The sequence below is a fragment of the Pseudomonas sp. JR33AA genome, assembly GCF_021378985.1.
Lineage (GTDB): Bacteria > Pseudomonadota > Gammaproteobacteria > Pseudomonadales > Pseudomonadaceae > Aquipseudomonas > Aquipseudomonas alloputida.
The window spans coordinates 1-57,671 of the sequence record NZ_JAJSAW010000022.1 but is presented as its reverse complement, the minus strand read 5'-3'; the positions used below and the strand labels follow the sequence as shown (position 1 = coordinate 57,671).

Here is a 57,671-nt window from a genome sequence, read left to right as displayed (position 1 = left end):
TTCGATGCGCAACGTGATGTCGCGGGACACGCTGACCACCTCCACCACCGCGCCCGTGTAGGTCTCGCGAATTGCCCGACTGGCAATTTCGAACCAGCGGTAGTCACCCGTCGCCTGGCGTACCCGGCAGGTCATCGTGTGGTAGCCGTCCTGGTCCAGCGCGGCAGCGGCCTGGCGCAGTACCTGACGCCGCTCGCGCGGATGCAGCAGGGTATGTACAGGCATGCCACGCAGTTGCTCGGGCCACAGGCCGAGCAGCCGGTAGGCTGCCGGTGAGGCGTCGAGAAAGCGGCCATCGGGGCTGTGCCGGGAAATCAGGTCGGTGGTGTTTTCGATGATCAGCCGATACAGGCGCCGGGCGCGGCTGGCTTCGCGTGCGCCATGGCGCTCTTCGCTGGCATCGCGGCAGCGGCCCAGCACCTGCTGGCCCTGGTTGTCCGGCATGAACGTCCACAGCACGATGCGCTCGCCGACCTGCACTTCGACATCGCTGATCGCCCGATGCTGGCGCAGACAGGCACGCACCAGCGCAGCGCAATTGGCCGGCAGCCAGCAAGCCAGCTCAGGCCCTTCGGCGACCCAGGCCTGCAGTGCCGGGTTCAGTGCCAGTGGGCTTGCATCACTGGCCAGCAACAGACTGGGTTGTGGGTCTTTGGTGAGCAAGGGGTAAGCAGTGTCATCCACGGTAGGCAGCCTGTTTTTATAGTAGTTTTACTATATTGCTATAGTCGATATTCCTAATACCATAGCGACTCGCGTAAAACTGCGACAAAGGGGGCGGCCCAACCGTCCCCCCCCCTGCACCCTGAACAGAGCTAACAATCAGCCATCGGGGGCCAGGTGCACAGGCTGCGCCTGCCTCCCTTACAGGATTACCGCATGTCGATCTATGCCCAGGGCCTGATGCCCGCTGCCGTCAACCATGTCGCCCTCACCCCGCTGAGCTTCATCGAACGCACCGCTGCCGTTTACGGCGACTACCCGGCCGTCATCCACGGCGCCATCCGCCGCAACTGGCAAGAAACCTACCAACGCTGTCGGCGCCTGGCCAGCGCCCTGGTCGGCCGTGGCATTGGCCGTGGCGACACCGTGGCAGTGATGCTGCCCAACACCCCGACCATGCTCGAGGCACACTTCGGCGTACCCATGACCGGTGCTGTGCTCAATACCCTGAACGTGCGCCTGGATGCCGAGGCCATCGCCTTCATGCTGCAGCATGGCGAGGCCAAGGTGCTGATCACCGACCGCGAGTTCCATGCGGTCATCGAAGGCGCTCTGGCACTGCTTGAACACCCGCCGCTGGTGGTTGATGTGGATGACCCGGAGTACGGCGAAGGCCGCGCGGTCAGCCAGCTGGACTATGAGGCCCTGCTCAACGAAGGCGACCCGGAATTTGCCTGGGAGTGGCCCGATGACGAGTGGCAGGCCATATCGCTGAACTACACCTCCGGCACCACCGGCAACCCCAAGGGCGTGGTCTACCACCACCGTGGCGCCTACCTGAACGCACTGGGCAACCAGATGACCTGGGCCATGGGCCACCGCCCGGTGTATCTGTGGACGTTGCCGATGTTTCACTGCAACGGCTGGTGCTACCCCTGGACCATCACCGCCCTGGCCGGCACCCATGTGTTCCTGCGCCGGGTCGACCCGCAGAAGATCCTGACCCTGATCCGCGAGCACAAAGTCAGCCACCTGTGCGGTGCGCCGATCGTGCTCAACGCGCTGGTCAATATGCCCGAGGCGGCCAAGGCAGCCATCGAGCACCCGGTGCAGGCCATGGTCGCCGGCGCCGCACCACCGGCCAAGGTCATCGGCGCCGTGGAAGAAATGGGCATCAAGGTCACCCACACCTACGGCCTGACCGAGGTTTATGGCCCGGTGACGGTGTGTGCCTGGCATGACGAATGGGACGCGCTTTCGCTGGAAGAGCGTGCACGCATCAAGTCTCGCCAGGGCGTGCGCTACCCGACCCTCGACGGCCTGATGGTCGCCGACCCGCAAACCCTTCAGCCAGTGCCCCGCGACGGCAATACCCTGGGCGAAATCTTCATGCGCGGCAACACGGTGATGAAGGGCTACCTGAAAAACCCTGAAGCCACCGCCGAAGCCTTCCGTGGCGGCTGGTTCCACACCGGCGACCTGGCCGTGTGGCATGCCGACGGCTATATCGAGATCAAGGACCGGCTCAAGGACATCATCATTTCCGGTGGCGAAAACATCTCCACCATCGAGGTCGAAGACGCTCTGTACAAGCACCCGGCAGTGCTGGAAGCCGCCGTGGTGGCACGCCCGGACGAAAAATGGGGGGAAACCCCGTGCGCCTTCGTTGCTCTGAAGCCGGGCCGGGAGGACACCCGTGAAGCCGACATCACCAGTTGGTGCCGCGAGCACCTGGCCGGGTTCAAGGTGCCGAAGACCGTGGTGTTCGGCGAGCTGCCCAAGACCTCGACCGGCAAGATCCAGAAGTACGTGCTGCGCGACCGGGCCAAGGCCCTCTGATGCCGTAGCCGCTCCCCTTCAGGCGTAGCACAAGGCTGCGCCTGAAGGTTCTGCGTACGCCCAACCACACTCACTATTGCAAGAGCTGCCGATGACCACCTATTCCGCACCCCTGCGCGACATGCGCTTCGTCCTGCATGACGTGTTCAACGCTCCGGGCCTGTGGGCCCGACTGCCCGCCCTGGCCGAACGCATCGATGCCGACACTGCCGACGCCATTCTCGAGGAAGCATCAAAAGTCACCGGCCAGCTGATCGCCCCGCTAAGCCGCAACGGTGACGAGCAAGGTGTGAGATTCGACGCAGGCCAGGTCACCACCCCCGAGGGCTTTCGCGAGGCCTGGAACACCTACCGCGAAGGTGGCTGGGTCGGCTTGGGCGGCAACCCGGAACACGGCGGCATGGGCATGCCAAAGATGCTCGGCGTGCTGTTCGAAGAGATGCTCTACGCGGCCGACTGCAGCTTCAGCCTGTATTCGGCATTGAGTGCTGGCAGCTGCCTGGCGATCGATGCCCACGCCAGCGAAACGCTCAAGGCCACTTACCTGCCACCGCTGTACGAAGGCCGCTGGGCCGGCACCATGTGCCTGACCGAACCCCATGCCGGCACTGACCTGGGGCTGATCCGCACCCGGGCCGAGCCTCAGGCTGATGGCAGCATGCGCATCAGTGGCAGCAAGATCTTCATTACCGGCGGCGAGCAGGACCTGACCGAGAACATCGTCCACCTGGTGCTGGCCAAGCTGCCGGATGCGCCCGCCGGCGCCAAAGGCATATCGCTGTTTCTGGTACCCAAATTCCTGGTCGAGGCCGATGGCCGCCTGGGTGCGCGCAATGCTGTCCATTGTGGCTCGATCGAGCACAAGATGGGCATCAAGGCCTCGGCGACCTGTGTCATGAACTTTGACGGTGCCATCGGTTACCTGGTGGGTGAGCCGAACAAGGGCCTGGCTGCGATGTTCACCATGATGAACTACGAGCGCCTGTCCATCGGCATACAGGGCATCGGTTGTGCCGAAGCCTCCTACCAGAGCGCCGCCCGCTATGCCAACGAGCGCCTGCAGAGCCGCGCAGCGAAGGGCCCGACGGCACATGACAAGGTGGCCGACCCGATCATCCACCATGGTGATGTTCGGCGCATGCTGCTAACCATGCGCACCCTCACCGAAGCCGGTCGGGCGTTCGCCGTCTACGTTGGCCAGCAGCTGGACGTGGCACGCTATGCCGAGGATGCTGGCGAGCGCGAGCATGCACAGCGCCTGGTGGCACTGCTGACACCCGTGGCCAAGGCATTCTTCACCGATAACGGTCTGGAAAGCTGCGTGCTTGGCCAGCAGGTATATGGCGGTCATGGCTACATCCGTGAATGGGGCCAGGAGCAACGGGTGCGAGACGTGCGCATTGCGCAGATCTATGAAGGCACCAATGGCATCCAGGCCCTTGACCTGCTGGGGCGCAAGGTGCTGGCCGACGGTGGTCAGGCGTTGGCCAGCTTTGCCAGCGAAGTGCGAGCCTTCAGTGTGGATGCACCCTTGCACCGTGAGGCCCTGCAGGCGAGCCTGGCGCGGCTGGAGGCTACCAGCAGTTGGCTGCAGGCGCAGGCTGGCGAGGATGCCAACCTGGTCAGCGCAGTAGCGGTTGAGTACCTGCAGCTGTTCGGGCTGACGGCCTATGCGTATATGTGGGCGCGCATGGCGGCGGTGGCGTTGGCCAAACGTGATGAAGACGACGCGTTTCATGGCGCCAAGCTTGCGTGTGCGGCGTTCTATTTCCAACGGGTCTTGCCGCGGGGGTTGGGGCTGGAGGCGAGCATTCGGGCCGGTAGTGGCAGCCTTTATGGGCTGGAGGCCGCACAGTTCTGATCGGTGTGTCGATGACGCGCTTGTTGCAAGGGCAGCCGCGTGCTGCCCCAGAAGCGATTGCAAACATCGTCTTTTGCCCGCGAAGGGTTCTCAAACGCTGAAAACCCGTGGTCAATCCGACGAAAAACCGGCATAGCTGATAGTCATTCGCCATTACCTTGGTTCTCGGGAGCCCTCTCGCAAGGGTAGAATGCGCAAAACCCGGAGCCGCAATGAACCACGACCGCCTCACGCCCAGCCCAGACGATGCCATCACCGACGCCGCAGCGCATTGGTGCATGCGCCTGCACGCCGACGATTGCACGCAGGCCGAGCGTGAAGCATTCGCTGACTGGTTGGCGGCCGACCCGCGGCATGCCGAAGAATATGAGGCGATGCTGGAAATCTGGCAAACAGCCGACCTGCTGCCGCGCAGCGCCACCGTCATCGACTTCAACCCACCCGCCAAACACGCCGCCCGCCCTCGCAACTGGCGACCGCTGGCGTCCGCTGCGGTCATCGCCCTGGCAGTACTGCCGCTGGCCGGCTGGATGGGGTGGGAACAGGGCTGGTTGCCCAACCACTACCAGCACTTCGAAGCCGGTGACCACATGCAGACCGTGGAGCTCAGCGACGGCAGCACGGTACAGCTCAACCTCCACACCGCACTCACCTTCCTCAACTACAAGGACCAACGCCAGGTCACGCTCACGCGCGGCGAGGCGTTCTTCAAGGTGCGACACGACAGCAGCCACCCGTTCATCGTGCGTGCCGGCAGTGGCCAGACCCGGGTCACCGGCACCCAGTTCAACGTGTGGAAGTACCAAGACCAGGTGAAGGTCACCCTGGTGGAGGGTTCAGTGCTGGTGTCCAGTGATGGCAATGCCGGTGGCTACCGCCTTGGCCCTGGCATGCAGGCCAGCTACCACAAGGGCGACTTCGAGCCGCAGCTGGAGCAAAGCGATGACTATGGCAACAGCCTGGCATGGCGCAGCGGCAAGCTGGTGCTCGACAACCTGAGCCTGGAACAGGCGCTGCCAGTGATAAACCGCTACCTCGACGCACCGCTGCTACTGGCCGATGCCAGCACCGGCCGCATTCGCATCAGCGGCATCTACAACACCCGTGAAGTGGGGCGCCTGGTCAACAACCTGCCCAAAGTCCTGCCGGTCTACCTGACCCGCAGCAAGGACGGCAGCACCGTGCTCAACCGCATCTCGCCGCCGCCCGACAAGGGCTGACGCCCTCCCCACCTTACAAGCTCATCGCCGCCAACCAGCCGAACGCCAGCAACGGCAGGTTGTAATGGATGAAGGTCGGCACCACGGTGTCCCAGATGTGGTGGTGCTGGCCATCCACGTTCAGGCCCGAGGTCGGGCCCAGGGTCGAGTCCGAGGCCGGCGAACCAGCATCACCCAGTGCACCGGCAGTACCAATGATGCACACCGTGGCCAACGGGTCGAAGCCCAGTTGCACGCACAGTGGCACGAAAATCGCGGCCAGGATCGGCACGGTGGAGAACGACGAGCCGATCCCCATCGTCACCAAAAGGCCAACCAACAGCATCAGCAGGGCACCGACGCCCTTGCTGTGGTCGATCCACTGCGCCGAGGTTTCCACCAGGCTCTTCACCTCACCGGTGGCCTTCATCACCTCGGCAAAACCGGACGCGGTAATCATGATGAAGCCGATCATGGCCATCATCTTCATGCCTTCGGTGAACAGGTCGTCGGTCTCTTTCCATTTGACGATGCCCGACAGCGAGAAGATCAGGAAACCGACCATGGCACCGATGATCATCGAGTCCAGCAACAGCTGCACAATGAAGGCTGCCGCGATCGCCAGCCCGGCCACCAGCAAGGTCAGCGGGTTGTACTGCACGCTCACCTGCTCCACCTGCTGGATGCGCGCGAGGTCGTAGTCACGCTTCTTGCGGTAGCTGATGAACACCGCCACCAGCAGGCCGACGAGCATACCGGCTGCCGGGATGGCCATGGCGTGGGTGACGTTGACGCCGCCCACATCGACACCCGCACGGGCAACGTTGGCCAACAGGATCTCGTTGAGGAAGATGTTGCCGAAGCCCACCGGCAGAAACATGTACGGGGTGATCAGGCCAAAGGTGATCACACAGGCGATCAGCCGGCGGTCGATACGCAGGCGAGTCAGCACGTACAACAGAGGCGGCACCAGCAACGGGATGAAGGCAATGTGGATGGGCAGGATGTTCTGGGACGACACGGCCACCACCAGCATCAGGCCGATCATCAGCCATTTGACCTTGCCGCCCTTGGCGTCACCCTGCCGGTCGATCATGGTCAGGGCACGGTCGGCCAGCGCATGGGCCAGGCCAGACTTGGCGATTGCCACGGCAAAGGCACCCAGCAGTGCATAGGACAAAGCCACCGTGGCACCACCGCCAAGGCCACCGTTGAAGGCCTTGAGCGTGCCTTCGATGCCCAGGCCGCCCACCAGCCCACCGACAAGGGCGCCGATGATCAGGGCGATGACCACGTGCACGCGGGACAGGCTGAGTATCAGCATGATGCCGACCGCGGCGATCACTGCATTCATGGTTGGCTTACCTCATTACGACAGAAAAAAGCGCGAACTCTGAAGCAGTAGGCGGCAGATGTCAAAAACGCCTTGCTGCGGCGCGTTACCGGCTGGTCAGTTTTAAATTGAATGTTTGAATAAAGAAAAAACGGCAGGGGCCGATACTGTGGGAGGCAGCGAGGTGCCTGGCCGGAGCGCTTTGGCACCTCCCGGCCCCACCGCAGATAAAGCCATAACCCTTACTGCCAAAAAAGGGATCCGCCCCCATGCCTTTGCGACAACTTTCCATCCAGTGGAAAATCACCCTGCTCGCCGGTCTCTGTCTGGCCGCTATCGTCACCTTGCTCGTCGGCCTGTCGCTGTACCGCATGGATCACAGTTCGGACCTGGTCAAGGCCAGCAGCATGCAGATGCTGACCGAGGCGGCGCAGTCGCGTATCGAGTCACAAGGTGAAGTGCAAGCGCTGAACATTCGCCGCCAGTTCATGGATGCCTATCAGTACGGTGCCGGCTTCGCCCGTCAGGTGCTGTTCCTGCGCGAGCAGGCCGAAAAGCGCTATCTCGATGCCTTCGACCTGCGCGAGGACATGACCCGCCAGGTGCGCGCCGCACTGCAAGCCAACCCCGACCTGCTCGGCCTGTCACTGGTGTTCGAGCCCAATGCCCTGGACAACAAGGACAGCCTGTTTGCCGGCAAGGCAGAATTGGGCAGCAACGAAACCGGGCGCTTTGCCCTGTACTGGTCGCAGCCACGCGCTGGCCAGTTGACCTCGATGGCCCTGCCCGAACATGACATGGCCAACACCGAGATCGGCCCCAGCGGCCAGCCGGCCAATACCTGGTGGGTATGCCCACGCACATCCGGCAAGGTGTGCGTGGTGGAGCCGTACTTCTACGACATCGATGGCCAGCAGGTACTGATGACCAGCATCGTGTTCCCGCTGGCGGTCAACGGCAAGATCATTGCCACCCTGTCCATCGACATCAACCTCAATAGCCTGCAGGCGCTGAGCCAGGAGGCCAGCCGCAGCCTCTACGAAGGCCGCACCACGGTCGGCATTCTGACCCCGGTCGGTCTGTTGGCCGGCTACAGCGCTGATGCCAGCAAGCTGGCACAGCGCTTCGACCAGGTAGACCCGGCCAAAGGCGCCGAATTGGTGCGCAAACTGGCCGATGGCAAGCTGACCATCCACCACGACCGGCAGCGCTTGAAGGTGCTGGCGGCATTTCGGCCAATCCCGGACGCCCAGCCCTGGGGCGTGTTGCTGGATGTGCCGGAGAACGCACTGACCGGGCCGGCCGAAACCCTGAAGCAGGAACTTGACGCACTCAATACCAGCGGCACCTTGCTGGAACTGAGCCTGGGCCTGGCCGCAGCCATTGCCGGCCTGCTGCTGGTATGGCTGATGGCCCGCGGCGTTACACGGCCGATCCTCGGCGTGGCCGCCATGCTCAAGGACATTGCCAGCGGCGAAGGCGACCTGACCCGTCGCCTGACCTACCAGAAGCAGGACGAACTGGGCGAACTGGCCGGCTGGTTCAACCGTTTCCTCGACAAGTTGCAGCCCACCATCGCCGAGGTCAAACGCTCGGTGCAGGCCGCCCGAGGCACGGCCGACCAGTCCTCGGCGATTGCCACTGAAACCAGCGCCGGCATGGAGCAGCAGTACCGCCAGGTCGACCAGGTGGCCACCGCCTCGCATGAAATGAGCGCCACCGCCCAGGACGTGGCCCGCAGCGCAGCCCAGGCGGCGCAGGCGGCGCGCGATGCCGACCAGGCCACCCGCGAGGGCTTGGCGGTAATCGACCGCACCACCAGCAGCATCGGTGCCCTGGCCGCCAACATGAGCGACACCATGGCCGAAATAGAAGGCCTGGCACAGAACAGCGAGAAGATCGGCTCGGTACTGGAAGTGATCCGCTCGATCGCCGAACAGACCAACCTGTTGGCACTTAACGCTGCCATCGAAGCGGCCCGCGCCGGAGAGGCCGGCCGTGGCTTTGCCGTGGTCGCCGATGAGGTGCGCAACCTGGCCCAGCGCACTCAGGAGTCGGTGGAAGAAACCCGTCAGGTCATCGAAGCCCTGCAGAACGGTACCCGCGAAGTGGTCGGCGCCATGGACCACAGCCACCGCCAGGCCCAGGGCGGCGTGGAGCAGGTCGGGCAAGCCGTCACGGCATTGCAGCGCATTGGCCAGGCGGTGACGGTGATCACCGACATGAACCTGCAGATCGCCTCTGCCGCCGAGGAGCAAAGTGCGGTAGCCGAGGAAATCAACAGCAACGTGGCGACCATTCGTGATGTCACTGAATCCCTGTCAGGCCAGGCCAACGAGTCGGCGCGGGTCAGCCAGTCGCTGAACAGCCTGGCCAACCAGCAGCAAGCGCTGATGGACCAGTTCCGCGTCTGACGCGAACGGGGCCACGCCGGTGGCCCTGAAACTGAAAAACCTCGTCGTCTACACTTGCCCCACCGCCAAGGCGTGGCGAACGACGAGGTTGACATGAAGAGCATTTCAACGCTGCTGGCCGGGCTGCTGCTGACGATGGGTTTGGTCAGTGCCGACAGGGCCGTATCGGCAGAACAACCTGCGCCTATCCATTTTGGTGCAATCAGCTGGGAAAGCGGCGCCCTCACCACCGAGATACTGCGCCTGATCGTGGAGCGCGGCTACGGCTACCGCACCGACACCCTGCCTGGCAGCACGGTCAGCATGGAGGTGGCCCTGGCGCGCAATGACCTGCAAGTGATCGCCGAGGAATGGGCCGGGCGCAGCCCTGCCTGGGTCAAGGCCGAACAGGCCGGCCAGGTGTTCGCACTGGGCGATACGGTCAAAAATGCAGAGGAAGGTTGGTGGGTACCGGCCTATGTGATCGAGGGCGATGCCGCACGCAATCTGAAGCCCGTAGCGCCTGAGCTGCGCACTGTCGAGGACCTCAAGCGTTACCCGCAGGTATTTTCCGACCCCGAATCGCCCGGTAAAGGGCGTTTTCTCAACAGCCCAAGCGGCTGGACGTCTGAAACCGTCAACAGCCAGAAGCTCAAGGCCTATGGCCTGGATGGCCTCTACAGCAACTTCCGCAGTGGCTCCGGCGCCGCGATGGACGCCGAGATCGGTTCGGCAATACGGCGTGGCAAACCCGTGCTGTTCTACTACTGGAACCCGACCCCGCTGATGGGGCGCTACAAGCTCATCCGGCTGGAAGAACCACCTTTCGATGCCCAGGCATGGGCCACCCTCACCGACCCCGCCAACCCCAACCCGAAAGGCAGCCGCTCGCTGCCGGCAAAGTTGTCGATTGGCGTGTCCAAGGCCTTTCGCGAAAACTACCCAGACTTGGTCAGCGTGTTCGAACGGGTCAACCTGCCCATCGATCGCCTGAACAAGGCCCTGGCCGTCATGAGCGAAAAACGTACGCCCCCGCGCGAAGCCGCCCTCACCTTCCTGCGCGATAGCCGCGAGGTGTGGAAAGCCTGGCTGCCGGCCGACGTCGCCGCCAAGGTCGAGGCCAGCCTGTGAGCAGCGGTTTCCCGCAGCCCCTGCAGTTTTCCTTTGCCGACAGCGTCAACCGCCTGGTCGACTGGTTGGTGTTGAACTACGGCGACCACCTGCGCAGTTTGTCTGACCAGTTGCTGCAACTGTTGGTCGGCCTGGAGAACCTGTTGCGCCTGTTGCCTTGGTGGCTGTTGTTGTTGCTGGTGGGTGTGCTGGCCTGGCACGCCAGCCGCAGCCTGCTGCGCAGCGCCGCGCTGGTCGCGCTGCTGGCGTTGATCGGTATGCTTGGGCTCTGGGACAAGCTGCTGCAGACCCTGGCCCTGGTGCTGGTCAGTACCGGCCTGTGCGTACTGGTGGGTGTACCGCTGGGCATCCTGCTGGCCGCCCGGCCATTGGCCAGGCGGCTGCTGTTGCCGGTACTCGATGTGATGCAAACACTACCTGCGTTCGTGTACCTGATCCCGGTACTGATGCTGTTTGGCCTGGGCAAGGTGCCTGCCGTGTTCGCCACGCTGATTTACGCCCTGCCGCCGCTGGTGCGGTTGACCGAGCTGGGCTTGAGCCAGATCGACCCCTCATTGTTGCAGGCCGCACACGGCCTTGGCGCCAGCCGCTGGCAGCGGTTGCGGCGCATCGCCCTGCCCCTGGCGCTGCCGAGTATCATGGCCGGGCTCAACCAGTCGGTCATGATGGCCTTGTCGATGGTGGTCGTGGCGTCGATGATCGGCGCCCGTGGGTTGGGTGAGGACGTGCTGGCGGGGATCCAGACCTTGAATGTTGGCCAAGGGATGGAAGCCGGGCTGGCCATTGTCGCCCTGGCCATGGTGATCGACCGGATCAGCCAGGCCTATGGGCGCAACAGTCGCTGAGCCGGATCGACAAGGCCCGGAAGCAACCTTGTGCTGCGAGAGCGCCGGGCCTGACAATACGCCTCTGTCAGCTGAGAACCGGACCTCAACCGCATGTCCCTGAAAGCTCTGCGCACCTTGGTGACCATCGCCCGCCACGGCACCTTTGCCCGCGCTGCCGACCTGCTCAGCCTCACCCCCTCGGCGGTCAGCCTGCACATCAAAACCCTCGAAGACGAACTGAAGGTGACCTTGTTCGACCGTAGCCGCAGGCAGGTGGTGCTGACCGAAGCCGGCCAGTTGGCGGTGGCCCGCGCCGAAAGCCTGCTGGCTGCCTATGACGAACTGGCCGATGCCCTGGCCAGCGGCCCAAGCCTGCGCGGCCGCTTGCGCCTGGGGGCGATCCACACGGTGCTGGCGCGCCGTTTGCCCAAGGCGCTGGTGTGGATCAAGGCCCATCACCCGCAGCTACACATCAGCGTGGCTTCGGGCATGTCGGCGGAGCTGGCGCGGCGCGTGGAAGACGGTGAGCTCGATGCAGCGATCACCACCGAACCGGTCAGCCCTTACCCGCAGAGCCTGGGTTTTACACCGCTGTTCGAGGACCGTTTCTGGGCCATTGCCAGCCCCGAGCTGGCCGGGTATAGCGTGCCGCAGTTACTCGCCAGCCAGCCTTTCCTGCGCTTCGACAAGCGTGCCTGGGCCGGCCGGCAGATCGAGCAGGAACTACGCCGCCAGCATGTGCAGGTGAGCGAAATGATGGAACTGGACAGCCAGGAAGCCCTGGCGCGCATGGCGGTGATGGGCCTGGGCGTGGCGGTCATCCCCATGGCGGATGACGACCTGCAACGCCTGCCACCTGCCACCTGCCTGCCATTTGGCGAGCCTCAGCTGACCCGGCGGGTGGTGTTGCTGGAGCATGAAAAAAGCCAGCGGCGGCATTTGAGTGCGGTGTTGAAGACTGCCCTGGAAACCTGACGCCAGGCTGCGCCAAAGCGTGACAGGCCCCTCCAACATGCATTTTTCCTCAACGGTCGCTGAAGAAAACAACGTTTTTACAGATTGATCCGCCCCCGTAGTCTGTGCACGTACCCGACCACGGAATGCTGAACATGCTGCACTTGCTGCTGACCACCCTGCTCCCCATCATCCTGCTGATTGCGCTGGGTACCTTCCTGCGCCTTCGCGGCTTTCTTGCCGAGAGCTTCTGGCCTGGCGCCGAGCGCCTGAGCTACTACGTCCTGCTGCCGTCGCTGTTCCTTCATGGCCTGGCCACCGCCAACCTCGATGGCATACCGGTGCTGGGCATGGCCGGCGCACTGATGCTCTCGACCCTGACCGGCGCCGCCTTGCTGCTGCTGTATCAGGGCGCGGCGAACCATGATGGCGCCGACTTCACGTCGGTGTTTCAGGGCGGTATCCGCTTCAACAACTACATCGGTGCTACCCTGGCTGCGGGCATTTACGGCAGCGCCGGGATTGCCCTGGCGGCGGTAGCCAACGCCGCCATCGTGCCCTTGGTCAACCTGCTCTGCGTGCTGGTGTTTGCCCGCTTCAGTGCCCGTCACAGTTCGCCAGCCACCGTGCTTCGGGCGATTTTCGCCAACCCGTTGATTGTCGGCTGCGCAGGGGGGCTGATGCTACGGGCCACAGGGCTGGGCTTGCCGGCCGGTATCGACGCCACGGTCAAGGCCTTGGGCCAGGCCGCACTGCCTCTGGGCCTGCTGTGTGTCGGCGCTGCCCTAGGCGGCGCCAGCCTCGGCCAGCAGGTACGGCCGCTGATGGCAGCATCGGCGTTCAAGTTCCTGGTCATGCCACTGACCACCTGGGGCCTTTGCCGGCTGCTCGGCCTGAGTGGCCAGGCAGCGGTGGTGGCGGTGTTGTTCCAGGCGCTGCCAACCGCTTCGTCATCTTATGTCATGGCCCGGCAAATGGGCGGTAATGCACCCTTGATGGCCACCCTCATTGCCCTGCAGACCGTGGCCGCGGCCGCCACCCTGCCTTTGGTGTTAATGCTTACGCTTGGCTAGACTGAAATTCTGCCCTCCGCCTGGTAGTTTGCCCATGCGCCTTCACTTGATGCTGATTGGCTTGACCACAGCCCTGCTCGCAGGCCCCCTGTCTGCCGCTGATCCAGCCAAAGCCGCCGTTGCCGAGGACAAGGCCGCAGTGCTTGAAGAAAAGGTCGTCGAAGATGCGCCGCCCCCCAGGAAGGCAGAGAAACTGACCCCAGGCGAAACGCAGGCAGTAGACCCGGCTGGCAAAGCGCCGCTGGATGACAGCATCACCTGCCTGGCACGTACCATCTACTGGGAAGCCAAAGGCGCAGACGCCAAAGACATGACCGCAGTGGCCAGCGTGGTGCTCAACCGCCTGGGCCACGACGGCTTTCCCGACACCATCTGCGCGGTAGTCAAACAGGGTGTGGAGACCAAGTCCTGTCAGTTCTCATGGTGGTGTGACGGGCGCCCGGACCAGGTCGAGGAGCCGCAACGCTACGACGTTGCCAAAGAGATCGCACGCAAGGCACTGAACCAGCAGTTGAAAGACCCCACCGGCGGTGCCCTGTACTTCCACGACCGCACCGTGCGCCCCGACTGGGCCAAGGCGTATCGCAAGACAGCGCAGACGACCCACTTCCTGTTCTACAGGCCGAACCAGGCGTTGGCCCATTGACGCGCAAACGGCTGACAACGCGGGCTCGATTCGAATGACCGGCACCTGACCGCACTTTTCCACCGGCCAGGGGTCTACTCCCTCTTTTGCCGCCAGTAAAGATTGCCGGTGTTTTCATTGCCTTGCACGACCTCGGGCCAAAAGCCCCGGGCTTGTGTAGGATGAGCAGCGCACACCACGACGCTGCCAGTCACAGGGAGATCCACATGCGCGTCCTGACATCCGTTGTCGTTTTGTCACTGGGCCTGGTCGCTTCGACCGGGTCGCTGGCAGCCACCGGCGAAGAGGCGCAGTTGATCGATTCGATCAATGTCTACCGCAGCAAGGCCCAGCCCTGCGGTGGCGAGGCGTCGCTGGAACTGCCGCCGCTCAACAGCGACACACGCCTTGCGCTGTCGCCAGAGGGCACCCGCGACCTGCAACAGGCCATGACCCGCGCCGCCTACCCGATGGTCAGCGTCCAGGCCATCAGCCTGTCGGGGCCACGCGATGCGCGCGCTGCCATGCATGCCATCGAGGAAAGTTTCTGCCAGGTGGTACTCGACCCGCAGTTCGTCGATATCGGCGTCAGCCAGGAGGGCCGCGACTGGCGCATCGTGCTGGCACGGCCGCTGCTCAGCGGCCGCCTGGGCGACTGGCAGGCCGAGGGACAGAAGGTGCTGCAGGAGGTCAACGCCGCGCGCAGGGTGCCACGGCAATGCGGCGGCCAGCCGTTTGCCGCAGCCCCGCCACTGAGCTGGAGCACCGTGCTGGCCGGGGTCGCCGCCAACCACACACGGGCCATGGCCAACCAGAACTTTTTCGACCACATCGACAAAGATGGCCGCACACCCGGTGACCGGGCGGAACTGGCCGGGTACCTGTACCAGCAGATCGGCGAAAATATCACCGCCGGGCGTGACACCGCGCAAAAGGTCGTCAACGGCTGGCTGGACAGCCCGGGGCACTGCGCCACGCTGATGAATCCGGACTTCCGTGAACTGGGCGCGGCCTATGCGATGGACCCCAAGAGCGATGCAGGGATCTACTGGACAGGGTTGTTCGGGACACCGCAGTAGATCACGTGCCCGGGTAATGACCTGCACGCAACTGCAGGGCCGTACAACCAAATCGACGCCGCACACACTTGCCAAGGTAGCTGGCATCACCCAGGCCCACCTCATCGGCAATCTGCGCCAGGCTGTGGCTGGAGTTGAGCAAACGCCAGCGCGCCTGCTGCAAGCGCATCTCCAGCCACCAGGCCTTGGTGCTCATACCGTGGCTGGCCTGGAACTGCCGGTCCAGTTGACGCCGGCTGATGCCCAGCTCTGCGGCCAGTTGCTCCACGGCCAACTGCTTGCCCAGGTGATGACGCATCAGTGCTTGCGCCCGCTGCACCTGACGCCCCTGACCCGCACCCAGATCCAGCGAGCGCAAGGCGTGACGGCTGTCGCGGGTCTCGTCCACCAGCATGTCAGCCAGCCCTTTGAGCGCACGGGTTCGCCCGCAAGCACGTGATAGCAGGGCAACGGCCAGGTCGATGGCGGCAGTGCCGCCGGCGCACGTGATGCGGTTGCCATCGATGCAGTACAACTGCTCGGGCAGCAACTGCAACTGCGGAAAAGCAGCACGAAACTCAGCTTCGTGACGCCAGTGCACCACCACCTTGTGCCCCTGCAACAGGCCGCAGGCAGCCAGCAGGAAGGCACCATTGTCGACCCCCACCAGCTTGACACCCGCCTTGGCGGCCCGCCTGAGCAAAGCCCGGTAACGTGGCGCCAGCGCCGCAGTGGCCATGGCACTGCGACCGCCGAACAGCACCAGGTAGTCGAAAAGGGCGAGGTCGAGGTGATCGGCAATGGCCTCGACCTGTAGCACCGCGCCACTGCTCGACGGAACCGGCTCGGGGCTGAGGCCCGCCACCGTCCAGCTGCAATAGTGTTGCTGGCTGTAGTCCTCGTCGTCTGCGCTGAAGCGCAGTTTGTCGAGAAAGGCGCCAAACGGCAGCAGGGCAAAATCCGGTAACGGCATGATCAGCAAGCGGATGTCGGGCGGCATGAAACCACGTCCAGAAAAGACTCTTTCATGACCAGATACTACTCTTTCAGCTTGGGCGTTGCGCCATAGACTGTCGCCCTCTCTTGCACAAGGCAGTATTCAACATGGCACTGGATACCTGGTTCATCTATCTGCTGGCCAGCATCGGCCTGTCGCTGACCCCGGGGCCCAACAGCCTTTTGGCGTTGACCCATGGCGCGCTCTATGGCGCACGGCGGACGCTGTTCACCATCGTGGGCGGGGTATTGGGTTTCAGCGCCCTCATCGCCTTGACCATGTTCGGCCTCAGCGCACTGCTACAGACGTCGGCGGCGGTGCTGGGCATTCTGAAGTGGGTGGGTGGGGCTTATTTGATCTGGCTTGGCATTCAACTGTGGCGCAGTCCAGGCCTGCAGCTGGAGCTGACCGCGCACAGCGCGCGGCTGGGCAATGCCGGGCTGTTTCGCCAGGGCCTGCTTTCGGCCCTGGCCAACCCCAAGGTGCTGCTGTTCTATGGCGCCTTCCTGCCGCAGTTCATCGACCCACAGCGAGGGCTGGTGCTGCAATTTGCGGTGATGGCCGCGACCTTTGCCAGCGTCGAGTGCCTGGTCGAATACCTGCTGGCGCGCTTGGCGTTTCGCATTCGGCCATGGCTGGCCAGGGGTGGCAAAGGTTTCAATCGCTGCTGCGGGAGCCTGTTTGCCCTGATTGGCCTGGCGCTGCCGCTTGGCCGATAGCGGGCCCGCGAACACGGGCGAAGCCCGTGCCCTCCACCGCGTAACTGGTCAACCCCGGCGTGCCTTGAGTAGAAACACAACCAGCGCCACACCCGGCAACCCCGCCCCCACCAGTGCCACGCCATGCCAGCCAAACTGGCTGAACAGCGCACTGGCCACCGCCGACCCCAGCGCCCCGCCGAGGAAGATGCTGGTCATGTACACCGCATTCAGCCGACCGCGGCTGGCAGGGTCCAGTGCGTATACCTCACGCTGGCCAATGACCATGTTCATCTGCACCGCAAAGTCCAGCAACACGCCGGTAAGGCCCAGGCCAATCACGCTGTAACCCGGCACTGTCAGCCCCAGCAACAAGGCCGCCGGCGCCAGCATCAGCGCCAGCAACGAGCCGGCCCGGGCATGCCCGGCATCGGCCAGGCGGCCGGCCATGGGCGCAGCAACGGCACCCACCGCGCCGACAAGGGCGAACACAGCGATCTGGCTTTGTGACAGGCCATGCTCCCCGGCAAGCGCCATCGGCACCGCCGTCCAGTAAAGGCTGAACGCTGCAAACATCAATGCCTGGTACAACGAACGCTGGCGCAACAGCGGATAACGACGCAGCAGTGTAAGCAGCGACAGCATCAGCCCGGCATAGCTGGCTTTGTGCTCGGGCCGCCGCTGCGGCAAGGTCAATGACAGCAACAGGATGATCGCCAGCATTACCCCGGCGGCGCCAATGAACACCGCACGCCAGCCGAAGTGGTCGGCCACCACGCTCGACAGCGGTCGCGCCAGCAGGATGCCGAGCAGCAAGCCGCCCATGATGTTACCCACCACACGACCACGCTGCTGCTCCGGCGCTAGATGCGCCGCCAGCGGGATGAGCATCTGCACCGACACCGAACTGAAGCCGATGAGCAGTGCGTAACCCAGGAACAGCTGACCCTGGCCACTGCTGCTGGTGCCCGCCAGCAACAGGCTGACGCAGGCCAGGACTGCGGTGGCCACCATCAGGCGGCGGTTTTCCAGCAGGTCGGCCAGCGGTACCAGCAATAACAGGCCCAGGGCATAGCCCAACTGCGTGAGCGAAACGATCAGGCTGGCATGCTCGGTGGACAGCCCCAGGTCCGGGGCAATCAGCCCGACGATGGGCTGGGCGTAGTAGATGTTGGCGACGATCGCGCCGCAGCAGAACGCCAGCAGTACTACCAGAGCCCGGCTCAGGCTGGCGGCTGCCGGTTGCACGGTCGCAAGGGAGGGGTTCATGCGAAGTTCCTCGACAAGGGGTGGTATATGTCGGCCACCTTACCCATGCACGTCAGCGCCGAGAATCCGGCGGTGGCGCAATGCGGCTTTGCGCACTGCGCAACGCTAGTCACCGCGCTTGAGCAAATTTTCGCAAAAATCGATGAATGCGTTTACCCGCCGTGAGCCGCGGTGATTGGGCATATACAGGGCGTTGATGCTGTTATTGGCCATGCCAGGGCTGGCCTGCCAGTCGGGGAAGACCCGCTGCAAGCGCCCTGCCACCACATCCTCGCGTACCAGCCAGTCGGCCAGCAGTGCGATGCCACTGCCTGCCAGTGCCGTTTCACGCAACATGTCGGCATTGGCGCTGCGCAGTGGCCCGCTTACGTCCAGTTCCAGGCTGTCCTGGTCACAGGTCAGGCGCCAGGGCCGCGCTTTCTGCCCATAACGAAAGCGCAGGCAGGCATGGTCAAGCAGCTCCCGGGGATGCTGCAGTGGCTCACGCCCGGCCAGGTAAGCCGGGCTGGCCACCAGCCAACGCTGAAAACGGCCGAGCCGGCGGCACACCAGTTCGTCATTGGGCGAGGGGTCGCCCAGGCGAATAGACAGGTCATAGCGCCCGTCAAGCAAGTCGTCCAGGCGGTCGCTAAGGTCGATGTCCAGTTCCAGCGCCGGGTGCTGCGCCAGAAACGGCCCCAGGTGCGGGGCGATGACCCGCCTGCCGAACTCCACCGGCAGGCACAGGCGCAATACACCGACAGGCTCCTCGCCGCGATCGGCGATGCTGGCATCAGCCTCGTCCAGTGCTTCAAAAATGCCCCGTGCCCGCTCGTAGTAACGGGCGCCGGCCTCGGTCAGGCTGACCTGGCGCGTCGAGCGGTTGAGCAAGGTGGCGCCCAAGGACGCTTCCAGGGCATCGACCAGCCGTGTTACCGACGATGTCGCCAGCCCTAGCCTGCGTGCGGCAGCAGAAAAGCCTTGGGCATCGACAGTGGCCACGAACATTTTCATCGCCAGCAGCTTGTCCATGTTCAGCGCGTCTTCCAAAAACCGGAAAGTTCTTACAAACAGCCGGGCGGGTCAAGCCGCGCGCTCCCAGGCGATTACATCCATAGTGGAATCAACCCATGTCCAAGGAGACTTACCATGACCCTGAACAACCTGCTGAACGCCCTGCCGCCCTGCGATCCCGCCAGCGCCGAACGTGTCGACGAATTGCTCAGCCGCCCGGGCCTACGCGTGGAGCGTATCGTCTCCAGCGGGCAGGCCAGCCCACCCGGCTTCTGGTACGACCAGGCCGAAGGTGAGTGGATCACGTTACTCAGCGGCGCTGCCGCCCTGCGTTTCGAGCACGAGCAACACACCCGCCTGCTGGCGCCGGGCGATTGTCTGGACATCCCCCCGCACCACCGCCACCGTGTGGAATGGACCGCTCCCGGCACGCCCACCATCTGGCTCGCGGTGTTTTATAGCAGCAGCACTCCATGGCCGGCATGAAGGGGCCATGCCCGCCCATGCATCAGGCGCAGTTGTCACGTCGCCGTGCAAGGTCGGGCTTACGACCGAAGCATGAAATACAAATCGAAGAGCCGTCATAAACGCCCCGTTCAATGCGTTTTTCAATACTTTATCTATACTTTTCGCGACATCTTCGTAAGTTCAGCCCTGCGACAATCAGCCTCGCTCAGTTATGTACCAACTTGTTAATTAGCAAGCTAAGAGTTTAAACTGCGCGCATTCCACCTGCTGAGATCCCTGGCATGAAAGAAACACCGCGCGCCTCTGGCGCCACAACCTTCATCCTGGTCGGCCTGGGCGTGATCGTCGCCCTGCTCGGCCTCCTCCTGGCTGCTGGCGGCGTCAAGCTGGCCGGTCTGGGCGGTTCCTGGTACTTCCTGATCGGCGGCTTGGCCATGGCCATCGCCGGTGTCCTCATTGCTCGCCGCAAGAAGGCGGGTGCCTGGCTGTATGCCGTGTTCCTGGTCGGTACTGCCATCTGGGCACTGATCGATGCGGGCCTGGTGTTCTGGCCGCTGTTCTCGCGCCTGTTCATGTTCGGCGCGATCGGCGTGGTCGTGGCGCTGGTCTACCCGCTGCTGGCGCGTGCCAACGGCGCCAGCGCCGGGCGCGGTGCCTACGGCGTAGCCGGGGTAATGGCCGTGGTATTGGTGATCGCTGTTGGCAACATGTTCGTTGCCCACCCAAGCGTCGCCCCCACCGGCAAAGGCCCGGGCATGACCCCGGTCGAAGCCGGCAAGGAACAGAAAGACTGGGCCCACTACGGCAACACCGAAGGTGGCAGCCGCTTCGCCGCGCTTGACCAGATCAACCGTGACAACGTCAACAAGCTGAAAGTGGCCTGGACCTACCAAACCGGCGACGTTGCAATCAGTGACGGCAACGGTGCCGAAGACCAGCTCACCCCGCTGCAGATCGGCAACAAGGTGTTCATCTGCACCCCGCACAACAACCTGATCGCACTCGATGCCGACACCGGCAAAGAGCTGTGGAAAAACGAAATCAATGCCCAGTCCAAGGTCTGGCAGCGTTGCCGAGGCATGGCCTACTTTGACGCCACTGCCGCCATCGCCCAGCCAACCCAGCCGAACAGTTCGCCGATCACCGGCGTCAGCGTAGCGGCCGGTGCCAACTGCCAGCGTCGCCTGCTGACCAACACCATCGACGGCCGCCTGATTGCCGTCGACGCTGACAACGGCGAGTTCTGCCAAGGCTTCGGCAACAATGGCCAGGTCGACCTCAAGGCCGGCCTGGGTGATGTACCGGACTCCTACTACCAGCTGTCCTCGGCACCGCTGATGGCCGGCACTACCGTAGTGGTCGGCGGCCGTGTTGCCGACAACGTCCAGACCGACATGCCAGGGGGTGTGATCCGTGGTTTTGACGTGATCACCGGTGAAATGCGCTGGGCCTTCGACCCGGGCAACCCGGAAGATCGCCAGGCACCCCAGGCCGACAGCACCTACGTGCGCAGCACCCCCAACAGCTGGGCGCCGATGTCTTACGACCCGGCGATGAACACCGTGTTCCTGCCCATGGCTTCGTCGTCCACCGACATCTACGGCGTAGAGCGCAGCAAACTGGACCACACGTACGGCGCTTCGGTGCTGGCCCTGGACGCCACCACCGGCAACCAGAAATGGGTGTTCCAGACCGTGCACAACGACCTCTGGGACTTCGACCTGCCCATGCAGCCAAGCCTGATCGACTTCACCAAGGACGACGGCCAGTCGGTACCTGCGGTGGTGATCGGCACCAAGGCCGGGCAGATCTACGTGCTCGACCGCGCCACCGGCAAGCCGCTGACCCAGGTCGACGAAGTACCGGTCAAGCCAAGCAACATCCCGAACGAGCCGTACTCCCCTACCCAGCCCAAGTCGGTGGGCATGCCGCAGATCGGCGCACAGACCCTGACCGAATCGGACATGTGGGGTGCCACCCCGTATGACCAGTTGCTGTGCCGCATCGACTTCAAGAAGATGCGCTATGACGGCCTGTACACCGCGCCGGGTACCGACCTGTCGCTGAGCTTCCCCGGTTCGCTGGGTGGCATGAACTGGGGCAGCATTTCTACCGACCCGGTACACGGTTTCATCTTCGTCAACGACATGCGTCTGGGCCTGTGGATCCAGATGATCCCCTCGCAGAACAAAGGTGGCGCAGCGTCCGGTGGCGAAGCACTGAACACTGGCATGGGCGCGGTACCGCTCAAGGGCACCCCGTATGCCGTGAACAAGAACCGCTTCCTGTCGGTCGCCGGCATTCCATGCCAGGCACCGCCGTTCGGCACCCTGACCGCCATCGACATGAAAACCCGCCAGGTGGCCTGGCAGGTGCCGGTAGGCACCGTTGAAGACACCGGCCCACTCGGCATCCGCATGCACCTGCCGATCAAGATCGGCCTGCCAACGCTGGGCGGCACCCTGTCGACCCAAGGCGGCCTGGTGTTCATCGCCGGCACCCAGGACTTCTACCTGCGCGCCTACGACAGCAGCAACGGCAAGGAAATCTGGAAGGCTCGCCTGCCGGTGGGCAGCCAGGGCGGCCCGATGACCTACGTCTCGCCGAAAACCGGCAAGCAGTATGTGGTGATCACTGCTGGCGGTGCGCGCCAGTCGACTGACCGTGGCGACTACGTGATTTCTTACGCCCTGCCGTAAGACCGCGTCGCCTGCTGCGCGGGCAAGCCCGCTCCTACAAGGCCCCTGTAGGAGCGGGCTTGCCCGCGAATGCCCCTCAAAGACAATCCGAGATTCTGTAATGCCATCCGCAATTCGCTTCACCCCCACCCTGTTGCTGGCCCTGGCCAGCAGTACCGCTCTGGCCAACGACGACCTGCTGACCCGCAGCACCCTGACCGGTGACTGGGGCGGCCTGCGACATCAACTCGAAGAAGACGGCGTCAGGATCACCGGTGACTACAGCGGTGAAACCGCCTACAACGCCCACGGTGGCCTGCACCGTTCGGCGCGCTATTCGCAGAACGTCAAGCTGAGCGTTCAGTTCGACCTGTCGAAACTGTACGGGCTGGACAACGGCGGCAAGGTCCAGCTGACCATCAACGACCGCCGCGGCAACAGCGCCTCGGAGGACCTGGTAGGCAACCGCCTGCCGATCCAGGAAAACTTCGGCGGCCTGTACACCCGCCTGACCGAGTTGAGCTACGAGCGCACGCTGTTCACCCCGGCGCTCAACGTCAAGCTCGGCTACATGGCCATGGGCAACGACCTCGGCGGCCTGGACAGCGGTATCCTGTGCAATTTCATGAACGCCGGCTTCTGCGGCCACCCGCTGAACATGTCCGGTGGCAGCGGCTGGACCAACTACCCCAACGCCCACCTCGGCGTGCGCGTGAAGTACGACCTGTCATCTGCCTGGCAGCTGCGCGTGGCAGCGTTCAACGTCGATCCGGAAAGCAACGGCAACGCCAGCCGTGCCTGGCACCTGGGGCCCAAGCACACCACCGGCACCGTGGTACCGGTAGAACTGGTATACAAGCTGCAGGGTGAGCTGCCAGGCGAGTACAAACTGGGCTACTACTACGACAGCTCCGACGTCAAACGCATCGGCAGCGACGATGAAGTGTCCGGCCGAGGTGGCCATTACCTTCTGGTCGACCAGGCGCTGTGGAATGACCAGGCCTCCCCAGGCCGAAGCCTGCACGCCTTCGGCCAGTACTCGGCGTCGAGCAAGGCCGCTTCACCGTTCACCAAGTGGTATGGCGCCGGCATGGTGCTGTACAAGCCGTTCGAAGGCCGCCCGAAAGATACCCTGGCACTGGGTTACGGCCGGGCCGTGCCCAACCCGCGTAGCCGCGATGTGCTGGAGGACGCCGCTTTCAACGCTGGCCAGCAGTTCCCGGATATCGACAGCGCCGAGCAGTTGATCGAACTGAGCTACGGCTACCAGGCCACGCCATGGCTGAACCTGCGCCCGGATGTGCAGTACATCATCGAGCCAGGGGCGTTTTCGGGCAAAGACATCGACAACGCACTGGTGGTCGGCCTGCAGGTCAAGGCGACCTTCTGAACCGCCGGGGCCGCACTGCGGCCCATCCGCCGGCGCAACCCTCAAGCCTGTTTGAGGTAGTCCACCAGCCTCAGCAGCATGGCATCACAGCCGCGCAACTGCTCGACACTGACAAACTCATCCGGCTTGTGGCCCTGGTCCATGCTGCCAGGGCCGCACACCACGGTGGGGATGCCCGCCTGGTCGAACAAGCCACCTTCGGTACCAAACGCTACCGTGCCGAACGTATCCGAACCGCTGAGTAGCGCCACCAAGTGCGCAGCCTCGCTGTCCTCCGGTGTCGCCAGCCCCGGATAGGCACTTAGCGGCTCCAGGCGAATGGCGCTGGCGGTATTGACCTTGCGCATACGCGGCAGCAACTCGGCCTGCGCATAGGTTTGCAACTGGTCAGCGACCGCCTGCGCCTCGAACCCGGGGAGCGCACGCACTTCGAAATCGAACTCGCACTCGTCCGGCACGATGTTCAGCGCCCTGCCCCCTTTGATCACGCCGGTCTGCACCGTGGAGAACGGCGGATCGAAGCGCTCGTCGTGATGGGCCGGCTGTGCCAGGGCATCGCCGATGTCACCCAACTTGCCAATCAGTTTCGCCGCATACTCGATGGCATTCACCCCATACGGCGCGTACGCCGAATGGCACGCTGTGCCCTGTACCTGGCAACGCATTGCCAGCTTGCCCTTGTGCCCCAGCACCGGTTTGAGTTCGGTGGGTTCACCGATCAGGCACAGCCGTGGTTTACACGGGCGCTGTTCGAGGGCAGCCAGCATCGAGCGTACGCCCAGGCAACCGACTTCTTCGTCATAGGAAAATGCCAGGTGTACCGGCATACGCAGCGGCTGGGCGAGAAACGCGGGCACAGCAGCCAGCGCCGAGGCAATAAAGCCTTTCATGTCGGCCGTGCCGCGGCCATACAGGCGGCCGTCACGCTCACTCAGGGCAAACGGCTCGACCGTCCAGGCCTGGCCATCCACCGGCACCACATCGGTATGCCCGGACAGCACCACGCCGCCAACGTCCCTGGGGCCGATCGTGGCGAACAGGTTGGCCTTGGTGCCCTCCGGGTTATGGAACAGCTCGCACTCCACCCCCAGTTCGGCCAGGTAATCACGGATAAAACCGATCAGCGCCAGGTTGGAGTCGCGGCTCACCGTGGCAAAGCCGATCAGCCGGGCCAGCAGCGCGCGGCTGGCACATTCACTCATCGCCCGGCACCCCATAGCTTGGGGCGGCGGTCGGGTTGAGGGCGCGGGTGACGTAATCCTGCATCTGCGGGCGGTAGGCTTGCCACAGGCCATCGAGCACACCGATCGGATCGCTATCGGCCCAATCGACGCGCAGGTCCACCAACGGCCAGGTCAGCTCGCCAGCAATCTTCAGCGCCGCCGAGTGCACCGGCCCGGCTTCGCCACCCGCGGCCATCGCCGCGTGCATGGCTGCCAGCAGGCGGTCGGCCAGGTGGCCACCGGCCTGCTCGAAGGCCAGCACCATGGCTTCGATCACCTGGGTCGAGGACAGCAGGTTGCCGGCCGCCGCGCATTGTTCGCCGGCCACTGCATGGTGTGTTCCCAGTGCTTCCCGCCCGGTGAACAAGGCCACCTGGCCGTGGCTGTCGATCACCGTGACCTGGCGGTACTCACTCCAGCCATTGGCACTGAGCACCCTGTCCAGCGCAGCGGCGGGCGGCAACTGGCCATGCTCCAGGGCATCGAGAATCTGCGGGCCCAGCGCCGGCAGGGTGATGTTCTGGGTCGAGACCGCGCCCACACCGGCACGCACCCAGGGGCAACGGGCACCCACGGCGATGCTCGACGAGCTGATGGCGATACCGACCTGGCCGGTTTCCTGGCAACGACCGATGATGGAGAACGTCATGTCATGGTTCCTGTTGTGCTGTGCGATACACGGCATTCTGAGTGGAACCTTCGGGCGGGCGAAACGACCTTTTTCCGAGGGGGTAGGCAGGAAAAAACTATGCTCCAGGGCCCGATCGCTGCGCCCGTTCGAAAAACCACGCCACCCACCCGGGCAACCCACCCCACAGGCCAGAGAACTCAAGGCCTTCGCCGTTTTATCGGCAAGCACCAGCTAAATACTATTTTCGCCATTCCCACGGCATCCCTAGTCTGGCTCCAGCAACGGCGGTCCTCCAAACCGACCTGACAAAAACCGCCTGAACAAGGGCTCGGACATGACACTGAACAACCTCGAAATCGACACCCTCGTCGTCGGCGCCGGCCAGGCCGGCGTGGCCATGAGCGAACACCTGAGCAAGCTTGGCGTGCCGCACCTGGTACTGGAGCGCAACCGCATCGCGCAGGCCTGGCGTACCGGCCGCTGGGACTCGCTGGTCGCCAACGGCCCGGCCTGGCACGACCGCTTCCCGGGCCTGGAATTCAACCTCGACGCCGATGCGTTCGCCAGCAAGGACCAGGTGGCCGACTACTTCGAGCAGTACGTACGCAAGTACAACCTGCCCGTGCGCACCGGCATTGAAGTGAAGCGCGTGGTGCGTAACAGCGACCGCCCAGGCTTCACCATCGACACCAATGAAGGCGTGATTCGCGCCAATCGCGTAGTCGCCGCCACCGGCCCGTTCCAGAAGCCGGTGATCCCGGCCATCGCGCCGAAAGACAGCAACCTGCACCAGATTCATTCCGCCGCTTATTTCAACCCAGAGCAGTTGCCTGAAGGCGCGGTACTGGTGGTTGGTGCCGGTTCTTCCGGCGTGCAGATTGCCGAGGAGCTGATGCGCGCCGGGCGCCAGGTGTACCTGTCGGTCGGTGCCCACGACCGCCCACCGCGTGCCTACCGCAACCGCGACTTCTGCTGGTGGCTGGGCGTGCTGGGCGAGTGGGACGCAGAAGTTGCCAAGCCCGGTCGCGAGCACGTCACCATCGCGGTCAGCGGCGCCCGTGGTGGCCACACCGTGGACTTCCGCGCCCTCGCCCACCAGGGCATGACCCTGGTCGGCCTGACCCAGTCGTTCGAAAACGGTGTAGCGCACTTCCAGGACAACCTGGTCGAGAACATCAACCGCGGCGACGACAACTACCTGGCCCTGCTGGATGCGGCCGATGCCTACATCGAACGCAACGGCCTGGACCTGCCGGAAGAGCCCGAAGCCCGCCAGCGCCTGGCCGATCCGGAGTGCATGCGCAACCCGCTGCAGCAGCTGGACCTGGCCAAAGCCGGCGTCAGCAGCATCATCTGGGCCACCGGTTACGGCGTGGATTTCAGCTGGCTGCAGGTGGACACCTTCGATGCCAACGGCAAGCCCCAGCACCAGCGTGGTGTGGCCCGTGAACCGGGCGTGTACTTCCTCGGCCTGCCATGGTTGTCGCGCCGTGGTTCATCGTTCATCTGGGGGGTGTGGCACGACGCCAAGCATGTCGCCGGCCACATCGCCACGCAACGTACCTACACCGCCTACCGCGACCGCGAGCAACGCGCAGCGGCTGAACAGAAAACCGCCAAGATCAGCAATGTCAGCACCCTCGGAGCCCACTGATGCCTACCCATACTCGCATCCGCATGTTCAACACCAAGGAAACCTACCCCAACCAGACCCTGGACAACGACTTGTGCCAGGCCGTGCGGGCGGGCAATACCATCTACGTGCGTGGCCAGGTCGGTACCGACTTCGAAGGCAAGCTGGTAGGCCTGGGCGACCCGCGCGCGCAAACCGAACAGGCGATGAAAAACGTCAAGCAACTGCTTGAAGAAGCGGGCTCGGACCTGTCGCACATCGTCAAGACCACCACCTACATCACCGACCCGCGCTTCCGCGAGCCGGTGTACAAAGAGGTGGGCAAGTGGCTCAAGGGCGTGTTCCCGATTTCCACCGGGTTGGTGGTGGCCGGGTTGGCTCAGGCCGAGTGGCTGATGGAGATCGACGTGATCGCCGTGGTACCCGATCAGCAATGACCGCAGGCCAATGGCGGGTGGTGACTGCCACCTGCCATCCAGCCGCGCCTGGGTTGCCCTGGGCCGTAAAGGCGGCCGCGGCGCTTTGAGCTAGAAGCCCAAGGTTGCCGACAACAGGTAAGTTCGCGGCGTGGACAAGGTCAACCCTGGCTCACTGTCATCCGACGCCCCCGCCGAGCTCCAGTGGCGGTCATCGAGCACGTTCTCGACACTGGCCCGCAAGGTAACCTCGGTGGCGTCCACCTTGAAGGCATAACGCGCCCCCACGTCATAACGCTCCCAACCGTCGATCCGCTTGCTGTTGTTCTGGTCCAGGTACTGCGAACTGGAGTGAATGCCGCGCGCGGTGAAGGTCAGGCCGTTCACCCCTGGCATGTCCCATTCAGCCCCCAGATTGACGTTGTATTCGGGCGTGGCCGGCGCACGGTTGCCATCGTAGGCACCGCCGACGGTGTCGGTCAGCTCGCTGTCGATATACATCACCCCACCCAGCACCCGCACGCCCTGCACCGGTTCACCGAACACACTCAGCTCGATGCCGCGGTTGTCACGCTTGCCGTTGGGGCCGAACACCCGCGAGACGGTATTTGTTTCGTAGGCTGGCTGGCGAATGCGGAAGGCGCTGGCAGTAAAGGCCACCTGGCCGAGGTCGTACTTGGCCCCCACTTCAATCTGGCGACTGGTGAACGGCGGGAAAATCTGGTCTTCGTTGATCGAGGTCGATGGGGCGATCTTGCCTTGGCTCAGGCCCTCCATATAGTTGGCGTACAACGAGAGCTGGTCGGTGACCTTGAGCAATACGCCCCCAGAAGGCGAGACCTTTTCTTCGTCATAGCCCGTTTCGCCTTTGACGCCGTCGCTCCAGTCATCCACCTGCACCCGTTGCCAGCGCGCACCCAGGGTCAACAGCAGGCGGTCGTCAAAAAAGCCAAGGGTATCGGCCAGGGCCACGCCGGAGAAGCGGTTTTCCGTGTAGACCTCGGGGTCGAGGCGGGTTGGCGTACCGGGTGCCGGTACGGCCACCGGGTTGTAGAGGTTGCTCGGCGCCGAGGCATAGCGCGCTCCGCCGTTGGTAAAGTCCATGTAGTAATAGCTGGCGGCCAGGTTCAGCTCGTGGCTCACCGGCCCGGTATGGAACCAGTGACGCAAACCAGCCATGGCGGTGCGCACCGACTCGTCCCGGGTAAAGTCACGCGGCTGCACGGTGAAGTCGCCGGCATCGTTGGTGATCGACACGTTATGGCGCAGGAAGTCATGGTTGCTCTTGCGCGCACCGACCGCACCATAGGCCAGCAGCGATTCGCTGATATCGTACTCGGCGTTCAGCGCACCGAAGGTGTCGTTGGTACGCGCCTTGCTCCAGGCCTGGGCGTAGTTGTGGCGTACGTCATTGGCATTGGGCACCTTGGCATTGGCACCGACCAGCACACGCTCCTGCGGGGCGTCGGTATCGCGCTCGGTGTGGCCGAGGTCCGCCGAGAGACGCAGGCGCTCGCCTCGAAAATCCAGGCCCAGCACCGCCATTTCGCGGTCGACGCGCTGGTGGTCCCATTCGGTATCACCGGCCTGCTTAACACCATTGAAGCGCACGCCGAACTGCTGGCCTTCACCAAAGCGACGGCCGATGTCCACGGCGCCGCCAGCCTGGCCGGCCGAGGCGTAGCTGCCGGTGAATTCGGTGATCGGCTTGTCAGCGGCTCGCTTGGGCTGCACATTGATACCGCCCCCCACGCTGCCACGCGGCGATATGCCGTTGATCAACTGGCTGGGGCCTTTGATGACGTCGACCCGGTCGGCCATTTCCATGTCGATCGAATACGTCGGCAAGATGCCATATAGGCCGTTGTAGGCCACATCACTGTTGAACAGGCTGAAGCCGCGAATGGTGAACTGCTCGAAACGCCCGCCCGCCGGGTTGGTAGCGCGCACGGAGGGGTCACTGGCAATCAGCTCGCCCAAGGTGCGCGCCTGTTGGTTCTTGACCAGTTCACTGGTGTAGCTGGTGATGCTGAACGGGGTTTCCAGGAAGTCGCGCGAACCGAGCAAGCCTTGTGCTCCCTGGCGTGCCACTTGGCCACCGGCATACGGCTGCGTTTCATTACCTGCAGCCAGGCCGCCGACGATGCTGGTGGGGGCGATTTCCAGAGCGCCATTGGCCTGGGGGGCAGGCATCAGGGTGAAAGCCCCCTCACCCACCGGTAGCGCCTGCAGGCCGCTACTGCGTAGCAACTGACTGAAGCCTTCATCGACACTGTAACGACCTGACAAGCCATTACTGTGTCGGCCCTCTACCAACGCCGGGTCCAGCGAAAGGCTGACACCGGCCTGGTCGGCGAAATGGGTCAAAGCGGCACCCAGGCTGGCTGGCGCAACCTGAAACGTACGCCGGGCCGGCTCATCGGCCCAGGCGGGTGCACACAACAGCAGGCTCATCGCGAACAATGGATGTGCTGCGCGCGCCAGTGGGCGCAGGCGGCAAGATTTTACTGCAGGCATTGAACAAGGCTCCCCTTTTATTTTCGCCTACCGGTAATGACCGGCGAGTGAAAAAAAGGGGACAGCCTCATGCGCGATTTTCCCGTGCGGTCAGGCTCACCCAATAACGCGTGCGGGTCTGCACCTGCAACGGCAGGCTGGCGGCGAGCAGGGCCAACACCCGGTCGGTGTCGTCAAGGCGGAACGTGCCGGTAACACGCAAGCGCTCCAGTTCTGGTGCCCAGCGCAGTACGCCGGGGCGATACCTGCGCAGTTCGCGCAGCAACTCGCCCAACGGGCGGTCGTCCAGCCGTAGCGCGCCTTCGCGCCAGCCCAGTTGCCATTCGTCGAACGCTTGGACAGGACCAACGCCAGCCGCCTGCAAACTGGCCTGTTGGCCGGCCTGTAGCATCACGGCAGGACCACGCAACGGCTGCAGGCTGACCGCCCCCTTGATCGCCGACACCCGGCAGGCCCCATCAAGCAGGCGCAGGCACACCTCGCCCTCACTGAGCACCACCCGGCCGTAAGGCACCTGCAAGGTGAAGCTCAGGTTACCGGGCACGCTCAGGGCGACTTCACCGCGCAGCAGTGCCACGCGGCCTGCCCCCCGCTCGATATCGACCGCACTGTCGGTGTTCAACTGCAACAAAGTGCCGTCGCTCAGCAGTGCCTGCCTGCGCTCCCCGACCGTGGTGCGCATGTCGGCGGCCCAGGCCTCCAGAGGCAGCTCACGGCTCACCAGCCAGGCCACCGGTAACAACGCCGACACACCCAGGGCTTGTTTGAGCAGTGCCCGACGACCGGCATCCGGGCGATCCAGGGCGGCCATCGCCAATGCGCCGGGCAACCCGGCAAACCTCGCTCGCAGCAGGGATGCCTTTTGCCAGGCGTCTTCGTGCAGGTGACTGCTGGCGCGCCATTGCGCCAGACGCAGCAGGTCAGATTCGCTTGCGTCGCCAGAATCCAGCAATGCCAGCCAGCGGGCTGCAGCACGCAGCGCCTCGCGGGTTTCTGGGGTGTTGGGGCTCATTGCAACTCGGCCAACAGGCAATGTTCGTAAGCCTGCGCCATGTAGCGTTTCACCGAGCGCTGGCAAACGCCCAGGCGCTGGCCAATCTCGGCGTAGCCCAAGCCTTCCAGCTGGCTCCAGAGAAAGGCCTTGCGTATCGCCGGCTTGAGGCCGTCGAGCAATTCATCCAGTGCTTGCAGGGTTTCGAGCAGTACCCAGCGCTGCTCTGGGGACGGCACATGTTGCTCGGGCAACTGCGCCAGGGCATCCAGGTAGGCCTGCTCCAGGCTACGACGCTGGTGGAAGTTGCTCAGCAAGCGCTTGCCCACGGTCAGCAGGTAGGCACGCGGTTCACGTATGTCCGCCAGCGGCTGGGCACTGGCCAGAATGCGCAGAAAGGTATCCTGACTGAGGTCGGCAGCATCCCAGGCATTGCCCATCCGCCGGCGCAGCCAGGCTTCAAGCCAGCCGCGATGCTCCCGGTACAGGGCAGGCAGGCCAGGCTCCGGTGGCGGCGCGGCGTCGATCATGAGGAGGGTCCTGCGGCGGAGTAAATAAGATTAATTCTAATTTACATCACACCACAGAACCAAGCGGTTTGTTACCGGTCAGGCAATGGCTTCATCTACCAGCACTTGTGCTTCCTGCACCAGACGCTGCAAATGTGCCTCGTCGATGAAGCTTTCGGCGTAGATCTTGTAGATGTCTTCGGTACCCGACGGGCGCGCGGCGAACCAGCCATTGGCAGTCATCACCTTAAGCCCGCCAATCGCCTGGCCATTGCCTGGGGCGTGGCTGAGGATTTGCACGATCGGCTCACCAGCCAGCTCGGTCGACTTCACCTGCTCCGGCGCCAGCTTGCTCAGCAACGCCTTTTGCCGCGCATCCGCCTTGGCCTCGACACGGGTGGCGAACGGCTTGCCCAGCGCGTCGGTCAGGTCGGCATAAGCCTGGCTCGGGTTACGCCCGGTACGGGCGGTCATTTCGGCGGCCAGCAAGGCCGGGATCAACCCGTCCTTGTCGGTGGCCCACACCGAGCCATCACGGCGCAGGAACGAAGCCCCTGCACTTTCTTCGCCACCAAAACCGAGCGAACCGTCGAACAAGCCCTGGGCGAAGAACTTGAAGCCCACCGGCACTTCATACAGATCGCGGCCCAGACGTTGGGTAACGCGGTCGATCAGGCCGCTGGAGACCACGGTCTTGCCCACGGCGGCGTCACTGCGCCACTGCGGGCGGTGGCGGAACAGGTAGTCGATGGCCACGGCGAGGTAGTTGTTGGGTTGCAGCAAGCCGTCAGGGGTGACGATGCCGTGACGGTCGTGGTCCGGGTCGCAGGCGAAGGCCACGTCAAAGCGCTCGCGCAGGCCTATCAGGCCCTGCATGGCATACGGCGAGGAAGGGTCCATGCGGATCTGGCCGTCCCAGTCGACGGTCATGAAGCGGAAGGTCGGGTCGACCTCGGTGTTCACCACTTCCAGGTCCAGCTGGTAGTGCTTGGCAATCGCCGACCAGTAGCGTACCCCTGCCCCGCCCAGCGGATCGACGCCCAGGCGCAAGCCGGCGCCACGGATGACATCGAAATCGATGACGTTTTCCAGGTCGGCCACATAGTGGCTGATGTAGTCGTGGCGGTGGGTGGTTGGCGCCTGCAGCGCCTGGGCATGGTCCATGCGCTTGACGCCCGCCAGGTTAGCCGCCAGCAGCTCGTTGGCCTTGCCCTCGATCCACTTGGTCACGTCGCTGTCGGCCGGGCCGCCGTTGGGCGGGTTGTACTTGAAGCCACCGCTTTGCGGCGGGTTGTGCGACGGGGTGATGACGATACCGTCAGCCAGACCCTGCGTGCGGCCACGGTTGTGGCAGAGGATGGCGTGGGAAACCGCCGGCGTAGGCGTATATTCGTCATCCTTGGACAGCATCACCTGCACGCCGTTGGCGGCCAGCACTTCCAGGGCGCTGGCGGTCGCCGGCGCTGACAGGGCGTGGGTATCGGCGCCGATGAACAGCGGGCCATCGATGCCTTTTTCCTGGCGATACAGGCAGATTGCCTGGCTGATGGCCAGGACGTGATACTCGTTGAAACTCAATTCATGCGAACTGCCCCGGTGCCCCGAGGTGCCGAAGGCCACGCGCTGGGCCGCCACGGCAGCGTCTGGGCGGCCCGTGTAATAGGCGGTAAGCAGCCGGGGAATATCGACCAGCACGCTGGCCGGAGCCGGCTTGCCTGCCAAAGGACTGAGCGTCATGCAAAAACCTCGAGTTCAACGGATGTTGGTGTTGGAACGTGCAGTGTACTGAGAGTTGCAATGCCGTGCGATGGGGGCATCAAAGAAACCCAGGCCCTGCAGGTATTGCGCATACCGCCCAACCCTGTGACGGTCTAGAGTACAAGCCATACCCCTTGTGAATGAGGCCCCATGGCTTTCCATCGCCTGACCCGCACACACCCGCGCCTGAGCCTCGCCGCTGTAGTCGGCGTTGCTGGCGCCTGGCTGATCCCCGCCGGTGATACCGTGCAGCACATCCTCGCTGGCTGGAACCTGGGGGTGTGGCTGTACCTGCTGCTGGTGCTCTACCTGAGCTGGACAGCCAGCCCGGAAAAGGTCCGCAAGGTTGCCGGCGTCGAAGACGAGAACGCGGGCCTGGTCCTGCTGACCGTGTGCATCGCCGCCATCGCCAGCCTTGCTGCGGTCACCCTGCAACTGGTCTCCAGCCGCGGCCTGCAAGGCACGGCACTGGCCGTGCACTATCTCTACACCGGCCTGACCGTCGCCGGTTCCTGGCTGCTGATCGGCTGCATATTCACCCTGCACTACGCGCGCCTGTTCTACACCGGGCAAAACCACGAACCGCCACTGCGCTTCGCTGATGGCGAGCGCAACCCGGACTACTGGGACTTCCACTATTTCTCGTTCACCATCAGCGTGGCGGTGCAAACCTCAGACGTGGGCGTCGCCGGGCGTGGGTTGCGGCGGGTGGTGCTGGCGCATTCGCTGGTGGGCTTCGTGTTCAATACGGCAATTCTGGGGTTCACTATCAACATCGCCGCCGGGTTGCTGGGTTGACAGGCCGCTCGTCTGAAAAACCTGCGCGTCGAACGTCTCGAAAGCCACGAAACCCGCTGGTTACCTGACACCTTTCGTTCGGGAAAACGTTTGCCATGCAGCCAACCGACACACTGCGCCCATGACAAAGGTGTGACCCCTGTCAAGCATTCGCACATTTGTCATAGTTGCAACCGAAAATCGCGCGCAGCAGGTGCTATCTTTAGTTTCCCGGCGGCCGCATCGATGTGGCCACCCACCCATCACGTCCAGGTACGGACAAGGAGGCTGGCATGAACAAGATGACGTTCCCCAACGCCTGCCAGGTGATGCGCTGGCATTTCCATCCGCTGGGTTTCGAGGCCAGCATGGATGCGCCACGTAGCATGGTCGCGCGGCTGTTCGACCGAGCCAGCGGTGAAACCCTGCTGGCGATTGCGGGCATCCCCTGTTCAGCGATCATGGCCGCCGCCGATGTAGAACGCATCATCGAGGCCGTCGAGGCGGAAATGGACGCCTTCCTACCCGCCTTTACCCTGCGCGCTGCAGTCTAGCCCGCAGCGGTGAGTTCCGGGCCCATGGCCTGCAACTTGCTCATGAACTGCTCGGCCGGCACAGGCTGGCCCAGCAGGTAGCCCTGCAACGAATCACAACCCAGACGGGTCAGGAAGTCCTGCTGCTTGTCGGTTTCAACCCCCTCGGCAACGATACGCAGGCCCAGCGCCTGGCCCAGCGCGACAATTGCCGAAACAATGGCTGCATCGTCACTGTCCTGCTCCAGGTCGCGTACGAAACCGCGGTCGATTTTCAGCTCGTTGGCTGGCAGGCGCTTGAGGTACATCAGGCTGGAATAGCCCGTACCAAAGTCATCAATGGACAAGTCCACGCCCATGTCGGACAGGCGCTGCAGCACGGTCAGGCTGGCGTCGGCATCGTGCATGGCGGTGGTTTCGGTAATTTCCAGTGTCAGGCAGTTGGCCGGCAAGCCATTCTGCTGCAGGGCGCGGGCCACGCTGTCGACCAGACCGGCATGGCAGAACTGGATGGCCGACAGGTTCACCGCCATGCGCCAGCCATGGTAGCCCTGATCGAGCCACTGACGCATCTGACGGCAGGCCTCGATGAGTACCCACTCACCTATGGGGATGATCAGGCCGGTCTTTTCCGCCAGGCCGATGAAGCGGTCAGGCAGCAGCAGGCCCTGCTGCGGGTGCTCCCAGCGCAGCAAGGCTTCGGCGCCAATCGGCTGGCAGGCCTGGGCGTCGAACTTGGGCTGGTAATGCAAGCGGAACTGGCGCTGCTCCAGCGCCTGGCGCAAGTCCTGCAGCAGTTGCAACTGCTGGCGAGCATTGCTGTTCATCGACACATCGAAGAAGCTGTAACCGTTCTTGCCGGCGCTTTTGGCATGGTACATGGCAGCGTCGGCGTTACGCAGCAGCTCGTGCTGGTCCTGGCCATTGCCCGGGTACAGAACGATGCCCAGACTCGCCGACAGTTGCAGGTCGTGCTCGGCCACGCGGAAAGGCCGGGACACCAGGTTGACCTGCTTGACCGCCACGTCCATGGCATCGGTCGGCTCCTGCAGTTCCACCAGCAGAACGAACTCGTCGCCGCCAATGCGTGCCAGCGTGTCCTGGCTGTGCAGGTGGCCGCGCAGGCGGGTCGCCACGGCCTTGAGCAAAAGGTCACCGATATGATGGCCAAAGGCGTCGTTGACGGGTTTGAAGCCGTCCAGATCAATGAACATCAGGGCAAAACAACCGCCCTGCTCCGCCACTTTGGCGATGGCCTGTTCGATGCGATCGGCCAGCAGGGTACGGTTGGGTAGATCGGTGAGGGTGTCGTGCAAGGCCAGTTGGGTCAGTTCCTGATTGGCCAAGGTCAGCGAACGGGCCAACTCGGCCGTACGTGCCTCGAGACGAGCGTCCAGCACCGAAGTCAGCAAAGCCACTGCCAGTACTGCCAGCGTGGTGATCAAAACCAGGTAAACCAGGCTGTCACCCTGCAACCCGCCCCCCAGCGCGCCGCAGAAGCTGCCCTCGGGGAAGTTCGCCGCTGCCATGCCGGTGTAATGCATGCCCACGATGGCAATGCCCATGACCACCGCCGCCACGCCGCGGAGCTGCCGTATATAGGGTGTGTGTGTGCGCAGGCGGAAGGCGATCCACAAGGCCGCCGCCGAGGCGACTACGGCAATCAGCAGCGAAGCGCCGAACAATGTCGGGTCGTAATCGATGCCCGGCAGCATCCGCAGGGCAGCCATACCGGTGTAGTGCATGCAAGCGATACCGGCGCCCATGATCAGCGCGCCGAACCCCAACTGCAGCGCTGGCAGGCTAGGCTGACTGACCAGCCACAAGGCAAAGCCCGAGGACAGCACAGCGATCAGCAGCGAGAACGCGGTCAGGGCCAGGTCGTACCCCAAGTCGATGGGCAAGCTGAAGGCAAGCATGCCAATGAAGTGCATCGACCACACGCCGATGCCCATGGCCAACGCACCGCCGCCCATCCACAGGCAGGCAGCGCGGCCCTTGGCCGTGGCGATGCGGCCCGTCAGGTCAAGGGCGGTATAGGATGCCAGGATCGCCACGCACAGCGAAATCAACACCAGCGAAGAGGAGTAGCTACCGATCAGCATTGAGAGTTCCAGTGCCGGGACAGGGGGCCCGACAAAAGCTGACGATTGTACTCAAGCTTAAGCGAAACGCACGGGGTTTTTGCGAATGGGAATGGATCCAATAAGCATGGCGCCGTGCCTCTACGCGCGGTCAATCCTGCTCGGCAAACGCCTGCTCTGCATCCCAGCCGCCACCCAACGCAGCCACCAGTTGCACACTGGCCACCAGGCGCCCTTGCAGCAGGTTCAGCACACTGCGCTCGTTGCTCAGCGCCGTGGTTTGCACGTTGACCACATCCAGATAGCCGATCAGCCCGGCGCGGTACTGGTTCTCGGTCAGGCGCAACGACTCACGGGCGGCATCAAGCGCTTCCTGGCGCACCACGGCTTCATCGCCATACACCTTCAATTGAACCAGCAGGTTTTCCACTTCCTTGAAGCCGTCCAGCACGGTCTGGCGATACTGCGCCACGGTCTGGTCATACACGGCGACCGTGCGGTCGACCTCGGCGCTGCGTTTGCCGGCGTCGAACAGGGTCAGCGCCAACTGCGGGCCTACCGACCAGTAGCGGTTGGGCAACTCGATCCAGTTGCTGAAGCTGCTGCTGGAATAACCGCCACTCATGCTCAGGCTGAGGTCCGGGAAGTAGGCTGCCCGCGATACCCCGATGTTGGCGTTGGCCGCCATCACGTTGCGTTCGGCTGCTGCGATGTCCGGGCGCCGCTCCAGCAGTTGCGAAGGCAGCGAAACCGGTATTTGCGGCAACGCTGGAATGGCCTTGCTGTCGGCCAGGGCGAAGTCGGCAGGCGTCTTGCCCAGCAGCACGGCGATGGCATTTTCGAACTGCGCACGCTGCCAGATCAGGTCGATCAGGTCAGCCTGGGTGCTTTTGAGCTGAGTGCGGGCCTGGGCCACGGCATCCGGCCCGGCGACACCGGCGCGGTACTGGTTTTCGTTCATTCGCAGCGAGCGTTCATAAGCCGCCACGGTGGCTTCCAGCAAACGCTTCTGCTCATCGATAACCCGCAATTGCAGGTAGTTCTGCACCAGCTCCGACTGTTGGCTCAAGCGGATCGAAGCAAGGTCGGCGAAACTCGCTTCGGCACTTGCCTCGTTGGCATTCAGGGTTTCGCGCAGCTTGCCCCACAGGTCGATCTCCCAGCTCACGCCCAACTGCGCGTTGTAGGTGTTGCGGATGCCGCTGCTGTTATTGGACAGGCTGGAACTGGAGCTGCCGGTGCCCTGCGCCGAGCGGTTCTTGCTGGCGCTCAAGTCCAGGCTGGGGAACAGCGCCGCCCGGCTGCTGCGCACCAGCGCCTGGGCCTGACGGTACTGGGCTTCTGCTTGCGCCACGGTCTGGTTGCTGCGGTTGAGCGCTTCGACCAGCGCGTTGAGCTCGGCATCACCGTAGATTTCCCACCAGGCGCCACGGGCGATGGCGTCGGACGGCGTGGCCTGTGTCCAACCTTCGGCGTGCTTGAACTGCGTCGCCGTGCTGTTCAGCTCGGGGCGGTGGTAGTCCGGGCTTAGGGTACAGGCACTGAGCAAGGCCACGCACAACCCGGCGCCAAGCAGGCGCGAGCCACGGCCACGGGTCAGTGCTTGCAGGGCACGGTGAAGTGGGGTCTGGGCAAAAGTCATAGCGGGGTTTCCAGGGCGGCGTCGGTGCGCACGCCACGCCAACGGTTGAAACGGTGGCGCAGGCGGTCCAGGTACAGGTAAACCACCGGCGTCGTATAAAGGGTGAGGATCTGGCTGAACACCAGGCCACCGATGATGGTCAGGCCCAATGGCTGACGCATTTCTGCGCCTTCTGCGTGGCTCAGCAGCAACGGCAATGCGCCAAGGATCGCCGCCAGGGTGGTCATCAGGATTGGCCGCAGGCGCAGCAGGCAGGCCCGGCGGATCGACTCTTCAGGCGAAAAGCCCTGATGGCGCTCCAGCTGCAAGGCCAGGTCGATCATCAGGATGGCATTTTTTTTCACCACCCCAATCAACAGGAACAGCCCCAGCAGCGAGATCAGGCTGAACTCGCCACCGGTGACGTACAGCGCCAGCAAGGCACCGACGCCCGCCGAAGGCAGAGTGGAGAGAATGGTCAGCGGGTGAATGTAGCTTTCATACAGAATGCCCAGCACCAGGTACACCAGCAGCAGTGCGCCAAGGATCATCAATGGCTGGCCCTGCTGGGTCTTGGCAAAGGCATCGGCAGAGCCACCAAGCTTGGCAATCACCTCCTCGGGCAGGCCGAGCCTGGCCACCGTGCGCTCCAGTGCCGCCATGGCCTGGTCGGGGCTGTAGCCCTCGGCGACGTCGAAGGCGATGTCCTCCGAGGCGAACTGGCCTTCGTGGCTGACCCGGTCGTTGGCCAGGCTGTTCTCGTAGTGGGCGATGGTCGACAGCGGTACCCGTGCGCCGTCGGCGGTGATCACCTGCACCTGCTCCAGCGTGCTCGGGTCCCAGGCGTATTTCGGGTTGATCTCCAGCACCACCTGGTACTGGTTGAGGCTGTCGTAGATGGTGGAGATCTGCCGCTGGCTGTAGGCGTTGTTCAGCACTGCGGTGACCATGTCCATGTCGATGCCCAGGCGCTTGGCCTGGTCACGGTCGACCACCAGCGTCACCTGTTGGGTACCGGCGCCATCACGGGCGTCGATGGCGGTCAGCTCAGGCAGTGCACGCAGCGCCGCGACCACCTTGGGGAACCATTCGCGCAACGCTGCCAGGTCACCGCTTTGCAGGGTATACAGGTACTGCGAAGAGGTCTGGTCACGCCCGCCGCCACCCAGTTGCAGGTCCTGGTCGGCCATCAGGAACAGGCGCCCGCCGGGCACTTTGGGCAGTTCCTTGCGCAGGCGCTCGATCACTTTCTGCGCATCGATCTTGCGCTCGCTGATCGGTTTCAGACGCACTAGCACAAAGGCGTTGTTGGTACCGCTGTTACCACCGATGAAACCGGCAACGCTCTGTACTGCCGGGTCGGCCAGCAGGGCGCGGCGGTAGATTTCCATCTTCGGCTGCATCACCGTGAATGACAGACCGTCGTCACCCCGGATGAAGCCCATCAACTGGCCGGTATCCTGCTGGGGCATCAGCGTCTTGGGCACCACCACGTACAGGGCGATGTTGATGCCGATGGTGGCCAGCAGGCTGAGCAGGGTCAGGCGCTTGTGGCGCAGGGCCCACCCCAGGCTGCGGTCATAGGCATCAACCATACGCTGATGCAGCCTGTCGCTCCAGCGCTGCAGGCGTGTCTGCTGGGCCTGGTGCGGCTTGAGCCAGCGGGCGCAGAGCATCGGTGTCAGGGTGAGCGACACCACCAGCGAGACGATGATCGCCGCCGCCAGGGTGATGGAAAACTCCTGGAACAGGTTGCGCACGATGCCGCCCATGAACAGGATGGAGACGAACACCGCCACCAGCGACACGTTCATCGACAGCAAGGTGAAGCCCACTTCCTTGGCGCCCAGGAAGGCCGCCTTCATCGGTGGCTGACCGTTCTCGATGTGCCTGGAGATGTTTTCCAGCACCACGATGGCATCGTCCACCACCAGCCCGGTGGCAAGGATCAGCGCCATCAGCGACAGGTTGTTGAGCGAGAAACCGCACAGGTACATGACCGCAAAAGTACCCACCAGCGATACCGGCACCGCCAGGCTGGGGATCAGCGAGGCGCGCAGGCTGCCAAGGAACAGGTAAACCACCAGGATCACCAGCACCACGGCGATCAGCAGGGTGTGCTCGGCCTCCTTGAGGGTGGCCTTGATCACGGGCGAGCGGTCCATGGCCACGTTCAGTTGCACGCTGGCTGGCAGCAACGACTGCAGTGCCGGTAGCTGCGCCTTGATCTGGTCGACCGTTTCGATGATGTTGGCGCCGCTCTGGCGGTTGACCACCAGCAACACCGCGGCCTGGTCGTTGAAGAAGCCGCTGTTGTAACGGTTTTCAACGCCGTCGGTGACGGTCGCCACGTCAGACAGGCGCAGAATGGTGCCGTTCTGCTGGCGAATCACCACCGGCTCGTAATCCTTGGCGCTTTCCAGCTGGTCGTTGGCCCGCACCTGCCAGTTGCGCTCGGCGTCCTCGACAAAGCCCATGGGCCGGCGCTGGTTGGCGTTGGACACTGCGGTGCGCACTTCGTCAAGCGACAGGTTGTACTGGTTGAGCAGTTGCGGCTCGACGGCAATACGCACGGCCGGCAGCGAACTGCCGCCGATCTGCACCTCCCCTACCCCGGATACCTGAGCCAGGCTCTGTGAAAGGATGGTGTCGGCCAGGTCATACAGCTGGCCCTTCTGCAGCACATCCGAGGTCAGCGACAGCACCATGATGGGCGCCTGCGACGGGTTGATCTTCTTGTAGGTGGGCATGCTGCGCATGCCACTGGGCAGCAGGTTGCGGGTAGCGTTGATCGCCGCTTGCACTTCACGGGCTGCGCCATCAATGTCACGGCCCATCTCGAAGCCGATGATGACCCGCGTCGAACCCTGGTTGGAGCTGCTGGTGAGCGTGGTGACGCCGGCGATGCTGCCCAGCTTGCGTTCCAGCGGTGTGGCTACGGTGGAAGCCATGACCTCGGGGCTGGCACCAGACAGGTTCGCCGACACCACGATCACCGGGAAGTCCATTTGCGGCAGTGGCGCCACTGGCAGCAAGCCAAAGCTGACCCCACCCAGCAGCATGATCGCCAGGCTCAACAGCATGGTCGCCACCGGGCGACGAATGAAAGGCCCGGACAGGTTCATGCCTGGGCCTGCTTCACGTCGGTGGCCGGGCGCCAGCGGCGGGCCAGGCGATCGAAGTACAGGTAGATGACCGGGGTGGTGAACAGCGTCAGCACCTGGCTGACCAGCAACCCGCCGACCATCACCAGGCCCAGTGGCTGGCGCAGCTCGGCGCCGGAACCGGTGGCAAGCATCAGCGGCACCGCACCGAACAGCGCCGCCAGGGTGGTCATCAGGATCGGCCGGAAGCGCAGCAGCGCGGCCTGGTAGATGGCATCGCGCGGGCTCATGCCCTGATGGCGCTCGGCCTCCAGGGCGAAGTCGATCATCATGATTGCGTTCTTCTTGACGATACCAATCAGCAGGATGATGCCGATGATGGCAATCATGCCCAGGTCGTTACCGCTGATGAGCAAGGCCAGCAAGGCACCGACCGCCGCCGACGGCAGGGTCGAGAGGATGGTGACCGGGTGGATGTAGCTTTCGTACAGCACCCCCAGCACGATGTACATGGTCACCACCGCCGCCAGAATCAGCAGCAAGGTGCTCGACAGCGACGCCTGGAAGGCCTCGGCCGCACCCTGGAAGCGGGTTTGCACACCCAGCGGCATGCCGATGTCCTTCTGCACCTGCTCGATCACCTGCACGGCTTCGCCCAGCGACGCGCCGTGGGCCAGGTTGAACGACAAGGTCACTGCCGGAAACTGGCCGATGTGGGAAATAGCCAGCTGGGCTTGACGCTGCTCGATCCGCGCCAGCGCCGAAAGGCGCACCTGCCCGCCATCAGTGGCCTTGACGTGGATCGACTCCAGCGCCTGCGGGCCGATCGTTGCGGCGTCCTTGGACTGCAACACCACACGGTACTGGCTGGCCTGGGTGTAGATGGTCGAGATCTGCCGCTGGCCGAAGGCGTCGTACAGGGCATTGGTGATCTGCGACACGCTGATCCCCAGGCGGCTGGCCATGTCACGGTCGATTACCAGGTACACCTGCAAGCCCTTGTCCTGCAGGTCGCTGGCCACATCGGCCAGTTCCGGGCGCTGCTGCAGCGCCTGCACCAGCTTGCCGCTCCACTGCGCCAGCAGGTCGGCGTCCGGCGACGACAGGCTGAACTGGTACTGGGTGCGGCTGACCCGGTCCTCGATGCTGAGGTCTTGCACCGGCTGCATGAACAGGCGGATGCCCACCAGCCGGTCGACCTGCGGCTGCAGGCGGCTGATCACTTCGCTGGCGCTGACATCGCGCTCGCCGTGGGGTTTGAGGTTGATCAGCAGGCGACCGCTGTTGAGCGTGGCGTTGTCGCCGTCTACGCCAATGTAGGACGACAGGCTTTGCACGGCCGGGTCTTGCAGGATGACCTTGCTCAGGGCCTGCTGACGTTCGCTCATGGCGGCGAACGAAGTGGACTGCGGCGCTTCGGAAATACCCTGGATCACCCCGGTGTCCTGCACCGGGAAGAAGCCCTTGGGCACGACCATGTACAGAAACACCGTGAGCACCAGGCTGGCCACCGCCACCAGCAAGGTCAGCGGCTGATGCTTGAGCACCCACTGCAGGGCACTGCCGTAGTGCTTGATCAGCCAGTCGATCCAGGCGCCACTGGCGCGGTAGAAGCGGCCTTGTTCTTCTTCCTTGGGTTCGCGCTTGAGCAGACGCGCGCACATCATCGGCGTCAGGGTCAGGGACACCACCAGGGAAATCAGAATGGCCACTGCCAGCGTGATGGCGAACTCGCGGAACAGGCGACCGACCACATCCGCCATGAATAGCAACGGGATAAGGACCGCAATCAGCGAGAAGGTCAGCGAAATCAGGGTGAAGCCAATCTGTCGGGCGCCCTTGAGCGCCGCCTGCATGGGCGTCTCGCCCTCTTCGATATGCCGGGAGATGTTCTCCAGCATGACGATGGCATCATCGACCACAAAGCCGGTGGCGATGGTCAGGGCCATGAGTGTCAGGTTGTTGACCGAGAACCCGGCCAGGTACATGACCCCGAACGTCCCGATCAGCGACAGCGGCACGGCAATCGACGGAATGAGGGTGGCGCTGAAGCGGCGCAGGAAAACGAAGGTGACCATCACCACCAGAACGATGGCGATCAGCAGTTCGTGCTGCACGTCCTTGACCGCGGCGCGAATGGTCTGGGTGCGGTCGGTCAGCACCGATACATCGAGGCCGGCCGGCAGGTTGTCGGTGATCGACGGCAGCAGGCCCTTGATGCGGTCGACCACTTCGATCACGTTGGCGCCCGGCTGACGCTGGATGTTCAGCAGCACAGCATGGTTCTCGTTCGCCCAGGCCGCCAGCCGCTCGTTTTCGGCGCCGTCGACGATTTCGGCTACATCTTTCAGGCGCAGCGGCGCACCGTTGTTGTAGGCCAGGATCAGGTTGGCGTATTCCTCGGGGGAGCGCAGCTGGTCGTTGGCATCGAGCATCGACACCCGGGTCGGGCCGTCGAAGTTGCCTTTGGGCTGGTTGACGTTGGAGGCACCGATCAGCGTGCGCACGTCATCCAGATTCAAGCCATTAGCCGCCAGGGCGTCGACGTTGACCTTGATGCGTACCGCCTGGCGCTGGCCACCGGCAATGCTGACCATGCCCACGCCGCTGATTTGCGCAAGCTTTTGCGCCACGCGGGTATCGACCAGGTCGTTGAGCTTGGGCAGCGGCATGGTCTTGCTGGAGATGGCCAGGGTCAGCACCGGGGTGTCGGCCGGGTTGACCTTGTTGTACACCGGCGGTGCCGGCAGGTCGCTGGGCAACAGGTTGCTGGCGGCGTTGATCGCGGCCTGCACCTGTTGCTCGGCAACGTCCATGTTCATGTCGAGGTTGAAACGCAAGGTCAGCACCGACGCGCCGCCAGAACTGGTCGAGGCCATCTGCTCCAGGCCTGGCATCTGGCCGAACTGGCGTTCCAGCGGCGCGGTGACGGCGCTGGTCATCACCTGCGGGCTGGCGCCGGGGTACAGGGTCATGACGCGAATGGTCGGGTAATCCACCTGCGGCAAGGCAGAAACCGGCAGCAACTTGTAGGCGATCAGGCCGGCCAGCACGATGGCCAGCATGCTCAGCGTGGTGGCAACCGGGCGCAGGATGAACAGGCGCGAGAGGTTCATGCGCCCGCCTTGCCTGCTGCGTTGCCGGGTTGCGCTTCACCTGTTTGCGCCGCGCCCTTGGCTTCCTGCCCTTGCAGGTGCTGGCCCGGGGTGGTCGGCACTTGCGAGCTGTCTTCGACCACTTCCACCTTGGTGCCTTCGCGCAGGCGGTCGGTGCCTTCCAGCACCAGGCGGTCGCCGGCCTTCAAACCGTCGAGAATGACGCTGTTCTCGCCATCGCTGGCGCCCACCTTCAGCTTGCGGACATTGACGGTACTCTGCTCGTTGACCACATAAGCGAAGGTGCCGTCGTTGCCAAACTGGATGGCCGCGGCCGGGGCCATGACCACCTGCTTGAGGGTGTCGGCCAGCAGGCGCACGTTGACGAACTGGTTGGGGAACAGGGCCAGGTCCTTGTTCTCGAAGCGGCCTTTGAACTTAAGCGTGCCGGTGGTGGTGTCGATCTGGTTGTCGATGCTGCCCAGCACACCGGTGGACTGCAGCTTGCTGTCACTGCGGTCCCAGGCCTCGACCGGCAGGCTGGCGCCACTGCGGTAGCGCTCCAGCACAGTGCTCAGTTCGGTTTCCGGCAGGGTGAAGGCTACGTTGATCGGCTCGGTCTGGGTGATCACCACCAGCGCGGTGGTGTCGTTGGCGGCCACCAGGTTGCCCAGATCAAGCTGGCGCAGGCCCACACGGCCACTGATCGGCGCACGGATCTGGGTGAAATCGAGGTTCAGGCGGGCATCGTTGACCTGTGCCTGATTGGTCTTGACCAGCCCCTGGAACTGCGCCACCTGGGCTTCGGCGGTGTCCAGGGTCTGCTTGGCGATGCTGTCTTCGGCGTACAGGCCTTTATAGCGGGCCAGGTCGACCTGAGCGTTCTTCAACTGTGCCTGGTTCTGCGCCAAGGTGCCTTCGGCCTGTTGCAGGGCGATGCGATAAGGGCGCGGGTCGATTTCGGCCAGCAGGTCGCCGGCCTTGACGCGCTGGCCTTCCTTGAAGTGGATTTTCACAAGTTCGCCAGCCACGCGGCTGCGCACATTGACTGTATTGGTCGCAGTGACCGTGCCCAAGGCTTTGTAGTAGAGGGGAAAGTCGCCTGTGCGCACCGGCACGACGCGTACCGGCACCGGGTCACTGGAGCCGCCAAAACCTGGGCGCCCGCCGATCATGCCCATGCCCTTGCCACCGCGCCCGCCACTGGCTTCTTTATGCGCAGGCGTCGCTGCGGGCCACAGCCACCAGGCCAGTGCAGCCACCAGCAGCAGGATCAGCAGGCCGACGAGCCAGCGACGAAGGGAACGGGAATTGGACGCTTGCATGGGTTGAACGAACCTTGTTCGGAATGACGACTTGGGGAGGGTGAACGATAAGCACTGCCATCGTTTTAGCAAAGGGCCTTTACCAGAGGTTTACCTTTGCCTGACGTTGCCAAGCGGCGGAATTTTAAATGAAAACGGCCCGGAACGTGTTCCGGGCCGTTACAGGGTGTTGCTTGGAGCGGTGGCGGGCCTTGAGGTTTCCGTTAGCTTTGCCGGCCTCTTCGCGGGTAAACCCGCTCCTACGGGGGGCACAGCCTTGAAACCTGTGCCGCACGTTGTAGGAGCGGATTCACCCGCGAAGAGGCCAGCACAGGCTACAGCCGCCCGCCCTGCCCCACGCCCCCTTACTTCAGTACAGCCAGCGCCGCGTCGTAGTTCGGCTCGTCAGCAATTTCGCCAACCAGTTCGCTGTGCAGCACCTTGTCGTTCTCGTCCAATACCACCACGGCGCGGGCGGCCAGGCCGGCCAGCGGGCCGTCGGCGATGGCTACGCCGTAGTTTTCGAGGAACTCGCGGCCACGCAGGGTCGACAGGTTCTTGACGTTGTCCAGCCCTTCGGCGCCGCAGAAACGAGCCTGGGCGAACGGCAGGTCAGCCGAGATGCACAGCACCACGGTGTTGGCAACGTCGTTGGCCTGGGCGTTGAACTTGCGCACCGAGGTGGCGCAGGTTGGGGTATCGACGCTTGGGAAGATATTCAGCACCTTGCGCTTGCCGGCGTAGTCTTTCAGCGACTTGTCAGCCAGGCCTTCACCTACCAGGGAGAAAGCCGGAGCCTGGGCGCCGGCCTGTGGCAGGTTGCCGTTGACCTGGACCGGGTTGCCTTTGAGAGTCACTTGAGCCATGACGAAATCCTTATACGGGGTTTGAAAAGGACACTGAGTTAAGCATGAAGGCAGCCGGGTGCCTATGGGGACAGGTGAAATTGTTCCATTGCCGGATGATTTTTGTGGACAAAAAATGCCGATGCCCGCTGTTACGGCCAGTTGCCCCACAGCGGCCGATGAACGCTCGGCAAAAACCTACAGCGCTAACAGAACTTTCGTCACCCAGGGCAGCTTGTGCATCTTCAAGGCGGCGCTACCATCAGACGCTTGGCAATAACGGGAATGCATATATGAACGCCATCAAGACGAGATCCGAAACACCGGCCAGCCCGGCTCGGGGTTAGCAGCGTGCACCACCCCGCTGGTTCGCTTCGGCGCCACCTGTGCTCCACGTTGCTGATTTTGTTATGTCTGCTGGGTGTGTTTCCTCTGGACGTAATCCTCCCATCATTCCCTGCGCTCTCAGATGAGTTTCGGGTCGACACAAAACAGATTGCGTACTCAGTGAGCTTTTTTGCTGTTGGTGTGGCCATGGCGCAAATCGTGATCGGCCCACTGTCGGATGGCATCGGGCGCAAGCGTTTGTTGCTCGCTGGGTTGGGCGTATCCATTGCAGGGGCGCTCGGTTGCATATTTTCAACTCATTATGAAACGTTCATAGCCTTTCGCTTGGTGCAGGCCCTGGGTTGCGGCAGCCTCGTGCTAGGCCAGGCGCTTGTGCAGGACCTCTACAGCGGTACACAACGCAATGCCATGCGCATCCTGTTAACAAGCGCGAGCGGGTTGTTCATCTCCCTGTCACCGCTGGCAGGTGCCTTTCTTCAACAGTCCTTTGGCTGGAAGGCAAGCTTTACGGTATTCGTGATCATCGCTGCAATCGTTTCACTTTCATCGTGTGTGCTGCTCCATGACACACCTGCGTCGCGCGACCGGGCGCCAAGCCTGTCCGGTTATCGGGTGATGCTGCGCGACACGGCCTTTCTTGCGCATTCCATGCTGTCCAGCCTCGCCTTTGCCTGTCATTTTTCCTTTATCGTCACAGCGCCCTTGCTACTAATGGGGAGGCTGGAGCTGACGGCCTATCAATTCTCTCTGGTCTTTATCGGCTATGGGTTGGCATACATCGTCGGCGGCATGGCTGCGACCTACTTGAACAGTCGCGTAAGCCCGCAAGCTCAAATAGAAGCAGGTTTGCTGCTTATAAGTACTGCGGGCATCACCCTTTTGATGTGGGAATGGGTGGCAGGTTTATCTGTGCTGGGGATTCTACTGCCGATGATTGTCTGTACGACCGGTACAACCCTGGTACGCCCCGCCGCAACGACCCAGGCTTTGGCGCGCTATCCGCGTCAGGCAGGTGCGGCAGCTTCGCTCAATACGACGTTGCTGTTCGCCGGTGCCGGTTTGGCGAGCAGTGTGGTCGCAGGTTTGGAAAAGCGAGCTACCGGCAGGCTTGGGCGTGCTGTTCGTGGTAGCCAGCCTGTGCGGGTGGTGGCTGCTTGCGTGCACCCAGAACGATGAAATGCAACGCTGCTGAAACCTTGATCAGGCAAAAAAATGCCCGGGTGGCGACAAGCGACCCGGGCATTCTTGAATGAAGTGGGTGAATCAGCTTACAAGGCCGTACACCACCGAGGTCAGCGCCACCAGCCCGACCACAACGACAAACACGTTGGACGCCGCACCGCTGTATTTACGCATGGACGGTACACGGCGAATAGCGTACATCGGCATCAGGAACAACAGCACCGCGAGAATCGGGCCGCCGAGCGACTCGATCATGCCGAGAATGCTCGGGTTGAGGGTGGCGACGATCCAGCACACCACCAGCATCAGTGCCGCAACCACGCGGTCCAGGGCCTTGGCACCCGGACGCGCACCGGTCTTGGCGATGATGCCCTTCAGGCCTTCGCTGGCACCGATATAGTGGCCGAGGAACGACTTGGCGATGGCCACGAAGGCGATCAACGGTGCAGCGAACGCGATGGTCGGGTTGCTGAAATGGTTGGCCAGGTACGACAGGATCGACAGGTTCTGCGCCTTGGCTTCGGCCAGCTGGGCGCTGCTCAGGGTGAGCACGCAGCTGAACACGAAGAACAGCACCATCACCACCATCAGCAGGTGGGCACGGCGCAGGATCTGGCCGCTGCGCTCATCGGCGTGCTCGCCGTAACGGCGCTTCTGGTCGACGGCAAAGGCCGAGATGATCGGCGAATGGTTGAACGAGAACACCATCACCGGAATGGCCAGCCACAGGGTGTGCAGGAAGGCCGAGGCCGGTGGCACCTCTGTGGCGCTGTCGAGAATGCCACCGGTCCAGTGCGGCACCAGGTACAGGCCCAGCAACGCCAGGGCAACGATGAACGGGTAGACCAGCAGGCTCATGACCTTGACCGTGGCTTGCTCCCCGCAGCGCACGATGGCCAGCAGGCCGAGGATCAGCACGAATGACAGGATTGCCCGTGGCGGCGGCTGCATGTGCAGCTGGTGTTCCATGAAGCTGGACACGGTGTTGGTCAGCGCCACGCTGTAGATAAGCAGGATCGGGAAGATGGCGAAGAAGTACAGCACGGTGATCGAGGCACCGGCGGTGCTGCCGAAATGCTCCTTGACCACTTCGGTGATGTCGCCGCCATCGCGCCCGGAAAGGACGAAACGGGTCAGCCCGCGATGGGCGAAATAGGTCATTGGGAAGGCCAGCACGGCCAGGATCAGCAGCGGCCAGAAGCCGCCAAGGCCGGCGTTGATCGGCAGGAACAGTGTCCCGGCGCCGATGGCTGTGCCGAACAGGCCCAGCATCCAGGTGGTGTCGTGACGCGCCCAGGTGCCGAGGGCGGCGGGGGTCGATTCTGCAAAGCGTTGTTCAACGCTTGGGGCCTGCTCATTCATTCCGGGTGAAGCTCCACTCGCAAGACTGCAACAGGCTGAGAATGGCGAAATAGACGTTTCGCCCAACTCAACCGGAAAAGAGGGGCGCGATTGTGCACGGAAAGGTTGCACTTGCGAAGCCCTTTTCCGAGGAGCGGTTGCACTTGTCTTTACAAGTGGAAGGCATTGCTGGTGTCGTTCGATGGAATGTAGCGGCCTGGGCGGCATGTGGGGGCCGCCAGTGGGAGCGGCCTTGCGTCTCGAAAGGGCCGCAAAGCGGCCCCAGCAATTTCAGCGGCAAAGCTGCAATCGTGGGGGCGCTCCGCCCCCCTTTCGCGACGCAAGGCCGCTCCCACAAAGTCCAACCGCGCCCCACCGGAGGGGCCGCAAATGGCCCCTTGACGAGTTACTTCTGAACGGCAGCGAACGCTTCGGCAACCCGTTGCAGGTTGGCCGGGCGCAGGCCGGACATGCACACACGGCCGCTGTCGATCAGGTAAACACCGAACTCGTCACGCAGGCGGCGTACCTGCTCGACGCTGAAGCCGGTGTAGCTGAACATGCCGCGCTGGCGCAGGAAGAACTGGAAGTCCTGGCCCGGCAGCAGCACGGCCAGGGCATCGACCAGCGCCTGGCGCATGTCGAGGATACGCTTGCGCATCACTTCGACTTCTTCAGCCCACTGGGCATTCAGGCCAGCATCGCTCAGTACGCCGGCAACCAGCTGGGCGCCGAAGTTGGGCGGGCTGGAGTAGTTACGGCGCACGGTGGCCTTCAACTGGCCAAGCACGCTCTGGGCAGTGGCCTCGTCATCGCACACCACCGACAGGCCGCCCACCCGCTCGCCATACAGCGAGAAGATTTTCGAGAAGGAGTTGCTGACCAGGCACGGCACGCCGGCACGGGCCATTTCGCGGATAGCGTAGGCGTCTTCTACCAGTCCTTCAGCGAAGCCTTGATAAGCGATGTCGAGGAACGGGATCAGCTGGCGCGCCTTGACCACTTCCACCACTTGTTGCCACTGGTGCTGCTCCAGATCGGCACCGGTAGGGTTGTGGCAGCACGGGTGCAGCAGCACCACGCTGTTGGCCGGCAGGCTCTGCAAGGTGGCCAGCATGCCGTCGAAGTCCACGCCACGGGTGACCTGGTCGAAGTACGGGTAGGTATGCACCTTGAAGCCTGCACCTTCGAAGATGGCGCGGTGGTTGTCCCAGGTCGGGTTGCTGACCCAGACTTCGGACTGCGGGAAGTAGCGCTTGAGGAAGTCGGCACCGACCTTCAGGGCGCCGGAGCCACCCACGGTCTGGACGGTGGCCACACGGCCGCCGGTCACGGCCGGGTGATCAGCACCGAACAGCAACGCCTGGATGGCTTGGCGGTAGCTGGCAAGGCCTTCCATCGGCAGGTACAGGGAGGCTTCGTGGTCCTGACCGGCAATGCGTTTTTCCACCGCATCCACCGCCGCCAGTTGCGGCACCACGCCGGCCTCATCGTAATAAAGGCCAATACTCAGGTTGACCTTGTCGGCGCGCGGGTCGGCCTTGAAGGTTTCCATCAACGAGAGGATCGGGTCGCCGGCATAGGCATCGACATGTTTGAACACAGCGTGCAGCTCCTTGGATCAGGACGGTACGGAAAGTCAGCCCTGAGCATACCCGCAGAGTGGGCTCAGGAACATCCACTATTGTGCAAGGTTGTCTATGCAACATTGCATGGCTGGAAATTCGTGCTGGATTCTTCGCGGGTAAACCCGCTCCTACGGGTTCAGCGCACAGCCTGGGAACAGCTCAGGCACCTGTGGGTTTACCCGCGAAGAGACCGGGTCATCCAAGCAGTGCTTTCAGGCCTTGCAACTCCTGCTCGGTCACCGCCACCCCCTCCTCCTCGGCCACCTCGCGCTCACGATAGCGCCGCTCGCCCGGCATGCGCGTCAGCCCCACCGCCTGCATGTGCTCCACCAGTTCGCGGCTGCGCTGGGCAAACCGCTGGCCTTCGGCCTTGCCCGGGTCGATAACGATGATCAACTGCCCGGTCCATGGCGTTTTCGCCCCCGGATGCCCGGACCAATCGAACTCCCAGGAGAAATGACCGCCGGTCAGTGCCGCCGCCAGCAGTTCGACCATCATCGACAACGCCGAGCCCTTGTGCCCGCCAAATGGCAGTAAGGCGCCGCCTTCCAGAATCGCCTTTGGGTCGGTAGTCGGCCGGCCATCGGCATCCACCCCCATGCCCTCCGGCAATTGCTGGCCGGCACGTGCGGCAATTTGCACATCGCCATGGGCCATGGCACTGGTGGCCATGTCGAAAACGATCGGGTCATGCTCGGCGCAAGGCGCAGCAAAAGCGATGGGGTTGGTGCCGAACAGCGGCTTGCGCGCACCATGCGGTACCACGCAGGTCATGCTGTTGACCACGCTGAGGGCGACCAGGCCCTCTTCGGCGAATGGCTCCACATCCGGCCACAGCGCGGCGAAGTGGTGCGAGTTGTGGATCGCCAGCACGGCAATGCCAGCGTTGCGCGCCTTTGCCACCAGCAGCTCACGGGCCGCCGCCAGTGCCGGCTGGGCAAAACCGCCCGCAGCATCGACACGCACATAGCCGGCGGCCACGTCGCTGACCTGGGGTGTGGCCTGGCCATCGACCCAGCCGCTGGCCAAGGTCGAGACATAACCGGGCATGCGGAACACCCCATGGCTATGGGCGCCATCACGCTGGGCGCTGGCGCAGTTGTGGGCCAGCACCCGGGCCACGGCCTCGCTGCACCCATGGCGCTGGAAGATGGCCTGCAACAGGCCCTGCAGCTCGATAAATGGCACGCGCACAACGGTGCTGGTGGAAGGTGCGGACATCTGAAGCTCCTTGTTGATTTTGGAATGGCTACAGCGTTGCAACGACAAAAACTTTCCTTCATGTGACAGCAATCTGTCAAATGTTGACTTGATGACAGAAAACATTCATTTTCTTCCCAAGCCTCACCCCTGGAGCCGCAGCATGAGCCAACTGATCAAGCAACGCCTGGAAAACAGCCTCGAAGGGGCCGCTGCCTCGGGTCGCAAGATCGCCACCTACATGCTTGCCAACCTGCACGAACTGCCGTTCCAGACCTCGGCCAGCATTGCCGCCAAGCTGGGCGTCAGCGAATCCAGTGTCGGGCGCTACTGCCGCTCACTGGGTTATGCCCACCTCAAGGCACTTAAGCAAGACCTGCAGAACGATCTGGGCGATGGCCCGTGGCTGGTGGGTGATCGCCTGCAAGATTACCGCCAGAACCAAGACGCCAGCGACAACGCCGGCAGCCTGGAGCTGGAAATCGCCGCTCTGGTGCGCGTACACGAATACCGACAGAGCCCGGCCTGGCACAACGTGGCGCAACGCCTGGCGAGCAAACCGCGGGTGTTCATCGCCGGCTTCCAGACCGAGCGTGGCATCGCCATGTGCATGAGCCACCTGCTGCAATACCTGCGCGATAGCGTGCAACTGGTCGACATCAGCGCCGGGCACTTCGGCGACGTGCTGCTGGGCCGCGCCGAAGACAGCGCCCTGGTGGTGTTCGAGGCGCGCCGGTATTCCCGCCATGCCCTGATGCTGTGCCAGAGGGCGCGCGAGGCTGGCATTGCAGTCACCCTGGTGACCGACACCTTCTGTGACTGGGCGGATGCCAATGCCGACGAAGTGTTCCGCATCCCCACCGAGTTCAACCTGTTCTGGGAATCCACCTCGACGATGCTGTCGTGGGTGCATCTGATGGTCAACGAGGTCTGCAAGAAGCTCGGACCGGATGTTGAAAAACGCTTGGAAGCAACTGCCGCTCTACATAACGAATTCGTCGGCTACACCTCGTGGTCGACGGGCAAACAACAATAGCAAGAGTGCAATGAGGTGCGAGATGAACAAGTCCATGGCCTTGCTGGGTGCGTGCGCCCTGCTGCTGGCGGGTGCCGCCAGCGCTGAAACCCTGCGGTTCGCCACCGAGGGTGCCTACCCGCCCTTCAACTATGTAGACGCCGATAACAAGCTGCATGGCTTCGATATCGACATTACCCATGCCCTGTGCGAACAGATGAAAGTCGAATGCACGCTGGTGGCCCAGGACTGGGAAGGCATCATCCCTGCCCTGATGGCGCGCAAGTATGACGCGGTGGTGGCGTCGATGATCGACACCGAAGAGCGACGCAAGAAGATCGCCTTCACCGACCACTACTACCGCACGCCCCTGACCGTTGCGGTTGCCAAGGACAGCAAGATCGACAGCGCCCAGACCGACTTTGTCGGCTACACCGTCGGCGCGCAATCTTCCTCGACCCAGGCCATCTACGCCGAAGACGTGTACGGCAAGGCCGGTGCCGACGTGAAACTGTACCCGACCATGGACGAAGCCAACGCAGACCTGGCGGCCGGCCGCCTGGACGGCGTGATTGCCGACAAATTCCCGCTGCACGAGTGGATGAACAAGAACGGCGGGGATTGCTGCAAGATCCTTGGCGACGTGGCCGACACCAAGGCCGATGCCGCGATCGCTGTACGCAAGGACGACGAAGCCCTGCGCCAGCGCCTGAACACCGCGCTGCAACAGATCGTGGCCAACGGCACCTACCAGAAGATCGCCAGCAAGTACTTTGCTTTCGATATCTACAACTGATCTTCAGGAAGTTGTGCGAACACCCTGTGGGAGCGGCCTTGCGTCGCGAAGGGCGCTCCCACAAGGCCGCATAACCTGCCCAAGAGGTTCGTCATGCTCGATCAATTGTCCTTGCTGTCTTTCGCCAGCGGAGGCTGGGGCCAGGCGTTGCTGGCCGGCGCCCTGGTTACCGTTTCCCTGGCCTTGGCCTGCCTGCCCATCGGCCTGCCACTAGGCCTGGTGGTCGCGCTGGCGGCGCGCTCACGCAAACGCCTGCCACGGGCCTGGGCCACCACTTTTTCCACCGTCTTCCGCGGCCTGCCCGAGCTGCTGACGTTGCTGATCATCTATTACGGCTGCCAGATCGCCGCGCAGAAGGTCCTCGCCGCCATGGGCTACCAAGGTGAGTTCCTCATCAACACCTTCCTCGCCGCGATGATCGCCTTCAGCCTGGTGTTCGCCGCGTTTTCCAGCGAAATCTGGCTGGCCGCCTTCAAGACCCTGCCCAAGGGCCAGCTGGAAGCCTGCTCGGCGCTTGGTCTTAGCAAGCGCACCGGCTTCTTCAAGGTTTTGCTGCCACAACTGACCCGCATCGCCCTGCCTGGCTTGTCCAACAACTGGCTGTCGCTGCTCAAGGACACCTCGCTGGTGTCGACCATCTCGCTGGTCGACCTGATGCGCCAGACCAACCTGGCGGTCAGCGTCACCAAGGAGCCGATGTTCTTCTACGGCGTCGCCTGCCTGGGCTACCTGCTGTTCGCGGCATTGTCCGGGCGCGTGTTCGCCTACATCGAACGGCGTAGCAACCGCCACCTGCAAGGAGCACGTGCATGAGCTTCGATCAATTGCTGGCAATGGTGCTCGACCCCGACCTGCTGGAGCGCTACGGCCCGCGCTTCATCGACGGCCTGCTGGTAACCGCCAAGCTGGTGGCGATTTCCTTCAGCCTGGGCGCCGTGCTCGGCCTTCTGCTGGCCCTTGCACGCATGTCTCGCAGCCTGGTGCTGCAGCGTATGGCTGCCGGCTACGTGTACTTCTTCCGCGGCTCGCCGCTGCTGGCGCAATTGTTCCTGCTGTATTACGGCCTGGGCTCGCTCAAAGGCTTCTGGCAGGACGTCGGGCTGTGGTGGTTCTTCCGCGAAGCGTGGTTCTGCACCTTGCTGGCGTTCACCCTGAACACCGCCGCCTATCAGGCCGAGATCTTCCGCGGCAGCCTGATGGCGGTTGCGCCTGGCCAGCATGAAGCGGCCCGGGCGCTGAACCTGAAGCGCTCGACCACGTTCTTCAAGGTGATATTGCCGCAATCGCTGCTGGTGGCCATTGGCCCGTTGGGCAACGAACTGATCCTGATGATCAAGGCCAGCGCGATCGCCTCGCTGGTGACGATCTACGACCTGATGGGCGTGACCAAACTGGCCTTCTCGCGCAGTTTCGACTTCCAGATCTACCTGTGGGCCGCCGTGCTCTACCTGGTGATCGTCGAACTGGTGCGGCGCCTGTTGAAACACCTGGAAGCCCGCCTGGGGCGCCACCTGAACTGACCGAAGGATACGTTTCATGCATTGCCAGACCCTTGTCCTCGGCGCCGGCATCGTCGGCGTCAGCACCGCGCTGCACCTGCAGGCACGCGGGCGCCAGGTAATTCTGATCGACCGCGACGAACCGGGCAGCGGCACCAGCCACGGCAACGCCGGGCTGATCGAGCGCTCCAGTGTCATCCCCTATGCCTTCCCGCGGCAACTGGGCGCACTGCTGCGCTACGGCCTGAACCGCCAGCCCGACGTGCGCTACAGCCTGGCGCACCTGCCCAAGGCCGCACCGTGGCTGTGGCGTTACTGGCGCCAGTCGGCACCCGGGCGCCTGGCCGGCGCCGCCGCTGATATGTTGCCGCTGGTACAGCGCTGCGTCGAAGAGCATGATGCGCTGATCGCTGCTGCCGGCCTGGAAGGCCTGGTGCAAGCCAAAGGCTGGATCGAAGTGTTCCGCGACCCCGCACTGTTCGAGCAGGCAAAAACCGATGCCAAGGGCCTGAGCCGCTACGGCTTGCAATTCGAAATCCTTGAATGCGGGCAACTGCAGGCACGTGAACATCAGCTGGACGCCACCGTTGTCGGTGGCATCCACTGGCTCGACCCGAAAACCGTGAACAACCCCGGCGCGCTCACCCGTGGCTATGCGGCGCTGTTCCTGCAACGCGGCGGGCAGTTCTTGCATGGCGATGCGCGCAGCCTGCGCCAGGCCAATGGCCAATGGCGGGTAGAGAGCCGTCGTGGCCCGATCACTGCCGACGAGGTGGTGGCCTGCCTTGGCCCTCAGTCCGCCGACCTGTTCAGCGGCCTGGGTTACCAGATCCCGCTGGCAATCAAGCGGGGCTACCACATGCACTACAGCACCCGTGACGGGGCTCAGCTGGAGCACTCGATCTGCGACACCCAAGGCGGCTATGTACTGGCGCCAATGGCGCGCGGTGTGCGCCTGACCACCGGCATCGAGTTCGACGCAGCCAGTGCGCCTGGCAACCAGATCCAGCTGGGCCGCTGCGAAGCCTTGGCGCGCAAGCTGTTCCCGGCCCTCGGCGAGCGCCTGGACGACACGCCATGGCTGGGCCGCCGCCCCTGCCTGCCGGACATGCGCCCGGTGATCGGGCCGGCACCGCGCCACCCAGGGCTGTGGTTCAACTTCGGCCATGCCCATCACGGCCTCACGCTGGGCCCGGTCTGCGGCCGGCTGCTGGCCGAGCTGCTCACTGGCGAGCCGCCCTTCACCGACCCTGCGCCTTACAGCGCGACCCGTTTCGACTGAACCCACGCGGGAGAACAACAAGATGACCGCACCACTGAGCCTTGCCACCCTTGCCCCCGAACCCGACCCGCGTCCGGTGCTGATTCGCATCGAAGGCCTGAACAAGCACTATGGCGCGTTCCACGTGCTGCGTGACATCGACCTGCAGGTGCGCGAAGGCGAACGCATCGTGCTGTGCGGGCCGTCCGGCTCGGGCAAGTCGACCCTGATCCGTTGCATCAACCGCCTGGAAATCGCCCAGCAGGGCAGCATCCAGGTGGACGGCATCGACCTGGCGGCCACCACGCGCGAGGCAGCACAGGTACGCAGCGACATCGGCATGGTGTTCCAGCACTTCAACCTGTTCCCGCACATGAGCGTGCTCGACAACTGCCTGCTGGCCCCCACCAGCGTGCGCGGGCTGTCACGCAAGGACGCCGAGGAGCGGGCACGCATGTACCTGAGCAAGGTCGGCATCGAAAGCCAGGCGCACAAGTACCCCAGCCAGCTGTCCGGCGGCCAGCAGCAGCGCGTAGCAATCGCCCGGGCGCTGTGCATGAAGCCGCGGATCATGCTGTTCGACGAGCCCACTTCGGCACTGGACCCGGAAATGGTCGCCGAGGTGCTGGACGTGCTGGTGCAGTTGGCTGGCACGGGCATGACCATGCTGTGCGTCACCCATGAAATGGGCTTTGCCCGGCAGGTAGCCGAGCGGGTGCTGTTCCTTGAGGGAGGGCAGATCATCGAGGACAGCCCGCCGCAGGTGTTCTTCAACCAGCCGCGCACCGAGCGGGCCAAGGCGTTCCTGGCGCAGATCCTCCACTGAATGGACCGGATAGGCTGGCGCGCAACTGTGTAGGGGCGGCCTTGTGTCGCGAAAGGGCCGCAAAGCGGCCCCGGATATCAGCTTC

44 protein-coding genes and 2 pseudogenes (1 of these 46 running past the window's edge) are annotated in these 57,671 nt (G+C 63.6%); 26 read left to right on the top strand and 20 right to left on the bottom strand.

Annotated features, from left to right (window positions below; all coding sequences use genetic code 11):
* Window positions 1–684, bottom strand: partial view of a sensor histidine kinase gene (locus LVS58_RS23210; protein ID WP_233693000.1) — the start only. 723 nt of this gene lie to the left of the window's left edge; the window shows 684 of its 1,407 coding nt (coding positions 1–684); the start codon lies at window positions 682–684; its stop codon lies off the left edge, out of view.
* A 195-nt stretch (window positions 685–879) separates the two neighbouring features.
* Between LVS58_RS23210 and LVS58_RS23205 the strand changes: the two genes are divergently transcribed.
* From LVS58_RS23205 to LVS58_RS23195, 3 genes are all read left to right on the top strand, one after another.
* Window positions 880–2,502 carry an acyl-CoA synthetase gene (locus tag LVS58_RS23205; RefSeq protein ID WP_233692999.1) on the top strand — a complete coding sequence of 541 codons (1,623 nt, stop codon included), beginning with the start codon at window positions 880–882 and terminating at the stop codon, window positions 2,500–2,502.
* Window positions 2,503–2,593: 91 nt separating this feature from the next.
* Entirely contained in the window at window positions 2,594–4,363 is a 1,770-nt protein-coding gene (locus tag LVS58_RS23200) for an acyl-CoA dehydrogenase C-terminal domain-containing protein (RefSeq protein ID WP_233692998.1), read from the top strand.
* A gap of 212 nt (window positions 4,364–4,575) precedes the next feature.
* On the top strand, window positions 4,576–5,583 hold the full coding sequence (locus LVS58_RS23195; RefSeq protein WP_233692997.1) for a FecR family protein: 1,008 nt from the start codon (window positions 4,576–4,578) through the stop codon (window positions 5,581–5,583).
* A 13-nt stretch (window positions 5,584–5,596) separates the two neighbouring features.
* Here the strand turns inward: LVS58_RS23195 and LVS58_RS23190 are convergent, their stop codons facing one another.
* On the bottom strand, window positions 5,597–6,916 hold the full coding sequence (locus LVS58_RS23190) for a Na+/H+ antiporter family protein (RefSeq protein WP_233692996.1): 1,320 nt from the start codon (window positions 6,914–6,916) through the stop codon (window positions 5,597–5,599).
* A gap of 248 nt (window positions 6,917–7,164) precedes the next feature.
* On the opposite strand from LVS58_RS23190, the pseudogene LVS58_RS25405 reads away from it, so the two are divergent.
* From LVS58_RS25405 to LVS58_RS23155, 8 genes and pseudogenes are all read left to right on the top strand, one after another.
* Window positions 7,165–8,451 (top strand): annotated as a pseudogene (locus tag LVS58_RS25405) (PDC sensor domain-containing protein); the annotation flags it as partial.
* A gap of 102 nt (window positions 8,452–8,553) precedes the next feature.
* A complete protein-coding gene (locus LVS58_RS25400; RefSeq protein ID WP_241792063.1) occupies window positions 8,554–9,309 on the top strand; it encodes a methyl-accepting chemotaxis protein in 756 nt (251 codons plus the stop codon).
* A 93-nt stretch (window positions 9,310–9,402) separates the two neighbouring features.
* Window positions 9,403–10,419, top strand: a complete 1,017-nt coding sequence (locus LVS58_RS23180; protein ID WP_233692994.1) for an ABC transporter substrate-binding protein — start codon at window positions 9,403–9,405, stop codon at window positions 10,417–10,419.
* Window positions 10,416–11,264, top strand: a complete 849-nt coding sequence (locus LVS58_RS23175) for an ABC transporter permease (protein ID WP_233692993.1) — start codon at window positions 10,416–10,418, stop codon at window positions 11,262–11,264. The genes LVS58_RS23180 and LVS58_RS23175 overlap by 4 nt, the downstream gene beginning before the upstream one ends.
* A 93-nt stretch (window positions 11,265–11,357) precedes the next feature.
* Window positions 11,358–12,221, top strand: a complete 864-nt coding sequence (locus tag LVS58_RS23170; protein WP_233692992.1) for a LysR family transcriptional regulator — start codon at window positions 11,358–11,360, stop codon at window positions 12,219–12,221.
* A 134-nt stretch (window positions 12,222–12,355) separates the two neighbouring features.
* Window positions 12,356–13,273: an AEC family transporter gene (locus tag LVS58_RS23165; RefSeq protein ID WP_233692991.1), complete on the top strand. Its 918-nt coding sequence runs from the start codon at window positions 12,356–12,358 to the stop codon at window positions 13,271–13,273.
* Between the two features lie 34 nt (window positions 13,274–13,307).
* Window positions 13,308–13,919, top strand: coding sequence for a cell wall hydrolase (locus tag LVS58_RS23160; protein ID WP_233692990.1), 612 nt, complete (start codon window positions 13,308–13,310; stop codon window positions 13,917–13,919).
* A 206-nt stretch (window positions 13,920–14,125) separates the two neighbouring features.
* Window positions 14,126–14,977 (top strand): CAP domain-containing protein, encoded by an 852-nt coding sequence (locus tag LVS58_RS23155; protein WP_233692989.1) that lies wholly within the window; start codon window positions 14,126–14,128, stop codon window positions 14,975–14,977.
* Between the two features lies 1 nt (window position 14,978).
* Here the strand turns inward: LVS58_RS23155 and LVS58_RS23150 are convergent, their stop codons facing one another.
* Window positions 14,979–15,956 (bottom strand): GlxA family transcriptional regulator, encoded by a 978-nt coding sequence (locus tag LVS58_RS23150; RefSeq protein WP_233692988.1) that lies wholly within the window; start codon window positions 15,954–15,956, stop codon window positions 14,979–14,981.
* A gap of 104 nt (window positions 15,957–16,060) precedes the next feature.
* Here LVS58_RS23150 and LVS58_RS23145 point away from each other — a divergent pair, with 104 nt between their 5' ends.
* Window positions 16,061–16,672, top strand: coding sequence for a LysE family translocator (locus LVS58_RS23145; protein WP_233692987.1), 612 nt, complete (start codon window positions 16,061–16,063; stop codon window positions 16,670–16,672).
* Between the two features lie 48 nt (window positions 16,673–16,720).
* Here the strand turns inward: LVS58_RS23145 and LVS58_RS23140 are convergent, their stop codons facing one another.
* Both LVS58_RS23140 and LVS58_RS23135 read right to left on the bottom strand, forming a co-directional pair.
* Complete coding sequence (locus tag LVS58_RS23140) at window positions 16,721–17,920, bottom strand: MFS transporter (RefSeq protein WP_233692986.1); 1,200 nt, start codon at window positions 17,918–17,920, stop codon at window positions 16,721–16,723.
* A gap of 105 nt (window positions 17,921–18,025) precedes the next feature.
* Entirely contained in the window at window positions 18,026–18,931 is a 906-nt protein-coding gene (locus LVS58_RS23135) for a LysR family transcriptional regulator (protein WP_233692985.1), read from the bottom strand.
* A gap of 117 nt (window positions 18,932–19,048) precedes the next feature.
* On the opposite strand from LVS58_RS23135, the gene LVS58_RS23130 reads away from it, so the two are divergent.
* The 3 genes from LVS58_RS23130 to LVS58_RS23120 all read left to right on the top strand — a co-directional run bounded on the left by LVS58_RS23130 (window position 19,049) and on the right by LVS58_RS23120 (window position 23,449).
* Window positions 19,049–19,399, top strand: a complete 351-nt coding sequence (locus LVS58_RS23130; protein WP_233692984.1) for a cupin domain-containing protein — start codon at window positions 19,049–19,051, stop codon at window positions 19,397–19,399.
* A 263-nt stretch (window positions 19,400–19,662) separates the two neighbouring features.
* Window positions 19,663–22,080 carry a glucose/quinate/shikimate family membrane-bound PQQ-dependent dehydrogenase gene (locus LVS58_RS23125; RefSeq protein ID WP_233692983.1) on the top strand — a complete coding sequence of 806 codons (2,418 nt, stop codon included), beginning with the start codon at window positions 19,663–19,665 and terminating at the stop codon, window positions 22,078–22,080.
* 100 nt (window positions 22,081–22,180) lie between these two features.
* Window positions 22,181–23,449 (top strand): carbohydrate porin, encoded by a 1,269-nt coding sequence (locus tag LVS58_RS23120; RefSeq protein WP_233692982.1) that lies wholly within the window; start codon window positions 22,181–22,183, stop codon window positions 23,447–23,449.
* Window positions 23,450–23,490: 41 nt separating this feature from the next.
* Here LVS58_RS23120 and argE read toward each other — a convergent pair whose 3' ends face one another.
* Entirely contained in the window at window positions 23,491–24,651 is a 1,161-nt protein-coding gene (gene argE, locus LVS58_RS23115) for an acetylornithine deacetylase (protein ID WP_233692981.1), read from the bottom strand.
* The gene (locus LVS58_RS23110; RefSeq protein ID WP_014590707.1) at window positions 24,644–25,321 is read right to left on the bottom strand and encodes a DUF1028 domain-containing protein; all 678 of its coding nucleotides are present in this window, start codon (window positions 25,319–25,321) and stop codon (window positions 24,644–24,646) included. Before LVS58_RS23110 ends, argE begins: the two co-directional genes overlap by 8 nt.
* A gap of 316 nt (window positions 25,322–25,637) precedes the next feature.
* On the opposite strand from LVS58_RS23110, the gene LVS58_RS23105 reads away from it, so the two are divergent.
* A complete protein-coding gene (locus LVS58_RS23105) occupies window positions 25,638–26,957 on the top strand; it encodes a flavin-containing monooxygenase (protein ID WP_233692980.1) in 1,320 nt (439 codons plus the stop codon).
* Window positions 26,957–27,373 carry a RidA family protein gene (locus LVS58_RS23100; RefSeq protein ID WP_014590706.1) on the top strand — a complete coding sequence of 139 codons (417 nt, stop codon included), beginning with the start codon at window positions 26,957–26,959 and terminating at the stop codon, window positions 27,371–27,373. Before LVS58_RS23105 ends, LVS58_RS23100 begins: the two co-directional genes overlap by 1 nt.
* 90 nt (window positions 27,374–27,463) lie before the next feature.
* Here the strand turns inward: LVS58_RS23100 and LVS58_RS23095 are convergent, their stop codons facing one another.
* The 4 genes from LVS58_RS23095 to pgm all read right to left on the bottom strand — a co-directional run bounded on the left by LVS58_RS23095 (window position 27,464) and on the right by pgm (window position 33,106).
* On the bottom strand, window positions 27,464–29,869 hold the full coding sequence (locus tag LVS58_RS23095) for a TonB-dependent receptor (protein ID WP_233692979.1): 2,406 nt from the start codon (window positions 29,867–29,869) through the stop codon (window positions 27,464–27,466).
* 67 nt (window positions 29,870–29,936) lie between these two features.
* Entirely contained in the window at window positions 29,937–30,881 is a 945-nt protein-coding gene (locus LVS58_RS23090; protein ID WP_233692978.1) for a FecR domain-containing protein, read from the bottom strand.
* Complete coding sequence (locus LVS58_RS23085; RefSeq protein ID WP_010954430.1) at window positions 30,878–31,390, bottom strand: sigma-70 family RNA polymerase sigma factor; 513 nt, start codon at window positions 31,388–31,390, stop codon at window positions 30,878–30,880. Before LVS58_RS23085 ends, LVS58_RS23090 begins: the two co-directional genes overlap by 4 nt.
* A 78-nt stretch (window positions 31,391–31,468) precedes the next feature.
* Window positions 31,469–33,106, bottom strand: a complete 1,638-nt coding sequence (pgm, locus tag LVS58_RS23080) for a phosphoglucomutase (alpha-D-glucose-1,6-bisphosphate-dependent) (RefSeq protein WP_233692977.1) — start codon at window positions 33,104–33,106, stop codon at window positions 31,469–31,471.
* Between the two features lie 171 nt (window positions 33,107–33,277).
* Here pgm and LVS58_RS23075 point away from each other — a divergent pair, with 171 nt between their 5' ends.
* Window positions 33,278–33,925, top strand: a complete 648-nt coding sequence (locus tag LVS58_RS23075; RefSeq protein WP_233692976.1) for a DUF1345 domain-containing protein — start codon at window positions 33,278–33,280, stop codon at window positions 33,923–33,925.
* A gap of 272 nt (window positions 33,926–34,197) precedes the next feature.
* A complete protein-coding gene (locus LVS58_RS23070; RefSeq protein WP_233692975.1) occupies window positions 34,198–34,458 on the top strand; it encodes a DUF1652 domain-containing protein in 261 nt (86 codons plus the stop codon).
* Here the strand turns inward: LVS58_RS23070 and LVS58_RS23065 are convergent.
* The 6 genes from LVS58_RS23065 to tpx form a co-directional block, all read right to left on the bottom strand.
* Window positions 34,455–36,542, bottom strand: a complete 2,088-nt coding sequence (locus LVS58_RS23065; RefSeq protein WP_233692974.1) for a putative bifunctional diguanylate cyclase/phosphodiesterase — start codon at window positions 36,540–36,542, stop codon at window positions 34,455–34,457. The genes LVS58_RS23070 and LVS58_RS23065 overlap by 4 nt on opposite strands.
* A 130-nt stretch (window positions 36,543–36,672) precedes the next feature.
* Window positions 36,673–38,163, bottom strand: coding sequence for an efflux transporter outer membrane subunit (locus tag LVS58_RS23060; RefSeq protein ID WP_233692973.1), 1,491 nt, complete (start codon window positions 38,161–38,163; stop codon window positions 36,673–36,675).
* Entirely contained in the window at window positions 38,160–41,267 is a 3,108-nt protein-coding gene (locus LVS58_RS23055; protein WP_233692972.1) for an efflux RND transporter permease subunit, read from the bottom strand. The genes LVS58_RS23060 and LVS58_RS23055 overlap by 4 nt, the downstream gene beginning before the upstream one ends.
* Complete coding sequence (locus tag LVS58_RS23050) at window positions 41,264–44,362, bottom strand: MdtB/MuxB family multidrug efflux RND transporter permease subunit (protein WP_233692971.1); 3,099 nt, start codon at window positions 44,360–44,362, stop codon at window positions 41,264–41,266. Before LVS58_RS23050 ends, LVS58_RS23055 begins: the two co-directional genes overlap by 4 nt.
* The gene (locus LVS58_RS23045) at window positions 44,359–45,666 is read right to left on the bottom strand and encodes an MdtA/MuxA family multidrug efflux RND transporter periplasmic adaptor subunit (RefSeq protein WP_233692970.1); all 1,308 of its coding nucleotides are present in this window, start codon (window positions 45,664–45,666) and stop codon (window positions 44,359–44,361) included. The genes LVS58_RS23050 and LVS58_RS23045 overlap by 4 nt, the downstream gene beginning before the upstream one ends.
* 344 nt (window positions 45,667–46,010) lie before the next feature.
* A complete protein-coding gene (tpx, locus tag LVS58_RS23040; protein WP_012052082.1) occupies window positions 46,011–46,511 on the bottom strand; it encodes a thiol peroxidase in 501 nt (166 codons plus the stop codon).
* Window positions 46,512–46,841: 330 nt separating this feature from the next.
* Here tpx and LVS58_RS23035 point away from each other — a divergent pair.
* Window positions 46,842–48,030: pseudogene (locus LVS58_RS23035) on the top strand (MFS transporter).
* Window positions 48,031–48,101: 71 nt separating this feature from the next.
* Here the strand turns inward: LVS58_RS23035 and LVS58_RS23030 are convergent.
* The 3 genes from LVS58_RS23030 to LVS58_RS23020 form a co-directional block, all read right to left on the bottom strand.
* On the bottom strand, window positions 48,102–49,382 hold the full coding sequence (locus LVS58_RS23030; protein ID WP_233692968.1) for a serine/threonine transporter: 1,281 nt from the start codon (window positions 49,380–49,382) through the stop codon (window positions 48,102–48,104).
* A 385-nt stretch (window positions 49,383–49,767) separates the two neighbouring features.
* Entirely contained in the window at window positions 49,768–50,964 is a 1,197-nt protein-coding gene (locus LVS58_RS23025) for an amino acid aminotransferase (RefSeq protein ID WP_233692967.1), read from the bottom strand.
* Between the two features lie 220 nt (window positions 50,965–51,184).
* Window positions 51,185–52,210, bottom strand: a complete 1,026-nt coding sequence (locus tag LVS58_RS23020; RefSeq protein WP_233692966.1) for an Ldh family oxidoreductase — start codon at window positions 52,208–52,210, stop codon at window positions 51,185–51,187.
* Window positions 52,211–52,352: 142 nt separating this feature from the next.
* Between LVS58_RS23020 and LVS58_RS23015 the strand changes: the two genes are divergently transcribed.
* From LVS58_RS23015 to LVS58_RS22990, 6 genes are all read left to right on the top strand, one after another.
* Window positions 52,353–53,225: a MurR/RpiR family transcriptional regulator gene (locus LVS58_RS23015; protein WP_233692965.1), complete on the top strand. Its 873-nt coding sequence runs from the start codon at window positions 52,353–52,355 to the stop codon at window positions 53,223–53,225.
* A gap of 22 nt (window positions 53,226–53,247) precedes the next feature.
* Entirely contained in the window at window positions 53,248–54,000 is a 753-nt protein-coding gene (locus LVS58_RS23010) for a transporter substrate-binding domain-containing protein (protein WP_233692964.1), read from the top strand.
* Between the two features lie 93 nt (window positions 54,001–54,093).
* A complete protein-coding gene (locus tag LVS58_RS23005) occupies window positions 54,094–54,813 on the top strand; it encodes an ABC transporter permease (RefSeq protein WP_233692963.1) in 720 nt (239 codons plus the stop codon).
* A complete protein-coding gene (locus LVS58_RS23000) occupies window positions 54,810–55,520 on the top strand; it encodes an ABC transporter permease (RefSeq protein ID WP_233692962.1) in 711 nt (236 codons plus the stop codon). The genes LVS58_RS23005 and LVS58_RS23000 overlap by 4 nt, the downstream gene beginning before the upstream one ends.
* 16 nt (window positions 55,521–55,536) lie before the next feature.
* Entirely contained in the window at window positions 55,537–56,781 is a 1,245-nt protein-coding gene (locus LVS58_RS22995) for an NAD(P)/FAD-dependent oxidoreductase (protein WP_233692961.1), read from the top strand.
* 22 nt (window positions 56,782–56,803) lie between these two features.
* On the top strand, window positions 56,804–57,586 hold the full coding sequence (locus LVS58_RS22990; protein ID WP_014860256.1) for an amino acid ABC transporter ATP-binding protein: 783 nt from the start codon (window positions 56,804–56,806) through the stop codon (window positions 57,584–57,586).
* The last annotated feature ends 85 nt before the right edge of the window (window positions 57,587–57,671 follow it).

Bases quoted from the DNA above. Each gene is read 5' to 3' on its own strand.
- LVS58_RS23200 (WP_233692998.1), top strand. From the start codon at position 2,594: ATGACCACCTATTCCGCACCCCTGCGCGACATGCGCTTCGTCCTGCAT.
- LVS58_RS23060 (WP_233692973.1), bottom strand. From the start codon at position 38,163: ATGACTTTTGCCCAGACCCCACTTCACCGTGCCCTGCAAGCACTGACC.
- LVS58_RS23180 (WP_233692994.1), top strand. From the start codon at position 9,403: ATGAAGAGCATTTCAACGCTGCTGGCCGGGCTGCTGCTGACGATGGGT.
- LVS58_RS23005 (WP_233692963.1), top strand. From the start codon at position 54,094: ATGCTCGATCAATTGTCCTTGCTGTCTTTCGCCAGCGGAGGCTGGGGC.
- LVS58_RS23015 (WP_233692965.1), top strand. From the start codon at position 52,353: ATGAGCCAACTGATCAAGCAACGCCTGGAAAACAGCCTCGAAGGGGCC.
- LVS58_RS23190 (WP_233692996.1), bottom strand. From the start codon at position 6,916: ATGAATGCAGTGATCGCCGCGGTCGGCATCATGCTGATACTCAGCCTG.
- LVS58_RS23135 (WP_233692985.1), bottom strand. From the start codon at position 18,931: ATGGACAAGCTGCTGGCGATGAAAATGTTCGTGGCCACTGTCGATGCC.
- LVS58_RS23070 (WP_233692975.1), top strand. From the start codon at position 34,198: ATGAACAAGATGACGTTCCCCAACGCCTGCCAGGTGATGCGCTGGCAT.
- LVS58_RS23085 (WP_010954430.1), bottom strand. From the start codon at position 31,390: ATGATCGACGCCGCGCCGCCACCGGAGCCTGGCCTGCCTGCCCTGTAC.
- LVS58_RS23125 (WP_233692983.1), top strand. From the start codon at position 19,663: ATGAAAGAAACACCGCGCGCCTCTGGCGCCACAACCTTCATCCTGGTC.
- LVS58_RS23205 (WP_233692999.1), top strand. From the start codon at position 880: ATGTCGATCTATGCCCAGGGCCTGATGCCCGCTGCCGTCAACCATGTC.
- LVS58_RS23150 (WP_233692988.1), bottom strand. From the start codon at position 15,956: ATGCCGCCCGACATCCGCTTGCTGATCATGCCGTTACCGGATTTTGCC.
- LVS58_RS23145 (WP_233692987.1), top strand. From the start codon at position 16,061: ATGGCACTGGATACCTGGTTCATCTATCTGCTGGCCAGCATCGGCCTG.
- LVS58_RS23000 (WP_233692962.1), top strand. From the start codon at position 54,810: ATGAGCTTCGATCAATTGCTGGCAATGGTGCTCGACCCCGACCTGCTG.
- LVS58_RS23165 (WP_233692991.1), top strand. From the start codon at position 12,356: ATGCTGCACTTGCTGCTGACCACCCTGCTCCCCATCATCCTGCTGATT.
- LVS58_RS23105 (WP_233692980.1), top strand. From the start codon at position 25,638: ATGACACTGAACAACCTCGAAATCGACACCCTCGTCGTCGGCGCCGGC.
- LVS58_RS23110 (WP_014590707.1), bottom strand. From the start codon at position 25,321: ATGACGTTCTCCATCATCGGTCGTTGCCAGGAAACCGGCCAGGTCGGT.
- LVS58_RS23045 (WP_233692970.1), bottom strand. From the start codon at position 45,666: ATGCAAGCGTCCAATTCCCGTTCCCTTCGTCGCTGGCTCGTCGGCCTG.
- LVS58_RS23100 (WP_014590706.1), top strand. From the start codon at position 26,957: ATGCCTACCCATACTCGCATCCGCATGTTCAACACCAAGGAAACCTAC.
- LVS58_RS23130 (WP_233692984.1), top strand. From the start codon at position 19,049: ATGACCCTGAACAACCTGCTGAACGCCCTGCCGCCCTGCGATCCCGCC.
- LVS58_RS23065 (WP_233692974.1), bottom strand. From the start codon at position 36,542: ATGCTGATCGGTAGCTACTCCTCTTCGCTGGTGTTGATTTCGCTGTGC.
- LVS58_RS22995 (WP_233692961.1), top strand. From the start codon at position 55,537: ATGCATTGCCAGACCCTTGTCCTCGGCGCCGGCATCGTCGGCGTCAGC.
- LVS58_RS22990 (WP_014860256.1), top strand. From the start codon at position 56,804: ATGACCGCACCACTGAGCCTTGCCACCCTTGCCCCCGAACCCGACCCG.
- LVS58_RS23090 (WP_233692978.1), bottom strand. From the start codon at position 30,881: ATGAGCCCCAACACCCCAGAAACCCGCGAGGCGCTGCGTGCTGCAGCC.
- LVS58_RS23010 (WP_233692964.1), top strand. From the start codon at position 53,248: ATGAACAAGTCCATGGCCTTGCTGGGTGCGTGCGCCCTGCTGCTGGCG.
- LVS58_RS23020 (WP_233692966.1), bottom strand. From the start codon at position 52,210: ATGTCCGCACCTTCCACCAGCACCGTTGTGCGCGTGCCATTTATCGAG.
- LVS58_RS23075 (WP_233692976.1), top strand. From the start codon at position 33,278: ATGGCTTTCCATCGCCTGACCCGCACACACCCGCGCCTGAGCCTCGCC.
- LVS58_RS23195 (WP_233692997.1), top strand. From the start codon at position 4,576: ATGAACCACGACCGCCTCACGCCCAGCCCAGACGATGCCATCACCGAC.
- LVS58_RS25400 (WP_241792063.1), top strand. From the start codon at position 8,554: ATGGAGCAGCAGTACCGCCAGGTCGACCAGGTGGCCACCGCCTCGCAT.
- LVS58_RS23055 (WP_233692972.1), bottom strand. From the start codon at position 41,267: ATGAACCTGTCCGGGCCTTTCATTCGTCGCCCGGTGGCGACCATGCTG.
- LVS58_RS23030 (WP_233692968.1), bottom strand. From the start codon at position 49,382: ATGAATGAGCAGGCCCCAAGCGTTGAACAACGCTTTGCAGAATCGACC.
- tpx (WP_012052082.1), bottom strand. From the start codon at position 46,511: ATGGCTCAAGTGACTCTCAAAGGCAACCCGGTCCAGGTCAACGGCAAC.
- LVS58_RS23160 (WP_233692990.1), top strand. From the start codon at position 13,308: ATGCGCCTTCACTTGATGCTGATTGGCTTGACCACAGCCCTGCTCGCA.
- LVS58_RS23095 (WP_233692979.1), bottom strand. From the start codon at position 29,869: ATGCCTGCAGTAAAATCTTGCCGCCTGCGCCCACTGGCGCGCGCAGCA.
- argE (WP_233692981.1), bottom strand. From the start codon at position 24,651: ATGAGTGAATGTGCCAGCCGCGCGCTGCTGGCCCGGCTGATCGGCTTT.
- LVS58_RS23140 (WP_233692986.1), bottom strand. From the start codon at position 17,920: ATGAACCCCTCCCTTGCGACCGTGCAACCGGCAGCCGCCAGCCTGAGC.
- pgm (WP_233692977.1), bottom strand. From the start codon at position 33,106: ATGACGCTCAGTCCTTTGGCAGGCAAGCCGGCTCCGGCCAGCGTGCTG.
- LVS58_RS23050 (WP_233692971.1), bottom strand. From the start codon at position 44,362: ATGAACCTCTCGCGCCTGTTCATCCTGCGCCCGGTTGCCACCACGCTG.
- LVS58_RS23170 (WP_233692992.1), top strand. From the start codon at position 11,358: ATGTCCCTGAAAGCTCTGCGCACCTTGGTGACCATCGCCCGCCACGGC.
- LVS58_RS23120 (WP_233692982.1), top strand. From the start codon at position 22,181: ATGCCATCCGCAATTCGCTTCACCCCCACCCTGTTGCTGGCCCTGGCC.
- LVS58_RS23155 (WP_233692989.1), top strand. From the start codon at position 14,126: ATGCGCGTCCTGACATCCGTTGTCGTTTTGTCACTGGGCCTGGTCGCT.